We start from the raw sequence: 55,085 nt of genomic DNA on the forward strand, positions 1-55,085 counted from the left end.
GGCGGATCACCCTGCACCTGCCCCAAGCGTGGCCCTGGCACGACGCCTGGACCCGACTGTTCGACCGGGTCGCCGACCCGCCCATGACGACACCGTCCTGACCACCCAGCCCGAGAACGGCGCAACCCGAGGAATCCGACGTGGAACACCCCGACAGCGAGGTCGGGCGATCACCCACGCCCCCACACGACCCTCAGCCCGCGGAAGGCATCACGCCGACAGCCGAAGGCTCATCGGTGGATCGAGGCTAAGCGGACGGACCCGGCGAGGCCGAACAGTGGGAGAGGGACAGAGCACCGCCGACTCCTGGGTCAACCCGTCGGAAGTCATGGACCTGGTCCTCGCGCGTGAACGCTGCGCTTGGCACGAGTCATCCACACTCCCGCGCGCTTAAGGCGATCCGTCGCGTTTGCACATGCGCCAACAGGGACGGACCCGAATTCTGTTCCGATTGCATACCCCCTCCCCGGTGTCGCTGCAGGTCAACAGTACGTGCCTCGCGCTCGCGGCCGCGCAGAACCCGAACTTCTGCACGCATTCTGCACGAGCCACTATTCAGTCCATGTTTCCGCAGGTCAGAGGCCCGCGCACTGCACCTTCGGAATCCGTAGCCTCACATACCCCGTTGGGTACGGACGAGGGGCCGTGACCCGCGTTTGCGCAGGTCACAGCCCCTCGGGACACTATGTGGCAGGTGAAGGATTCGAACCTTCGTAGCTTTCGCGACGGATTTACAGCCCACGGTGCGCGGGTCCCTGATCTGCAGGAACCACGCCCGGTGCGAAACTTCCCCACAACTCCCCCACTGCCGGACGGAGGCTCCCGTAGCCAGTCGGTCACCAACGGACTAGCAAGCGGGGTCGGCCCATCTGGTACCGGCATCCTGATGGGTCGGGCGGAAGCGCAGGTCATACCGCCCGCTCCAGGCGCCCCAATTCGCCCAGGCGCTGCTGGCGGGCCTCCGACCGAGCGAGTCGTGCGCTCGCGGGTGCAGCCAGCCCATTAGGCAGGCAATGTGGGGGCGGCCAGGTGTCGACGTGGTCGTTTTGGCTGCGCGAGAACTTCCCACGAGGCGCCCCTCGCGCGACCCGGATGGAAGCGTGAAGGACTCCAGCTCTGTTGCTTACAGGGACATTCTCCTGTGCCGACGCGCTGAATCAGCTCACAGCGGCCCGTCCACCGGTGGATCCACCCTGACGCGTCTTACCAGCCATGCCGTGAGCCACACGACGACGAGGAGGCGCACGACGTGCATCGCCGCCACGAGGGCACTGTTGCCTTGGAGGCTCGTGGCTGCAGCGACCATCTCCGGTACGCCGCCGGGCACCATGCCGAGCACGCTGTCAAGAGCGGGAACGCCGGCCTGCCAGTGGATCATGTAGCCCAGCGCGATGCCGGCAGGCACGACCAGCGACACCACGATCAAGCCACCGGGGAGTGTGGAGCGGAACCGCCGAACGGTGGGCCGGTCGACTCGTGACCCCACGGCCGTGCCGACCAAGACCTGAGCTATGAGCGACCAGAGCGGGGGCGCCGAGACGTCGAGCTGGATCAGCTGATGGCTCAGAGCGACGGCGATAAGTGTCCCGCTGAAAGCCCACATGGGCACCCGCAAGCGCTTGGCGACCAGGGCACCGAGGCCGCCGACGACGAGGACGGCGGCCCACTGCATCCCGGTGGTCGCCTCCCAAGCAGCCATCAGTGCAGTACGCCGATCAGGAGGGGAAGTGCCACGAGGACGACGACAATCACCCGGACGATGTGGATCGCAGTGACGGCTCCGACATCAGCTCGCACGTCCGCCGCCAACGAGGAGAACTCGCTGATCCCGCCGGGTGCCGCGGCGAGGAGAGCCGTTCTGGGCTCGATCCCCAACTTGGTCAGGCTCCACGCGACCAGAATCTGGACGACCAGGAGCACGCAGAGGGACGCGCCGAAAGGGACCGCCAGCGCGGCGAGCTGTGCCAACGTCTGGGAGTTGAGGCGCAGCCCGCTCGCGATCCCGAGCAGGTACAGGCCGGCTAGCCTGAGTGGAGCCGTGGAGGACGGTCGCTCGCGAAGCATCGACACGGTGGCGCTACCGAGCACCGCGCCGATGATGCCCCCAGCTGGAACGTTCAGTGTGGTCAGCACACCCGCGCCGGCGGCGGCGCCCACGAAGAGAGCAACCGTTTGAGTTCCGTGGCCCGAGGTCACGGCTCCAAGCCACCCCGGCAGGACAATGGGAGCTGCACGCCGGGGTTGGCGAGCTGTGCACGCGGCAGGCGACCGTCCAACCACGCTTCGATCTGCGTCGTGCCGATCGCCGCGAACTCCTCAAAGACCTCTTGGACCTGCCACCCGATGTGGGGAGTGAGAACGACGTTGGGCAGACCTCGCAGGGGGCTGTCCAAGGCCAGCGGCTCAGCGGCATACACGTCGAGGCCGGCTGCGCCCAAGGCACCGTCGCTGAGCGCCGCGACGAGTGCTGTCTCGTCAAGGATCGCCCCGCGCGACGTATTTACCAGGATGGCGTCCTTCTTCATCCCGGCAAGCTCGGACGCCCCGATAAGGCCCGCGCTCTCGTGGGAGAGACGCAGGTGGATCGAGACCACGTCCGAGGTGGCGAGGAGCTCCTCGAGCGAGAGCCGGGGTATGGGCCAGCCGTCGAGCTCCACCGGCCGGCCGTCTGACGACTCGCGCGCCCAGGCCACGACGTCCATGCCGATCGCGCGAAAGGCGCGCGCAGCCTGCTGGCCGTGGCGCCCCAGCCCAAGGATGCCCACCCGTCGACCAGCCAGAGTGCGGCCGGGCGGGACCCGCCAAGTGGGGCTGTCCAGCACATTCTGGACCTCCGGCATGCGACGCGCGCAGGCGATCGCCAGCATGAGGGTGAGTTCGGGCATCGCGCGAGTGACGGCCGTTGCGTGACGCATGAGGGACAACGGGATGCCGCGCCGCGTCAGGGCCTCGACGTCGGCGTGGTAGGCGTGGCCGCCGGTCTGCACGACGAGCTCCAGCCCCGGGAGACGGTCGAGAACGGTCCGATCCAGCCGTGTTCGCTCCCGGATGGGGAGCAGGAGGGAGACCTCGGCAAGCTCGGGATCCTTGGCTTGATCGATGGGCGCGTCCAGGGCGACGACGCGGCACAGTTCCTGCAGCCGACGCATGGCCGGCGCGGCGCGCACGAGCTGTTCCCGATCGTCCAGGATGAGGACGACCGGGCGATCACTGAACATTGCCCACTCGCGTGGCGGCCAGCGCTGCTGCTTCCCGACCGGCGATCCGCCCGAAGACCGCGCCGCGAGTGAGCCCGGCCCCCGCTGGGTAGTTGAGGTAGAAGAAGCCGCCCGTGATCTCACCCGTGGCGTACAGCCCGGTCACCGTCCGTTGGGCGGTGTCGACGACCTCCGCGGTGGGCGTGGTCCGGAGGCCCCCGAACGTGAATGTGATGCCACACGTGATCTCGTATGCCGTGAACGGCGGAGTGTCGATGGGCTGGGCCCAGTTTGACTTCACCGGCTGGCCCTGCGGCGCCGCGCGCAGGCTGTCCTTGGTGAAGGGGTCGAACTCGCCGTCGGCGCAGGCCCGGTTGAAGTCCTCCACGGTGCGTACCAACGTGTCTGCCGTGACGCCCAGCTCTACGGCCAGCTGCCCGATCGTGTCGGCGGTGACTGGGCGACCCGTGGAGTAGCGGGGCTCGAGGAGGTGGACCGTCTTCGAGTCGAATATCTGTGCCGCCCGGGCGCCCGGCTGGGTGCGCACCCGGTCTCCGGTCTTCGCGTAGGTGAGCCACACCTCGTCCTCGCCCTCGTCGACGAAGCGTTCACCGCGCACGTTGACCATGATGGAGTACGGGTAGCTGTAGCGACTGAACTTGTCGGTGTAGCGCAGGTCGCCCCAATCCGGGGCGTGGTGGTCGAGGGGCACGGCGTGGCATCCGCCCCAGTGGCCGAACGGCTGGGCGCCTTGTCGCATGGCGGCCTCGAGCGGAACGCCCATGTTGAAGCGGGTTCCTCGCACCTTCACCAAGTCCCATCCGGGCCCGAGCCACCGCTGCCTCATCTGCGGATTGGACTCGAATCCCCCACTCGCAAGGATGACGACACCGTCGATGACCTCGTCACGGTCACCGCCTCGTACCACGACGCCCTTGCACGTGTTGCCCTCCATGACGAGATCGACGACCGGGCTCGAGTACCGGACCTCGATGCCCTCCCGCGCGACCGCTGCATAGAGGTCTTCGATGAGGCCGACCCCCTCTTCGTGCGCACGAAGGGCGCCTCCGCCGGGGAGCCGGTAGCGGGTGTCATCGTCGATGAGGTTCGGATCGATGAGCTTTCCGACGGCGAGCTCCCACTGGACACCCTTGCCGTGCATCCAGCGGACGGTGTCCAAGGACTCGTCGATGAGGACGTGCTGGAGGTCCGGCGCTGCCCGGCCGGCGGTTGTGGTGGTCATGTCCTCGGCGAACACCGTCTGCGGATAAGCCGGGACGTCAACGCGATCGAACCATTTGGAGGAGTGCGCTGCAACCAGCTCCCTCAAGTCCTCCAGGCCCCCGTGGGCGACACGGAAAATGCCGCCGGTGAACCGGCTGTTTCCTCCTCGGAGATCCTGCGGCGCCGCTTCGAGGACGAGGACCTCGGCGCCGCTCTCGCGGGCGCTCAGGGCCGCGACGAGTGCGGCGTTGCCACCACCGACAACCACGACGCGGGCAGCACCCTGGCGGCTCCGGCTGGAGGAATGGGCAGACGCGGTCATGGTCATCGAAGAACTCCCGGGGTGAAGATGCCGACAGGAAGGACGATCTCGGCGAAGTGGTGGAGCACCCACAACACGACGAGAAGAACGGCTGTGTAGACGGCGATGCGCCAGGGAGCCATCTTGCCCACGACCCAGAGGAAGACAGGCACGAAGACCAGCGCTGCCAGCATGGTGCCCAGCACGTAGACCAGGACGACGAACAGTGTGATCCACAGGAAGGCGGCCCCGACGTTGCGCAGCACATCCAACTTGCCTTCCGACCCGGTCAAGTCGCGACGGTGCGATCGAATCTCGCGAATGAGCATGGCCAGGGAAAGGAGCAGCCCGACGATTCCCACGACGATCGGCATGACAGCCGCCCGAGTCGAGAAGGACTGGGCTTGGACCAGCGCGCCGAGGAATGTCAGGGTGAACAGACCTGCCATGATCGAGGGAACCCAACTGCGCTCCAGCGCACCGACGTCGGGCCCCTCGTCATCGTCCTCAGCCATCTCGACCCCAGCCACACGGTTCGTGGCGAGTCGGCGACGTGCCGCCAGCAGGAGCGGCAGGACGAGGATTCCGAGCATGATCAGCACGCCAGGACGGGTGACCCACTCGGTTCCCTCATAGAGGCGGGTCGTCAGGAAGTAGTACCGCTCCATCGGGATCGACAGCACGAAGCCGATGAGGAATGGAGCCCGCGGCATGTTGATCGCCTTCATGAACCAGCCAAGAGCCGCCAGGAGGAGCATCACCTGCAGGACCGCGAACTGCTTCGGCTCCTGGTAGGCGCTGACGAACATGATGACGATCAGCCCGGCTCCAAGCACGGGGAAGCGCACGTTGCTCAGGCGCGCGAGGGGCGTCGAGATGCCGAAGCACAGCGCGGCACCGAGGATGCTGGCGATGGCGAAGCTCCACACGATCGTGTAGATGATGTCGAGGTGGTCTGTGATGAGCCGCGGGCCGGGCTCGACCCCGTAGACGAGGAGCGCGCCCATGAGGAGCGCTGCAGGCGCACCACCGGGGATGCCGAAGAGGAGGGTGGGAATGAGGTCGCCCGCCTCGACGGAGTTGTTCGCACTCTCGGGGGCGATGATGCCCCGGGGGTCACCCTTGCCGAACTTCTTCTTGTCCTTGGACGACGCCACAGCGGAGCCATAAGCCATCCAGGTGCCCGCAGTGGCGCCGACTCCCGGCAGGACGCCGGCCCAAATACCGATCAGGGAACCCCGGATAACATGCGTCCAGTGCGTCCGGAAGTCACGGACACCCTGTCGCCACCCGCCACCGATGCCGGTGACCTCGGAGACCGCTCCCCGCTTCGCGACGAGGTGGATCACCTCTGCGAGACCGAACACACCGAGCGCCACGGCGACGAGGTCGAGTCCCTCGTTGAGGAAAAGCGATCCGAACGTGAACCGGTAGTCGGCGGCCGCAGGGGCCGCACCGATCTGGCCAAGCAGGACGCCGAGCACGCCCGCGATGAGCCCCCGCAGCATGTTTCCTCGGGACAGGGTCGCGGTGAGACTGATGCCTAGGACGGTGAGCATGAACAACTCTGGTGACCCGAAGGCGAGGACGAGGGGGCGCGCGATGGGGATTGACAGAGTCAGACCGATGGCGCCGATGACGCCACCAGCCATCGACGACAGGAAGGCAATGGAGAGAGCTCGCGCCGCCTGGCCCTGTTTGGCCATGGCATGGCCGTCCATCAGTGTCACCGTCGCGGACGCGGAGCCGGGGACGCCGATGAGAACAGCCGCAATGGTGTCGGATGTGTGCACCACGGCGACAGCACCGATGATCAGTGCGAGCGCCTGAGTCGGCTCGAGAATGAAGGCGAAGGGTAGGAGTACGGCCACGGCGCCGGTGCCGCCCAGCCCCGGGATGATACCCATCACTAGGCCGGCGAGGACGCCTATTACGAGGTAGATGAGTAGCGTTGGGTCGAGCAGGGCCGCCAGGGCTTCGAGTGCAGCGTCGAACACGGTCGTGTCCTTCGGGTCAGGGGGTGGACGGGGTGGCCCCGGCTGATGCTCAGTCCAAGGCCACCCCGGGGCCGACTACTTGGACTCGACCGTCGTCTCGTACTTGTTCTTCAGCAGGTCCAGGACGTACTTCCGCGACTCGTCGCTGATGTTGAACGCCTTCTCGAGGGCTGGACCGGCGTCGCGGCCCGAAGTGATCGGGTAACCGCCGAGCACCTTCTTGCCCTCGGCGTTGAAGGTCTGGTCGTCCTTGAGCTTCTCTGCCGCGTCCCAGAACGGGGTCACGATGGAGTCCGGAGCCCCGGCGTTGATCCAGAGACCCTTCTGGTAGGGGTAGCCGGCAAGGAGGAACGCCTTGTACGCGTCGTACTTCGGACCACTCGGCTTCGACCCGTTGAGCTTTTCGTACACCTCCTCGACCGTCGGTAGGTTGGGCAGGTTCTTGTCCCGGACGACGTTTCCGGACTCGTCGACCTGACCGAAGGACATCAGCGGAATGGCCGTTCCCTTCTCGACGAGGGGCTCGACCTCCGACTGGTAGGCGGACGTCGTCTGGTAGTCGATGTTGACCTCACCGCGCTCGAGCGCGAGACGCGCCGGACCCCGGCCCTCGAACCCGAAGGTCGCCTGGACGTCAAGCTCGAGCAGATCGAACGCGAGGAGAGTGGACAGGTCGAGACCGGTCGCGCTGATGGCGCCGTACTTGAGGGGCTGAGCCGGGTTCTTGAGGTCCTCCACGGACGTGATGCCTGAAGCCTTGCTCGCGTAGATGACGCCACCGGTGCCATTGAGGATGAGGGGTCGCATCTTCGAGAAGTCGAAGTTGACCTCCTTTCGACCCAGGAGGTACTGGAAGTAGGTCGTCCCCGACGTGACGAGGAGCTGGCTGCCGTCAGTGCCGCCACTCGCCGCGTAGGCGTTGGAGCCGGTGATGCTCTCTCCACCCGGACGGTTCTCCGGCGTGAAGGTGGGCTTTCCCTCGACGGTCTGGGTGAGATACTTCGTCATGAACCGGGCCCAGGTGTCTGTGCCACCACCCTCCGAGTACGGGATCACCAGGGTGATCCGGCTGGGGAGCTTCGCGTCCTCGCCGGCCTGCTGCGCAGCGTTGTTCTCCGGGGAGGCGCATGCCGTCAGGGCAAGCCCCGCTGCTGCGAGGGCTGCCATGGCCTTGGGCAGGGTCTTGATCGCCATTGATTGTCTGCCTTCTTTGTGGTGGTTGATTTGTCAGGGGATGGGGTTTGTGACCGCGGCACGGGTGCCGAGGCGCGAGTCGGGCACGATGACGTGACCTTCCATGAGTCGGCGTGCCGTCCTGAACCCGGCGACGGCGTCAACGGTCCACTCGCCGTTGCGCTCTGCGGGGCGGGCCGACATGTCCATGACTCCGGCAGGGTGACCGATCCGGGTCCTGCCGTCGTGGGTGGTGGCGACCTCGTGCGCGACGGTGCCAGGGATGGAGCACGCGACGGCCGTGGCGATGGCACCGGTCAGCGGGTGAGAGCGGTGCATCCGGCCCATCGACATCATGGAGGCACGCAGATCATGTGCGTCTGAGGCGATGCGCTCACCGCTGGCGGTCGTGTAGTCACGAGGCGGGCCCACGAGTGAGAGTTTCGGGACCGACGGCATGGAACGCGTCGCCTCCTCGAGCGTGGACGCAATGCCGACCTGGACCGAGGCCGCCGCCCGCACCGCCTCGATGCGGGCGAGCACCTCGGCGTCCGCGTCGATGGAGTCGGGCGTCTCGTCACCGGTCAGGCCCAGGTCTTCCCATCGCACGAAGACGAGCGGGTTCGCCGCGTCGACGTAGGACACTGTGATCGATCCCAGACCGTCGACCTCAAGCACGTCGCGGACGTTGCCCGTCGGCAGCAAGCGACCGGTCACCGCGCCGCCAGGGGAGACGTAGTCCAGCTGGATCTGCGAGCCCGGAACGGGGACTCCGGGGATGAGGAAGTCCCCGTCAGGATCGAACGCGCCGTCGCGCGTTGGCACGTGCGCGACGATGACCTTTCCGGTGTTGACGTTCAGGAAGCGGACCTCGGTGGTCCCCTCTTTGGGCTCGACGAGACCCTCATCGACCGCGAAGGGACCAACGGCTGAAGAGATGTTCCCGCAGTTACCCCGCCGGTCGACGAGGGCGCTGTCGATTGACACCTGACCGAACTCGTAGGTCACATCGACGCCATGGTCACGCCCGTCACCGATGATGGCCAGCTTGCTCGTTGTCGAGGTGGCACCGCCCAGGCCGTCGAGCTGCCGACGATCCGGGTCCGGGCTGCCGTAGGCAGCAAGAATGAATGCGTCCCGCACGGCGGGATCCTTCGGAAGGTCGCGCTCGTGAAAGAAGACGGCTTTGCTCGTGCCGCCTCGCATGATGACGCCGGGTACTTTCATACAACCTCTCCTAGATTGCATACAGTCCTAGAGGACTCAGGTCCAAAAGACAAGGCCCGTGCCCGAGATGTGACCAAGCCGTTTGATGCACGCCTGCCCGTCCGGATGACGGTGACCGACCTAAGTTGCCTCGTCGAGTTTGACGGCAAACAAAGGTGAAGCACCATCGCGACTTCCAGCAGGCCCATACACATTTGCTTCATTCGCAGGACTCGCGGACAGCAGGTAGCGAGGTTGGCCCGGTCCTGCCTTCTTGCATCGTCGCAGGTCACGGGACCTCGTCGGCAGACAGAACGCATGGTCCACCGGTTGGTGCGATACGGTGAAGCAACGCTTAAAAAGGGGGACCGTTGCTGGACGTCAAGCGGCTTGAACTGCTCCTTCGCGTTGTCGAGACGGGTTCCATCACCGCTGCGGCGGCGGAGCTGATGTTCTCCCCCTCTGCGGTCTCCCAGCAATTGCGACGCCTGGAGGCCGAGGTCGGCCAACCCCTTCTCCAGCGCCACGCTCGGGGGATGATCCCGACGGACGCCGGTCACGTGCTGGCCAACCATGCCCGGACGGTGCTGCGCCAGCTCGCGGCCGCGGAATCGGATCTCGCCGAGATCGCGGGGCTACGTCGCGGCCGGCTCGACCTGGGGACCTTTCCCACGGTTGGCTCGTCGTTCCTCCCGCTGGCCCTGAGCCGGTTTCGCAAGGAGTACCCGGCGATCCAGCTCCACGTGCACAGCGCCCGCGAGGAGCAGCTCGTTGAGATGCTCGAGAGCGGCACTGTGGGGGTGTCGCTGCTCTGGGACTACGAGTGGAGTCGGATCCAAGGCAGCAGGTTCGCGCTCACCTCGCTCTTCCAGGACCCCACTGTCCTGATAGTCGGGGCTGATCACCGCTTGGCTCGGCGTCGACAAGTATCGATGGCAGATCTGCAGGAAGAAGACTGGATCATCCGTTCACAGGGCCACCCGGTCATCGAAGTCCTCGAGCGTAGCTGCCGGGCAGAGGGGTTCACTCCGCGCATCTCCTTCTATGCGAACGACTACCAGGAGGCACAGGCCATGGTCAGCGTGGGCCTGGGCATTGCCCTGGCGCCGCGCTGCGCCGTGGTGAACAAGCACCCCGGAGTGCGCATCCTGTCCTTGGGCGAGTCCGCGCCGGCTCGTCGCATCCTCGCTGCTCACCGGCACGATCGCGTGCGAGCTCCGGCCGAGGTGGCGTTTCTAAGGACGCTGATTGCCTCGGCGCGAGACTACGCTCCGGCCTGATCCAAGGCCGGGACCGCCTCAGGGAGGCCGGGTGGCGGACCGCCGCGTGCCGCGAGATGACCCCGCGCCCTCAGACGGTTGCTGCGTCACGCTGCAGGACCTCCCTCTCGTTGGCCACCATCGACAGCAGGCGGAACACCCAGTGGACGAACTTGGTGTACGGGGCGATGGCAAAAGCTACGAGGACGGCGCCCAGATGGAGGACGAGCATGGGGGCGAAGAGGACGGTCGTCCGACCGATGAGCACCCCGAGACCGCTGACCATGAGTACCAGGATCGCCCAGATCAACGCGGTGTCCGCCTCCTTCATCGACTCTGTGGTTCGAACCGAACGGGCCCGGTGCTTGAGCACGAGGAGGCCGATCGCACCGATCGTCGCCATCACCCCGCCAAGCGTGCCGGTAACCACTGGCACGGACAGATACGCGTACGGCGGGTACTCGCCCATGAGGTTCTCGAGGACCGCCGCTGAGGTCGTCGAGACGAAGGTGAGCAAGAAGCCGTACATGACGAGCTGGTGGTTAATCTTGCGGGCTCCCGACGGCTCGTCGGCGGGATAGTTGCAGCCCTCGTCCCCACCGCTCTGGTGGCGAAGAACCGCCGCCGCACCCAGCGCCCTGATCCAGGAGCGCCCGTCGAACAGTTCCGAGGGCTTCCTACCGATGTCGAGCCAATACCGCCAGGCCGCCAGGAGCATCACGCCAACCGAATAGAGCGCTGGCGCAGCGGCGACAGCCACGAGAAGGCCGTGGCCCACAACGGCATACGGCGAGCCGTCCCCTGCGCTCGTCCAGATGTCTGAACCCACCGTGAGCACACTGACAGCGGTGAGGAGCAGCGCCACGCCCAGAACAGCGAGCAGCACGCCGCTTCGGCCCGAGAGGAATCCCAGCCGCCGGCTCGGCCAGACGTAGGTGTCATAGGTCCGCTCGCGGAGCTCGGCGAAGACCTTCGGGGGGTTGACAGCGAACTCGTGGGGCGGCGTGTACATGCAGGCGGTGAAGCAGTCCTGGCAGTCGTGGCACAAGTTGGCCAGGTGCGTCATGTCGGCCCGGGTGAGCTCGGTCCTCAGCTCGAGAGCGGGCCACACCGGACAGTAGCCCGCGCAGTACCGGCACGAGTTGCAGATGTTGAGCTGGCGCTCAGCCTCGGCGAAGAGCTCCGTAAAGGGGCCAACGCCCGGCTTCTGGTCATCGACGTGCATGGTGTGCTGCCTCTCGTCCCGCGATGCGGCCCCAGACGGTACCGATCGTCATCCCGAAGCCAGCGAGGTATCCGGAGGAAAGGATGTTTCCGGACATGATCTCGCCGGCCGCGAACACGTTGTCGAACGCGGTGCCATCGACGCGTTGAACCCGCGAGACGGCATCCACCTGCACACCCATGTACGTGAAGGTGATTCCTGGGCGCATGGCGATCCCGTAGAAGGGAGGCGTGTCCAACGGCTGCGCCCAGTTTGTCTTGGGAGGCGTCACCCCGGACGTGGTGACTCCGTCCAGCCGGGTGGGGTCAAACCTGGTACGTGCATCAGGGGCTACTCCTGCGTTGTACGCCGCGACCGTGCGTCCGACTCCCTCTGCGTCGAGGCCAAGCTTTGAGGCGACCTCCGCCACCGACCTGCCAGAGGTGACGCCGTACATCGGGGGTAGGAACTGTCCCTGGACCCTGGAATCCCACAGGGCGTATCCGATCTGGTCCGGCTGGCCCGCGAGGTTGCGCCCCCAGATGGCGTACCGCTTGGGCCAGATGTCCTCGCCCTCGTCATAGAACCGGTCACCATCACGGTTGACCACGACCCCGAATGGGATGGCGTCGATGCGCGTGGCGATACCGCCGTCGAACTTGGGGCTCCTGGCGTCCACCGCGACCGAGTGGAAGCCGCGCTCCTCGCCGGCCACCGCCGCCCCGGCATCCAACAGCAAGCGCAGCACGTGGCCGTCGTTGAACTTGGGCCCCCGAACGTGATAGTTGGCCGCCGCCTCTCCCCAGTACTTCCCGAGCCACTCGAGATTGGCCTCGAAACCTCCGCTCGCGCAGACGAGTGTCGAGGTCTGGATACGGTGACGGCCCGCGGCCGTCTCCACGATGACAGCCTTGGCGTGGTCGCCCTCGAACTCGATCTCGTCGACTCGCGTCTCGTAGGCGACCGGAATGCTGCGCTCCTCGAGTTGGCGGTAGTAATGGTTGATCAACGCCTTGCCGCCGCCGAGAAAGAACCGGTTGGTGCGGCCGAGGTGGAGAGTGCCTGCCAGGGGTGGCTGCCACAGGGCCCCGTGTGCCGTCATCCAGTCGGGCGCGGTTCGCGACTCCTCGACCGTCAGTCGGGCAAGGGCCTCGTTGCTCGGGCCGGTGCCGACGCCGCATAGGTCCTTCCAGAGCTCGTCGTAGGTGTAAGCACCGGTGTTGTACCTGTCAGCTGAGTCGTGGACGCAGCGAATGTTGCGCGTGTGCCGGCTGTTGCCCCCACGGAACTGGACATCTGCCCTCTCGAGGACGAGGACGCGTGCACCTTCGTCATGGGCACTCATCGCGCTCACGAGGGCGGCGTTCCCCCCGCCGATGATGACGACATCCCAGGGACCGCTGAGGTCCGGCGCGGTGACCCCGTCGTGGGTCCGGGTCGTGGGGTCCAAAATGGCTCCTCGCAGATTCTCTCGAAGGTGGGGCTTGGTCAGATGCGTTTGACGACGGCGGCGGTGACCGAGCGGGTCCCGCCCTTCGGCTGCCCGGAGGGAAGCAGCACGATCTCTCCGTCCGCGTAGGCGTTCTCCACGGCACCCTCAATGCGGCGGGCTGGCTCCTCGAGACCGAGATGCCGCAGGAGGTAGGCGGCGCTCAGGATCTGCGACGTGGGATTTGCCAGTCCCTGACCCGCGATGGCGGGGGCGGTGCCGTGGATGGGCTCGAAGTACGCTGCCCGATCACCGATGTTGCCGCTGCCGCACATGCCAAGGCCGCCCACCGTGGCCGCCCCGAGGTCACTGAGGACGTCTCCGAGGAAGTTCTCCGTCAGGACCACATCGAAGCGCCCGGGATCGGCGACCAGATCGTGCGCTGCGGCGTCGGCATACCGGTAGTCAAGTTCGACGTCCGGGAACTCGGGGGCCACCGACTCGACGACTGCTCGGAAGAAGGCAAACGTTCTCAGCACGTTGCTCTTGTCGACGCACGTGACTCGCCGGACGCCATCCAGTGGCGCGCCCGACCGCTGCTGCGCGATCCGGAACGCGGCACGGGCGACACGCTCACATCCGTCACGGGTCACGAGGAGCTGGTCGCACGCTGCTGACTCGGTGACGATGCCGATGCCCCGGGAGAGATAGAGACCCTCGGTGTTCTCCCGTACCAGGACGTAGTCAATCGAGCCCGGTGCGTGCTTCACCGGGGTCCGGACCCCATGGAGCAGACGCATGGGCCGAATGTTGGCGTAGGTCTGCAGCCCAGTTCTCAGGACGCCACCCAGGAGGCCCCCCTCCGTGCCGTCGGGCCGACGCACTCCGGGCAGTCCGACGGGGGCCTTGAGAATGGCGTCGTAGTCGCTGCGCAGGCGGTCAAGTGCGCCCGGGAGCAGGGGTTCACCATGTTCGGCGTACGTGGCCGCCCCGCCTTGCTCATCAGTGAGGGCGAGGACCAAGTCGAAGCTGTTCGCCACTGCATGGAGGACCTCCAGCGCCGAGTCCATGAGCTCTGGACCGATGCCATCACCACGAATGAGCGCGATTCGGATCGTGGAGGCGCCCCCTGTTCGGGCGGTCGAGGAGGACGTGGAGTCCTCGAGCGCGTCCCCGCTCATGCCTTGACGGCCAGGACCGGGCAGTCGGCGTCGAGGAGGATCTTCTGGGCATTGCTCCCGAGGAGGAACTTGCCGACCGGGGAGCGACGACGAAGGCCGATCACGATGAGCTGCACGGACTCCGCCTGGGCGGTGGCGAGCACCTCATCGGCCGCGCTGAGACCTCGCGACTGCTGGCGCAGTTCGAACTCGGCCCCAGCTGCCCGGAGGTCGGGCTCCAAGTGGGCCAAAGACGACGAATCGGCTTGGCCAGGTCGCTCTCCGGCGTTGAGGACGAGTAGACGCTCGCCGCGAAGGGTCGCCTCGCTCGTGGCAGCCTTGAGCGCGGCGTGGCCTTCCAGAGTAGGGGTGTAGCCGACGAGAATGGTCAACGAACCGCTCCTTTCGCATGCAGGTTGCATGCAAAGATAGTGGATGTACATCCAGGACGGAAGGCCTTCAGGAACGATCCCACCCCTTTTTGAACCGTCCGACGGGGATGCGCGTCCCGCGCTTGGCCATACGATCGGTGACAGACCCCTCGAACCAGTCAGGAGTCCTTCATTGTCAGCCACCCCGCTGTCCCGCTTCTTGGTTGATCTCCCGTCCCGCGGGAAGGCCACCGAGGTCGTCACCGATGCCCTGCGCGAAGCGATCATCACGGGGCATCTTCCCCCTGGGACGTGGTTACGTGAGGACGAGATCGCGCGCGAGCTCTCGGTGAGCCGGACACCGGTCCGCGAAGCCCTGCGTCGACTTGCCGATGATGGGCTTGCCGTCAAGCACGCGCATCAAGGAACCATCGTGGCCGGGGTCAGCTTCGAGGACGTCCTGGCGCTCTACGCGGTCCGAGAGCCGCTGGAGGGGACCGTCGCCCGATTCGCCGCTGCCCGGCGGACCGATGAACTGGTGGCGGCACTGCGTGCGGCCCAAGCAGGTATGGCCGAGGCGGCTGCGCAGCACGACCCCGACGGCATGGTGGAGTTCAACCGCCAGTTCCACCGCATCCTCAGCGACGCGACCGGCAACGTCTACCTCAGGCGCTTCATGCTCCAGATAGAGAACGCCATACGTCGCCTGCCATCCACGACCTACAGCTCGCCGAAGCGCCAGCAGACCGTGCTGTCGGAGCACGAAGCGATCATCGCCGCCGTGGACGCAGGGGATCCGGAGCTCGCGGCCGTAGCCGCGAGCTTGCACATGCGCAACGCCCGGGAGGTCCGCCTCACGCTCCTGTAGGCCCGTGCCATCTCCCGGCAACCCACGAGAGGTTCTCCTTGCTCTATCGAAAGCTCACCGACGGCGAGGTCCGTACTCGTTTCAGAAAGCTCCTGGCCGGACGCAGCCTTGTCCGACTGCCGGGGGTCCCCAGTCCACTGACTGCTCGGCTGGTCGAACGGCACGGGTTCGAGGGGGCATACGTCTCCGGCGCCGTGGTTGCGGCTGACCTGGGGCTACCCGACGTGGGTCTCACGACGCTGTCCGAGGTCGCCACCCGGTGTCGCCAGATCACACGGATGACGGATCTGCCGGTTATCGCGGACGCCGACACCGGCTTCGGGGAAGTCCTGAACGTCGCCCGGGCCGTGCAGGAGCTGGAGGACGCCGGGCTGGCCGGCATCCACATCGAGGATCAGATGAGCCCCAAGCGATGCGGACACCTCGACGGCAAGGCCGTCGTCGACGACGCCACGGCTGCACAGCGCGTCAAGGCAGCCGTCTCAGGCCGGCGTGACCCGAACTTCGTCCTGATCGCCCGCACCGACCTTCGAGTCGTGGGCGGCCTCGACGCGGCCATCGAACGGGCGCGTCTGTTGGCAGACGCGGGAGCGGACGTGATCTTTCCCGAGGCCCTGCGGACGCTGGACGAGTTCGAGCGAATGTGCTCTGCGGTCCAGGTACCGGTTCTCGCAAACATGACGGAGTTCGGCAAGTCCGAACTGTTCACCACAAGCGAGCTCCACGCAGTCGGCGTCCGACTCGTGATCTGGCCCGTATCCCTCCTCAGGCTCGCCATGGGGGCCGCTGACAGGGCGCTCGCCACGTTGAGCTCAGAGGGAAGCTTTGCGTCACTCACGGCACAGATGCAGCACCGTTCGGACCTGTACGAGCTCGTCGACTACGGCGGCTACTCGCAGTTGGACTCCTCCGTCTTCGACTTCTCCATCGAGACGCTTTAGGCAATTTGCGGTGTGGCTAACTGTCTCGCCCTCGAGGCGCGAACCGTCATGGTGGGCGTGCTCGCTAGGTCGGCAGCAGAGACACTCGTCAGCTGCCCATAGCAACTCTGAGTCGCACATCGGATCGCACTGTCAGCGTGAATTCGCTTGTGACCAGCACGAATTCGGCGCTCTGAACATGGGACGGTCAGCGCCCCACCCCTTACCACCACGGCAGTTGCACAACGGTCTCTGACCTGCGGAAACGCCAACACTTTGTTGGACGACGATGACGCCCATGGGCATCAGCTCACCCTCCGCGCGGAGATCGGACTGACACCTCCCGTGATGTCCGGGGGCGTACTGATCCGTTGGAGGGATGCGGGTCATCGTTCGTCCGTCGAAGGCCTCCCAGGATGTCGTTCACACGCCGCGCTTTTGATAAACCGCGGCCGCGCTTCGGAGCTCGGTCTTGCCACTCACCGAGACGTCATCCCCAATCGAGACGGTCTGGGTTTCTGCTCCGATTGCATACCCCACCCCCCGGCGTTGCTGCAGGTCAACGACCCGCAACTCCGGCTGTCACGGCCGGTGGAGTATCAACTTCCCCACCCATTCCCCACCAGCGCAGAACGCCCGCGCGTCTCCGCAGGCCAGCGACCCGCACTCGCACCTTCGGAATCAGTTGTGGGAGACACCCCCCAGGGGTATATGAGACAGGCCCTGGCCAGCGTTTCCGCTGGTCAGGGCCTCTCGGGGCACTCGGTGGCAGGTGAAGGATTCGAACCTTCGAAGCTTTCGCGACGGATTTACAGTCCGCTCCCATTGGCCGCTCGGGCAACCTGCCGTGGTGCGTCTGGAAGGATAGCAAGAGATCCGGCGGGCCTCGAAATCGGCCTGCCACCCGTCAGCGCCTCCCCCAGACCACGCCACACCGACCCCACCAAGCAGCCTCACGAAAGGAGCCACGATGGCCGACTCCTCGTTCGACATCGTCAGCAAGTTCGACAAGCAGGAGATCGCCAACGCGGTCAACTCGGCCTCCAAGGAGATCGCGACGCGCTACGACTTCAAGAACGTCGGCGCCTCGGTCGAGCTGGCCGGCGACGTGATCAAGATGAAGGCCAACACGGAGGACCGCTGCAAGGCGGTGCTCGACGTGGTCCAGACGCACTTGGTCAAGCGCAAGGTCAGCCTCAAGCACCTCGACGTCCCCGAGGCCGGCCCGCGCCTGTCCGGCAAGGAATACCACCTCGACTGCCCGCTCAAGGAGGGCATCTCGCAGGAGAACGCGAAGAAGATCAACAAGCTGATCCGCGACGAGGGCCCCAAGGGTGTCAAGAGCCAGATCCAGGGTGACGAGCTGCGCGTGACGGGCAAGTCCCGCGACGACCTCCAAGCGGTGCAGCGGATGCTCCAGGCGGCGGACCTCGACGTCGCACTGACCTTCACCAACTACCGCTGACGCGGCCACCCCGGGCCGTATGCCGCTGAGCTCACTCAGCTCAGCGGCATACGGCCTGCGGGTGTCGGGTCGGCAGACCCGCGTGGCGGGCTGCCGCTGGCAAGGAGCCGGCCGCGGGGCTCGGCGCCGATGTCGACGCGCTCACCGCGCAGCCAGGTGCTGCGGACCAAGCCGTCGAGGCGGCGCCCGGCGTAGGGGGTGATCGGATTCCTGTGCTGCAGGCGGGCCGGGTCGACGACGAACGAGTCGTCCGGTGCGAAGACGCAGAAGTCCGCGTCGGCGCCGACCTGGATGCGCCCCTTCCGCGGGAGACCGACCAGGTCGGCCGGCCCTCGCGACATCCAGCGGCTCACGTCGGCGAGGGTGAACCCTCTGTTCCGCGCCTCGCTCCAGACGACGGACAGGCCGAGCTGGAGGGAGCTGATGCCGCCCCAGGCGACGCCGAAGTCGCCGGTGTCGAGGGCCTTGAGGTCGGGCGTGGAGGGCGAGTGGTCGGACACGACGACGTCGAGGGTGCCGTCGCCCAGCCCGGCCCAGAGGAGGTCGCGGTTGCGCGCTTCGCGGATCGGCGGGCAGCACTTGAACTGCGTCGCACCGTCGGGGACGTCCTCGGCGGCGAGCGCCAGGTAGTGCGGGCAGGTCTCCGCGGTGATCGGGACGCCCTCCCGCCGGGCGGCTGCGATCAGCGGCAGGGCGTCCGATGACGAGACGTGCAGCACGTGGATGCGGCTCCCGGAGTGCCGCGCGAGCTCGATGAGACGGCCGATGGCGGTGTCCTCGGCGGTCGGCGGCCGCGAGGCGAGGAAGGAGCGATAGCGGCGACCCTGCGGCGGGGCCGCCTCACCGATCACCTGGGCGTCCTCGGCATGGACGATGAGCAGGCTGTCCCACGAAGCGATCTCACGCATGGCGCGCTCGATCTGCTCGGATCCCAACGGCGGGAACTCCTCGACTCCCGAGTCGACCATGAAGCACTTGAAGCCGAAGACGCCCGCGTCGTGCAGCCCGCCCAGCTGCCCGATGTTGTGCGGGACGGCGCCGCCCCAGAACCCGACGTCGACCCACGCCTGGCCGGCAGCCGCTGCCCGCTTCACGTCGAGAGCCGCCACGTCGACCGTCGCGGGGATGCTGTTGAGGGGCATGTCGATGACCGTCGTGACGCCACCGCACGCCGCCGCCCTGGTTGCCGAGGCGAACCCCTCCCACGCGGTGCGGCCCGGTTCGTTGACGTGGACGTGGGTGTCGACCAGCCCTGGGAGGAGGACCTCGTCGTCGCCGAGCTCGACCACGGTCGGCGCGTCGGGCAGGGCGCCTTCGTCCCAGGGCTCGACCATCACGATGGACCCCTGGGCCACCCCGACGACGGCGGCCGACTCACCGGACGGCGTGACGACCCGGCGCCCGCGGACGACCACGTCAAGAGCGACCACGGTTTGCCGCCCTCCACTCGCCCGTCGTGAGGAAGATGGACCCATGGACTCGAGCCCGCGCTACCACGCGTCGGTGGGCGGTCTGCCGACGCAGACCGACCTGACGACGGACCGCGCCACCTTCACCGAGGCCTACGCCGTCATCCCGGGCCGGACCCTGTCCGACATCACCGCGAGCCTGCTCCCCCACTGGGACGCAACACGCGTATGGATCCTTGCGCGGCCGATGTCCGGGTTCGCGGAGACGTTCGCGCAGTACGTCATGGAGGTGTCCCCCGGCGGCGGGAGCGACCAGCCGGAGCCGGACCCGGAGGCGGAGGCGGCCCTCTTCGTCGTCGACGGCGGCCTCTCGTTGGTCGTGGGCGAGACGACCCACCGGCTCACCGCGGGCAGCTATGCGTACCTCCCGCCCGGCTCCGCGTGGCGCCTGCGGAACGACGACGACGCGGTCGCGCGGTTCCACTGGGTCCGCAAGCGGTACGAGCGGGTCGAGGGCCTCGACGTACCCGAGCTGGTCGTCGTCAACGAGCGGGACCTCGAGCCGGACCCCATGCCCGGCACCGACGGCGCCTGGGCGACGACCCGCTTCGTCGACCCGTCGGACCTGCGCCACGACATGCACGTCACCATCGTCACCTTCCAGCCCGGCGGCGTCATCCCCTTCCCGGAGACGCACGTGATGGAGCACGGCCTCTACGTCCTCGAGGGCAAGGCGATGTACCTGCTCAACCGGGACTGGGTCGAGGTGCAGGCGGGCGACTTCATGTGGCTGCGCGCGTTCTGCCCCCAGGCCTGCTACGCCGGGGGTCCGGCGCGGTTCCGCTACCTGCTCTACAAGGACGTCAACCGCCACCCCTCGCTGCGCCTGCACCCCTGGCCCGTATGCCGCTGAGCTCGCTCCCCGACGCACCTGACCTCCCAGCCCTCCCGCCCCACCACCCCGCAACACACCCGGTCACGTGCGACACACCCGCGTCGGACGTCGGTGTGTTGCAGGTGACCGGGTGTGTTGCGGGGTCAGGTGGAGCCGGGGTCGCTCGCGTCGTCGCGCACGACCGTCGCCTCGATCAGGCCGTACGGCCGGTCGGCGGCGTGGAAGACCTCGTTCGGGTTCTCGAGGCCGAACGGTGAGAGGTCGACGAGGAAGTGGTGCTTGTTGGGTGCCGAGAAGCTGATCTCGTCGATCGACTCGAACTGCTCGAGCACGGCCTGCCCCATGCCGTAGAGGGTCTGCTGGAGGGCGTAGGAGTGGATCTGGGCGAACCGCTCGAGGAGCCTCGCCTTGACGGACGCGTAGGTGGCGTTCCAGTCCACGTCGCTCGAGCGGTACCGCCACCGGGCCACGAGCGACGTCGCGAGGATCCGGTCAGTCGTCTCGGGCAGGGTCGTGTACCTGTCCTTGAGGAAGCCGTGGAACTCCGAGCCGGTGGACTTGAGCAGCACGAGATCGCCGACGCCGGAGACGATGTGGGCACGGCGGTCGGCGCCGCGCCCGTCGACGTTGACGACAGCGGTGCGCCGGCCCCCGCCGGTCTGGACGAAGGCATGGTCGTGGCCCCGTCCGTCGACGTCGATGCGGTCCCACGTCGTCTCGACGAGCTCGATCCGCGCCCCGTCGGCGCGTGGGACGGTGGCGAGGAACTGGTCAGCGAGGGCCAGCCCGAACTCCTCGGGCGACTCGATCCCCTTCTCCTTCGCGAACGCGAAGACGGTGTTCTTCTGTGTGTCGGTCGGCAGCACGTCACCCTGGTCGCCCTCGATGTGCGCCCGGCTGAAGTCGCCCCGCAGGGCGGTGCTGACCGTCAGGTCACGAATCTCGTGCCGGGGCGTGTCACGGTGCACCCTGACGACATGGACCTCGGCCTTGCCGTACTGGTTGGCTCCGAGCCTGATGGCCATGCGGGTCAGCTCCCCCGGTAGGTCGAGTAGGCAAAGGGACTCAGCAACAGCGGGACGTGGTGGTGCTCGTCCGGTGCAGCAACGGTGAAGACCACGCTGACCTCCGGGAAGAAGCCGTCCTGTCCGCTCGCCTCGAAGTAGGCCGCCGTGTCGAAGACGAGCCGATAGGCACCCGCAGCGAGCCGGTCGGGGCCGAGGTCGGCGACTCGTCCGTCGGCGTCGGTGACCGCGGACGCCAGGACCTCGGCGGGGTCCGCGAGCAGCTCGAGACGGACCGGAACGCCCCGTGCCGGACGGCCGAGGGCGGTGTCGAGGACGTGGGTCGTCACGGTGCTCACAGCTGCACTCCGTCCTCGATGAGCTTGCGCAGCCGGAGGAGGGCGATCTTGCGCAGCTCCTCCGCGACCACTGCTGCCTCGGCGGCCTGGTCGTTTCGCAGCCGTTCGCGCAGCGAAGCGAGGATCTGCTCGCCGGCGAGGCCGGTGGCGCTGATGAGGAAGACCCGACCGAAGCGCTGCTCGTACTCCCGGTTCCCCGCCACGAGGTCCCGCTGGGTCTGCTCGTCGGGCCCCACCCCCGCCTGTTCCTGACGGGACCAGCCGGCCCCGGCGCCTGAGCCTTCGGCGCGATCCCCGATGCGTGGGTGCGCGGCGAGCGCTCGGTCGACCTCTTCGTGAGTCAGCCGACGGGCCGCGGAGTCGGCCGCGGCCATGAGGTCGTCCAGGCTGGCGTACGGCCGGTCCGCGAGGACCGCCTCGACCCAGGCCGGCACGTCGCAGCAGGCCGACAGCTCGGGTCTGAGCCTGCCGGCCTCAGCCTCGTTGAAGCGTCGAACCCCGTTCACGGGACCACCTCGAGCCGCATGTGCCGAACCTACGCGCGTCGCCTCGCCCGATGGAGCGTTCACCCCCCGTCGATTTCGCTCGAGTGGCCCGGCTGCGCACAGCCAGCCCTGTGGACACCGAGGCCACTCGAGGGTGCAAGCGCGGGGGCGGGGACTCAGCCGGGACGGCGGCGCGCCAGTTCCGCGAGCCGGCCACGGTCGAGCCCGGCCCGCTCGCTCACCTCGTCCACATCGATCGCCCCGCACTCGAGCCCGCGCAGGACGAATCCCGCCAGAGCAGCCGCAGTGGCGGGCTCGTCGAGGTACTCGGACACGCCCTCACCGGCGAGCGCGCGCAGCCGGCCCGCCGCGGAGGCGAACCCCTCCCGGTAGAAGGCGAACGTCGCGGCGTAGCGGGTCGGCAGCTGTCCGGGATCCAGGTCCCAGCCCTGGTAGAACCCGCGCTCCAGCGAGCGCCGGACCAGGCGATAGTGCAGGGCCCAGCCCCGGTGCACGGCCGCGCGGTCACCGACGGGGAGCACGTTGGTGGACCCGTCCGAGACGGCCACCCCGGTCCCGGCGGCGGCGACCTGCATGACGGCCTTGGCGTGATCAGCGGCCGGGTGCTCCATGCTCTGCTGCGAGGCAGCGATGCCGAGTGAAGCCGAGTAGTCGTACGTGCCGTAGTGCAGCCCCAGGAGGCGAGAGCCCCCCGCGTGGACCATGCGTGCGACCAGCGCCGTCCCGTCGGGTCCGAGCACGGCCTGCGGCGTCTCGACCTGCACCTCGAAGCGGAGCGCACCCCGCGCGAGCTCGTGCGCCTCCTCGAGCCACTCGCAGGCCGTGACCATCGCCGACACCTGCTCGACCGACGTGACCTTCGGCAGGGTGAGCCGAAGACCGGGGCCCGCTGCCCCGGACCGGGCGAGCCCCCCGATGAAGCGGTCCAGCGTGCGCAGCCCGCGCCGCCGCGTCGCCGGCTCGAAGGACTTGGACCGGATCCCATGGAAGGGTGCCGCGGTGCCTGCCTCGAGGGAGGCTGCGAGGGCGTCGGCAGCGCGGTCGGCCGCCGCGTCCTCGTCCCCGTCCGGTGGACTGCCGTAGCCGTCCTCGAAGTCGATCCGCAGGTCCTCGATCGGCTCGTCCCTGAGCTTGGTCCGGACCCGCGCATACACCTCCTCGGACAGTCCCTCCGGAAGGCCGACCACTCGCGCGAAGGACGCGGCATCCGGCGCGTGTTCGTCGAGGAGGGCGAGCGCTCGGCCACCCCAGTCGGGAACGGTGCGCGCGGCATACGAGGAGGCGGGGACGTACACCGTGTGGAGGGGCTGGCGCCCGCCTCGGTCACCCGGGTACTGGCGAGCGAGCGCGGTGTCGGCATCGGCGAGCTGTTCGTCGAGGCGGGCAGCGAGGTCGTGGACCTCGCTCATCCGGCACCGCCCTCGCCCTCGTCCTCGCCCTCTCCCTCGTCGCTGACGGCCTCGTCGCTGACGGCCTCGTAGGCGGGGAGTGCGAGGAAGTCGGCGAACTCGTCGGCGAGCGCGACCTCCTCGAGGACGCGCGCCGGCGCCACGGTCCACTCGCTGTCGCGCACGTGCGCGGTCTCCTCGAGGAAGACGAGCCGTCCGGACCGCGCCACCTCCTCTCGGCGTGAACGGCGTGCCGGGGGCAGCTCGTCGCGGCGCGGACCGAACTCGCGCTGCAGCGAGGCGACGAAGGCCAGCGCCCCGGGCGTGAGGACCGCCTCGCTCCCCCCGACGTGACCACCGGCGACCTCGACGCGGCCGGCCATGGGACTCAGAGCACTTTCCCGACCGGGGTCGTGCGCAGGTGGTCCGACCCACCGTCGGCGGGCTCCACGGCGCCGCGCACCGCGTGGGCGACCGCGGGGGCCACGACCGGGTCGAACACCGAGGGCACAATGTAGCTGGCGTTCAGCTCCTCCGGGGAGACGGAGTCGGCGATCGCCGTCGCGGCGGCGACCATGACCTCCTGCGTGATGTCCTTGGCTCCGGAGTCGAGCATCCCGCGGAAGAAGCCGGGGAAGCACAGCACGTTGTTGATCTGGTTGGGGTAGTCGGACCTTCCGGTGGCGACGACCGCCGCGTGCTCGCCCGCCGCGAGCGGGTCGACCTCGGGGTCGGGGTTGGCGAGTGCGAAGACGATCGCGTCGTCGGCCATCGTGGCGATGTCGTCGCCGGTGAGCAGGTTGGGCGCTGACACGCCGATGAAGACGTCCGAGTCCTTGAGGACGTCGCGGAGGGACCCCTCCTCGTGGCGCCGGTTGGTGTGCTGGGCGATCCACTGGCGGTCGGGGTCGTCGTAGGACTGGCCGGAGTGGATGGCGCCGGCCCGACCGCAGGCGACGATGTCGGTGGCGCCCTGGGCGAGCAGCAGCTCGATGATCGCGTGGCCCGCGGCCCCGACCCCGCTGACCGCGATGCGGATCGCCCCGATGTCCTTGCCGACGACGCGCAGGGCGTTGGTCAGGGCGGCGAGGACGACGATGGCCGTGCCGTGCTGGTCGTCGTGGAAGACAGGGATGTCGAGCTCGTCCCGGAGCCGCCGCTCGATCTCGAAACACCGTGGCGCAGCGATGTCCTCGAGGTTGATGCCGCCGTAGACCGGAGCGATCGCCTTGACGATCGAGATGATCTCCTCGGTGTCCTGCGTGTCGAGGCAGACCGGCCACGCGTCGACCCCCGCGAACTGCTTGAACAGCGCCGCCTTCCCCTCCATGACGGGCAGCGCGGCCGCCGGCCCGATGTTGCCGAGGCCGAGGACCGCGGAGCCGTCGGTGACGACGGCGACGGTGTTGCGCTTGATCGTGAGGCGGCGGGCGTCGGCCGGGTTGGCGGCGATGGCGAGGCAGATCCGGGCGACCCCGGGCGTGTAGGCGCGCGAGAGGTCGTCGCGGTGCTTGAGCGGCACCTTCGGGTTGACCTCGAGCTTGCCGCCGAGGTGCATCAGGAAGGTGCGGTCGCTGACCTTGCGCACGGAGACGTTGGGGACCCTCGCGAGCGCCTCGGCGATGTCCTCGGCGTGGTCGGCGTCGGAGGCGTCGTAGGTGACGTCGACGACGAGCCGGTCGTGGGTCGACTCGGCGATGTCCAGCGCGGTCAGCGAGCCACCGGCCTGCTGGACCGCGGCGACGAGCCCGCCCGTGGCCCCCGCCGACGACGGGGCCTCGACTCGAACGGTGATGGCATATCCGGGGCTGGGGTTGCGCATGCGGGCCTTCTTCTGCGAAGTGAGGTGGGGGTCGGTATCTGTCTAGCACTCCCGGGGCAGGCGCGCGTGGGCACCCGGAGATTGGCCGTATGCCGCTGGGCTCGCTCCCCGGGCGTGCGTGGCCGCGGCGGGGGGCGGCGTCCTCGAGCCGCCCGGTGGGGACGGCTGGGCACGGTCAGGACAGGTCGGGGCAGGCGTGCACCGCGAGGGGCCACCAGAACATGTCGGAGCACAGCGCGGTGTACTCGGCCGGTGTCACCCACCGGGTCTCGTGGATGCCGTCGTCGCCGTCCGTGAGGGGTGGTCGGACGAGGTCGAGCCGGGCCCGGTAGACCTGCAGATAGGGGCGTCGCGGGTCGATGACGTTGTCGGGGGTGCGCGGCGTGAACCGTTCGTAGCCGACGACGTCGACGCGGGACCCGTCGACCCGCAGGCCGGTCTCCTCCTCGGTCTCGCGCAGGGCGTTCTCGAGGGGTGACTCGCCGGGCTCACGCCAGCCTCCGGGCGAGCCCCACTGGGCGCGGCGGATGCTGTGGACGACGGCGAAGTCCCCGGCGGCGTCGCGCACGAACAGCATCGCCGCGCAGACCTCCGGCTCCGGCACGGGGCGGCTCGAGGCCACGAGGTCGACGTCGCTCGAGCCGTTGGGGAACGGCAGGTCGAGGTAGCGGGCGAGCCCACGGTCGCCACGACGCTTGCGCAACCGCAGCCCGGACGCGTTGAGCCGCCGAGCGAGATCAGCTCCCGAGGTCAGGGTCGCTCCCGCCGCCACCACCTCCGCCCAACGCACGTCCGGGACGTCGTAGTGGTCGCCGTCGAAGGAGCGCTGGTGCAGCCCGACCCTCCTGGCGAGGTCGTGCAGCTCGGTGTAGGAGGAGTCGCTGACGAGGTGGGCGAAGTGCCGGCCGTGCGCCGGCCAGATCGGCTCGTCGATCCACAACGTCATGGAGGCGAGCCTAGCCAGCCCGCCCCACGAGCCCTGTGGACAACGGGACGGGCGGCCGAGCCGATCCGCCTAGCGTTCATGGTGTCAGGTCACCAACCGGCCCCACGAGCCGATCCGAGGAGAACCACCATGGCCAGGTCCGTCGTCGACACCGAGGCGATCCGCGCAGCGTCAATCGACATCCAGCGACTCTCCGACGACATCCAGTCGGCCACCACCGCCCTCCGCGCTCGCCTGGGCTCGCTCAGCGGCGCCTGGGAGGGCCCGGCCCGCGCGCAGTTCGACTCGGTCATGGAGCGCTACAACCAGATGCAGCACAAGATCAACACGACCCTCGGGGAGATCAGCACCCTGACGGCGAAGGCCTCGTCGGCGTATGAGCAGCACGAGACGGCGACCCGGGCGATGTTCTCCTGACCGTGCCCCCGAGCCTCGACCCGGTCATGACATCCACTGCCCCTGGGCCGGGTCGAGCCCCCAACCGGAGGGCGGCTCCCGACGACTGGGAGCCGCCCTCCGGCCCTGCGTGGGTGCGGCCCGGCAGGAGCGAGCCCCGGTCAGTAGTAGCCCTTCTGGCCGTCGAGCAGCTCGCGCACGATGTCGAGATGACCGAGGTGACGGGCCGTCTCCTCGAGCATGTGGTGCAGCATCCACCGCAGCGTGGCTCCCGCCGAGGGCCAGCCCTGACCCAGCCCGGTCTGCTCGAGTGCGTGGGCGGCGATGATCTCGTTGGACCGTTCGCACTGGCGGCGGTAGTCCTCGACCAAGGCCGACAGCGGCACGCCGTCGACCCGCCAGTCCTGGTCGAGCTCCTCACCCCCGGGGCCCTGCTCGAACTGCGGCCCCTCGATCGGGCCCCCGAGGAAGGACACCTCGAACCACGTGTGCTCCGTCCAGCGCAGGTGCGACACGACCCCCGCGACCGTCATGAGCGGCGAGCTCGGAATGACGACGCGGTGGGCGTCCGCGTCCGAGACCCCCTCGCACTTCCAGCGCACGATCTCGCGCTGGAGGTCGAGCCACCCGACGAGCTGGGTGCGTTCGTCCGCCACGAAGGCGGGTCGGTCACGTTCCTCGCGCACGGTGTCGGCCATGCCCTGACGCTAGCGAGCCACCCCGGGGCCAGCACCTGGAATGCCGAGCGAGCCCAGCGGCATACGGCCGACGGTGCGGTCAGCTGGGGGCCGCGGGCTCGGGGACTCTCGGGAGGCGCAGCACGAACGACGTCCGAGGAAGGTGCTCGAGGTCCAGTCGTCCGCCCTCCGCCACGGCCAGCTCCCTCGCGAGGGCCAGGCCCACCCCGGTGCCACCGCCGCCGCTCACGCCCCGCTGGAAGACGTCGGAGCCGAGGGCGTTGCGCCCTTCGTCGGTGACCCGGACGTAGACGTGCGTGTCCGTCTCTCCCGCCTCCACCGTGATGGCTCCCTCCCCGTGGGCGCAGGCGTTCTCGATGAGCACGTCGAGGACCTGGGCCACGGCCCCGGGACTCGTCCTCGCCCTGGCCGTCCGCGCCCCGGTCCGCTCCAGCTGTCGCCCCTGAGTCGCCACCTGGGGCTGCCACCGCAGCACCGACCGGTCCACGACCTCGACGAGATCGACCTCCTGCGCCTCACGCTGGCGCAGCCCACGAGCGAGGTCGAGCAGGTCGGTGATCGCCTCGCTCAGCCGGTCCAGCTCGGACAGCGCATGACGCAGCTCGGCGGCCACATGGGGGGGTGTCTCCGGCCACTGCGAGAGGTCCTCGAGCTCGAGCCGCAGCGCGGTGACCGGGGTTCGCAGCTGGTGGGAGGCGTTGACCGCGAACTCCCGCTCCCGGCGCACGAGCGTGGCGAGCTTCTCGGCACTGGAGCGCAGGGCCGAGCCGATCTGCTCTGCCTCGGGCACGCCGAAGTGGGGCACGTCGACCTCGTCGAACCGGCCGTGTCCGAGGTCTGACGCCGCGTTGGCGAGCTGCCGGAACGGTCGGGACAGCCGCCGCGCCATCCAGAAGCCGGCGATCGCCGACACGGCGACGAGGGCGAGGCCGAGGAGGACGAGGGGCAGCAGCGCCTCCGAGACCCTCTGGTCGACGAGGGCGCCTGACCTCGCCAGGGTGATGCTTCCGCCGCCGGGGAGGGACCGCGTCTGGACGATGTCGTCCGCGCGCGCCGGAGTGATCCCGACCGAGATCACGCGACCGTCCGGTCCGACGTAGCGGATGCCCTCGGCCTCGTTGAGCAGGGGCAGCAGGAAGTCCTCCGTCACGGGCGCCCGGTCATCGGAGCGCGCCTGGACGAGGACGGCCATCAGGACCACGGATCGCTCGATCTTGCGGGACTCGTTCTGGTGGACGAAGTCCGCGAGCAGGTAGGCGCGCGGGATGCCGTAGAGCGCGATCACGGCGACGGTCATGCCGACGAGGACGGCGACGAGCCGCTCACGCATCCGCGGCGCTGCTCTCCAGCCGGAAACCGACCCCTCGCACGGTGACGATCTCCACGGGGGCGTTGGTGTCCTCGAGCTTCTGTCGGAGTCGGCCGATCGTGGCGTCCAGCATCTTCGTCGAGCCGAACCAGTTCTCGTCCCAGACCTCGTTGATGAGCCGCTCGCGGGTCAGGACACTCCCCTGCTCGCTGTCCATCAGGGCGATGACGTCGAACTCCTTCGACGTCGTGGCGAGCTCTTCTGCCCCCACCCACACGCGCCGGGACTGGCGGTCGACCCGGAAGCCGGGCTGCGTCGGTGCTGCCCTGGCCGGCTCCACCGTCGCCCGTCCGCTCCGGCGCAGCAGGGCCCGGGCCCGAGCGAGCAGCTCGGCGAGCGCGAACGGCTTGGCGAGGTAGTCGTCGGCGCCCGTGTCGAGCCCGACCACACGGTCGAGCTCGCCGTCCCGGGCGGTCAGGATGATGATGCCGCCCTCGAAGCCGGCCTCCCGGGCCCGGCGGCACACGTCGAGGCCGTCCATGTCGGGCAGGCCCAGGTCCAGCAGGAGCAGGTCGACCCGGCCGCCCCCCAACCGCTCGGCCGCTCCCGCACCCCGGTCGAGGCGCTCGACGACGTAGCCCTCACGCTCGAGGGTGCGGATCAACGGAGCGGCGATCCGGTCGTCGTCCTCGACCACGAGGACCTGCGGTGCCTCCATGGCCCGAAGCGTAGGCCCTCGGCCGCTCGGCTCGGCTCACTTTCGACGCCTTTCGAGGACCACTGTCGTGGGGATCACTGCCGCCAGCGCGAGCACGGCGACATCGACCCACCCCACGGGACGGGCCGGCTCGCCCGGACTTCCCACCGTCGTGGCCAGCAGGACCCCGACACCCGCTCCGACGGCCACGAGGACGGCCAGCACCCTCCCCTCCACGCAGCTGCTCCGGCACAGCACGTACGACGTCACCAGCGCTGCGGCAGCGAGGCCGAGAGCCAGCACCTCCACGTAGGACGAGAAGGTGCCGGTCAGGACCCGCACCGCGAGGACCACGGCGAGCGCCAGAGTTGCGATCGCGGTGCCCGGGTTGGGCGACTCCGACTCGTCGGGCATCAGAACTCCCGGTCCAGGACGCCGGTCTCCAGGGCGGTGGCGGTCGAGCAGGTGTTGCCGAAGAGGTCCGTGACCGAGGCGGAGGGGGTCCACGCCATCGTGGAGACGTTCGAGACCGTGCGCACGCCGTCGCCACTCGCGAGGGTGCCCAGCTTGATGGTCACCGTGGTCACGAGGATGCCGTTGACGGACGCCGTGCCTGCAGTCATGGTCGCGTTGAACACGGCCGTCTTCCCGCCCTTGACGTAGTCCTCCTTGAGGTTGACCGTGCCGAGGTTGACCACCGAGCCGGCGCGCTGGATGTCGACGGTGTCGTTCTTCCCGGTCAGGCCGAGGAGACCGCCGTCGCGGACCCTCAGGGTGACGGCCTGGGCGCCGCCGTTCCAGCCCGGGGTGACCGTGCCGAGCGCGACCTGGTCGTTGTAGGTGTAGGTGAGGGTGTCGCCCGGTTCGAGCTTGCCCGCGGTCGCCCCGCCGTTGGCGGTCTGCACGTCGTACCCGCGCAGCGGCGTGTTGTCGACCCGCCGGCTGCTGACGACGGCCGAGGTCGTGGTCGCGCCCGTGCCGTCGAGGAGGACGGCGCGGAAGTCGTACAGCCCGTCAGGGGCCGTCGTCGTGTCCCAGGTGCACCGGTACGGCGAGGTGGTCACGGTGCACACGTCGGTCCAGGTCGACGAGCCGCTCGGGGCGCGCTGGATCCTGACGCTCGTCACACCGGCCGTCGAGTTGGCCGCGGCCTCCAGCGTGGCTCGTCCACTCAGGAAGGCACCCGGGTCGAGCATGGTCACCGAGGACACGGTGTTGTCGATGACCCGGTTGGTGACGCTGGGCGAGGTGGCTGCATTCCCGGCCGCGTCGGTCGCGACCGCACGGAAGGAGTAGGTGCCATCGAGCAGCTTCGTCGTGTCGTAGACGCAGCTCCACGGCTCGACGACCAGGGAGCACAGCGGCTGCCAGGTCCCGCCCGAGCGCTGGTACTCGATGACGACCTGCGCCAGGCCGGAATGGGCATCCGACGCCGAGGCCGCGAACGTCCTGACACCGCTCAAGGGCGAGCCGGGGTCCGACATTGTCACCGTCGGGGCCTGGTTGTCCACCATGACGTCGGGAACGATCGCGGACACGGTGGTGGTGGAGCCGGCCGCGGCGACCGAGCGCAGGTCGTAGGAGCCGTTCGCGAAGGATGGCGTGTTCCACGTGCAGGCGTAGGGCGAAGCCAGGTTCGAACAGATCGACTTCCACGTCGTCGTGCCCGCCGGTGCGTACTCCACCCGAACCGTGTAGGTGGTCCCGCCGGCGTTGTAGAGGGTCGTCTGCAGGGCGACGGAGCCGCGCACGAAGTCGCCGGGGTCCGCGAGGACGACGAGGAGGTTGTTTGCCACGGTGGTCTGCACGGTCGCCGACGTGGACGTGTAGCCGGCGTTGTCCGTTGCGACCGCGCGCAGCGAGTAGCTGCCGTCGGTCAGCGTCTTGGTGTTCCAGGCGCAGGTGTACGGCGCCTGGGTCACCGTGCAGATGGTGACCCAGCCGCCACTGGTGGAGAAGTGCTGGATCGCGACGTCCTTGACCCCCGTCTCCGCGTCGGAGGCGGCCGCTGTCAGGGTGACCGTGTCCTTGACCGGCGTGCCCGGGTTCTGCAGCGACACGCTCGGCGGCGTCCAGTCGACGGCCGCTCGCACGGTGGCCGTGTTGCTCGACGACGACGTGAACGCAGCGGTCGAGAAGCCCGTCGGCGCGAGCAGGGCCGCGCCGGCCACGATGGTGGCCAGCGCGGTCCGGAGGATGCGGGTGCTCATGTCGGGCTCCTGTGCTGCGTTCTCAGGTGGTCGGGCTCGGGCGATCAGTGCGAGGCGAGGTCGAGCTGCCCGCGCCGTCGAGCGGGCCGGACGGCCAAGAACAGCTGGCCGAGGCTGTAGAGGGCGACGAGCGACGCGGGGATGCCGATGACGAGCATCCGTGCCTGTCGGTCCGCCAGGGCGATGAGCGCCCAACCGACGTGCGGCACGGCGACCTCGACGACGGGCTGCGTGGGAGCGTTCAGGCTGAACGTCCACGGGTCGACGTCGGCGTTGGCGTCACCCTTGGTCCGCAGCACGGGCTGACCGGTCTCGGACGACGTGATCTCCGTGATGCGATGCGTGACCAGGGTCGAGACACCGCTCGAGGCCGGCGGAACGTAGGTGATGACGTCACCGACCTGCAGCTCGGCCACGGCGACGGGCCGCTCGAGGACGAGCGCACCCTTCTCGAACGTGCCGGACATCGAGCCGCCGGTGATGACGTACCGCTCGTAGCCGAGCACGCCGGGGGCGAGGTAGGCCAGGCCGGCGAGGGTGACGAGGGCGAGCAGCACGTTGGTGACGAGGCCGAGGACCCGGCCGCCACGGCGGCGACGGGCGGAGGCGGGCGTTGAGCTCATGACGACTCCTTCAGGCGGGCAGCGCAGGGGCGGGACGGGAGCGGGGCGCCCCGAAGAGATCGGGGCGCCCCGGTCAGCTCAGGACTGGTCGTACGTGGTCGGCTCGAGGAGCTGGACCGCGTCCCAGGTGAAGCCCGCCGAGGCGATCTTGCCCTGGTCGGCGTCGGGGGCCGAGAGGGCCAACGTGACGGTGAAGACGTAGGTGTTGCTCGCGCCGGCGGCGTAGACGCCGAGGTCCTTGGCCGTGCCATCCACGAGAGCGCCGAACGGACCGTTGTAGACCACGACACCCGTGGTCTGGTTGGTGATGTTGAGGTTGAGGCTGTTGGAGAAGGTGTTCGTCGAGTCGACCTTCTTCAGGCTGAAGGTGCCCGGCAGGGTGCCGGTGTTCGTGATCGTGACCTTGCCGATGACCGTGTCGCCCGGCTTGATGTTGGCGACGTTGAAGATCGCGGCGTTCGCCTTGGAGTTGCTCTGGGTCAGGGTGCCCGAGGCCACGGAGCTGATCGTGTTGTTGCTCGTGGAGGTGAAGGTCGCACCGGACCCGACGGCGATGGCGCCGGCGGCGACGAGGGTGGCGAGGGGGACGAGGATCTTCTTGCTGTTCATGGGTGCTCCTGGGTGGATTCGCGTTGCTTGCGAAGTGGGTTGTTGCGACAGAAGAAACGCTACGGAGGCGTCCTCCACCGGTTCCCCACGCGATTTCCCCACCACCTCCACCGTTTGCTACAGAAGTCCCACAACTGTCTGCAGGTGCCGTCCGGACGGGCCCGCGCGCCGCGCAGGGCGCGAAAAAGGCGAGTGCCGGACGCGCGATAGGTCGCGCGTCCGGCACTCGCCGGAGTGGAAGGTCAGGGCTGGATCAGAAGCCCATGCCGCCCATGTCACCCATGTCGCCGCCCGGAGCAGCCGCAGAGGCCTTCTCCGGCTTGTCGGCGATGACGGCCTCGGTCGTGAGGAAGAGCGCCGCGATCGACGCAGCGTTCTGCAGCGCGGAGCGCGTCACCTTGACCGGGTCGATGATGCCGGCGGCGAGCAGGTCGCCGTACTCGCCCGTGGCCGCGTTGAGACCGTGGCCCGGCGGGAGGTTGCGCACCTTCTCGGCCACGACTCCACCCTCGAGACCGGCGTTGATCGCGATCTGCTTGAGCGGGGCCTCGACCGCCACGCGGACGATGTTGGCACCGGTGGCCTCGTCACCCTCGAGCGTGAGGGTGTCGAGCACCTTGGCGGCCTGGATGAGGGCGACGCCACCACCGGCGACGATGCCCTCCTCGACGGCAGCCTTGGCGTTGCGCACGGCGTCCTCGATGCGGTGCTTGCGCTCCTTGAGCTCGACCTCCGTGGCCGCACCCGCCTTGATGACGGCGACGCCGCCGGCGAGCTTGGCGAGGCGCTCCTGGAGCTTCTCGCGGTCGTAGTCGGAGTCCGACTTCTCGATCTCGGCCTTGATCTGGGCGATCCGGCCCTCGATCGCGCTGCGGTCCTGCGCGTCCTCGACGATGGTCGTCTCGTCCTTGGTGACGACGACCTTGCGAGCCTTGCCGAGCAGGTCGAGGGTGGCGTTCTCGAGCTTGAGCCCGACCTCCTCGGAGATGACCTGGCCACCCGTGAGGATGGCGATGTCGGTCAGCATCGCCTTGCGACGGTCACCGAAGCCCGGAGCCTTGACGGCGACGGACTTGAACGTGCCGCGGATCTTGTTCACGACGAGGGTGGCCAGGGCCTCGCCCTCGACGTCCTCGGCGATGATGAGCAGCGGCTTGCCGGACTGCATGACCTTCTCGAGGAGGGGCAGCAGGTCCTTGACGGAGCCGATCTTGGAGTTCGCGACGAGGACGTAGGCGTCGTCGAGGACGGTCTCCATCCGCTCGGTGTCGGTGACGAAGTACGCGGAGATGTAGCCCTTGTCGAAGCGCATCCCCTCGGTCATCTCCAGCTCGAGGCCCATGGTGTTGGAGTCCTCGACGGTGATGACGCCTTCCTTGCCGACCTTGTCCATCGCCTCGGCGATGAGGCCACCGATCTCCTCGTCAGCCGCGGAGATGGAGGCGGTGGAGGCGATCTCCTCCTTGGTCTCGATCTCCTTGGCGGAGTCGAGCAGGGCCGTGGAGACGGCCTCGACGGCCTTCTCGATACCGCGCTTGAGGGCCATCGGGTTGGCGCCGGCGGCAACGTTGCGCAGGCCCTCCTTCACCATGGCCTGGGCGAGCACGGTCGCCGTCGTCGTGCCGTCACCGGCGACGTCGTCGGTCTTCTTGGCAACTTCCTTGACGAGCTCGGCGCCGATCTTCTCGTACGGGTCGTCGAGCTCGATCTCCTTGGCGATCGAGACACCGTCGTTGGTGATCGTGGGTGCGCCCCACTTCTTCTCCAGGACGACGTTGCGGCCCTTCGGGCCCAGCGTGACGCGGACGGCGTCGGCAAGGATGTTCATGCCGCGCTCGAGGCCGCGACGCGCCTCTTCGTCAAACGCAATGGTCTTGGCCATTCGGGTGGTTCCTCCCACACGAGTTGCTACGACTGACGCGGTGGGCGCTCCGGTCTTCCCTCGCCGGGGCTCGGTCGATCGTCACGCCCTGCGTCACTCGATACGTTGGTTGGTGGCCCGCACGACGCCCGCGACGGACGAGGTCGGCTCCCGCAGCTCACGTCGCTGGGAAAACGGCCCCTCGTGGTGCGGCCCATTTCTGTCACTCCCACGAGGAGAGTGCTAACGCCATTATTGGCACTCTCATGGGGAGAGTGCAAACCCTCGGCGAAGGAGGTGACGGCACCGGCCGTCAGTATCAGGACGGGGCAGGCAGGGCGGAAGCGAGCCGAGCGGCATACGAGGCGGCCTCCTCCTCGCTGGCGTAGGTCGTGCGCGGCCAGAAGAAGCCCCGCAACCCGTCCCCCTTGGTGCGCGGCACCACGTGGACGTGCAGGTGGGGCACCGACTGGCTGACGACGTTGTTCATCGCCACGAAGGTGCCCTGGGCGCCGAGCCCACCCACGACCGCCGCGGCCAGTCGACGCGCAGCGCGCGTGAGGCCCGCCTCGAGGCCGTCCGGCAGGTCGAGCAGGGTGGGCACATGGGCCCGGGTGACGAGCAGGACGTGGCCCTTGAAGACCGGTCTGCGATCGAGGAACGCGACGAAGTGCGGCTCGTCGAGGACGATGTCGGCGGCGAGGTCGCCGGCCGCGATCGCGCAGAACGTGCAGTCCATGGCGCCCAGCGTGCCATGGCTCAGAGGCAGACCCCGAAGAGCTCGACCGAGCAGTCCGCCGCCTGCGCCTCGGCGCCCGCCTTGGGCGTCTTGGTCGGCTTGTTGGGGTTCGACGGCTTGGACGGCCGCTCGGACGTCGTGGTGGTCGTCTCCGACTGCCTGGGCGTGACGGTCGGGCTCGGCGCCGGCGGCGGCTCGGTCGGGTCAGTGGTGGGCTCCGGCTCGGACCCTGACGTGGCGCGAGCGCTCGAGGTCGGGGGGGCCGTCCCGGCGGTCGAACGGGGGGTCGTCGTCGCCGTCGCCCCACCCTGCCCGGCCACGGTCCGCCAGTCACCCGGCGCCGGCTCCTGCGTCCACTCCGACCCGAGCGTCGTCGGGATGAGGCCCGAGGACAGCGGCTGCTCCCGCCACTGGCTGTCGTCCGGCCACCACAGGATCAGTCCGCCGAGGAGCGCCACGACCGCCAGTCCGGCGGCGACGACCGCGTTGCGGCGCCGTCTGGCTGCTCGCTCTCTGGCCTTCATCTCCGCACGCATGGCACACCAAGGTAGACGAAACGGGCACCCCGTGCGCATTTCGGCCCCTCCCGATACGGTGACGGGCACCGATAGGGCAGGACGACGCGGGAGGTCGCGGTGATGGGCTCGGGTTTCCTCGAGGTGGCGGACCAGGTGTTCGTGGCCCGTTACCCGCAGTGGGATGTCAACGTCGGCCTCGTCCTGGGTCGGGACGGCGCCGTCGTCGTGGACACCAGGGCGAGCAGCCTGCAGGGCTTCGAGGTCCTCGACGACATCCGGCGGCTGGGCGCCGATATCGAGGTGCGCCACGTCGTCAACACCCACGTCCACTTCGACCACACGTTCGGCAACGGCGCGTTCACCGCGGCGACGGTGCACGCCCACGCCAACGTCGCGCGGTCGCTCGACGCCGACGTCGAGCGCATCAAGTCGCTGTTCCGCGCCGACCCCGGCGACGGGCCCGAGGCGGGCTACACCTCACGCGACGTCGTCGAGGTGCTGGCCACGGCGGTCCGGGCGCCGGACAGCACGTTCGGGCACAGTGCCACGATCGACCTCGGCAACCGCGTGGTGACGATGACCTGGTCCGGGCGCGGTCACACCGACGGCGACATCAGCGTCCACGTCGCCGACGCCGGGGCGATGTTCCTCGGCGACCTCATCGAGGAGTCGGCACCGCCGTCCTTCGGTCAGGACTGCTGGCCGCTCGAGTGGGCGGGCACGCTGACCGAGCACCTTGGCTGGCTCGACGCCGACAGCGTCGTCGTGCCCGGACACGGCAGTCCGGTCGACGCCGAGTTCGTCCGCAGCCAGCGCGACGCCGTCGCGACGGTCGGCCAGGTGATCCGTGAGCGTCGCGCCGCGGGCTGGTCGCTCGAGGCCGCCGTCGCGGAGCCGGACTCGAGGCTTCCGTACGCCCTGGACCGGCTCGACTCGGCGTTCCGTCGCGGGTGGCTGCACGCTGCGCAGGACGGCGGCGACGCGGCCGCATCGACGAGCGCGACCGCATCGACAGCCTCGAGCGCGCGCCCGGGGCCGGACTGACCGGGAGCTCAGGCGAGCGCCGAGGGGAACGCCTCCGACCAGCAGCGGATGGCCAGGCCCCCGTCGCCGGAGCGGTCCACCGAGGTCGCGGCCAGCAGGGCATGGACGATCGCCCGCGAGACGCAGTCGGCGCCCGCCTCCATCAGCAGCATGAGGTCGACAGCCTCGACCGGGTCATGCGCACCGGTCGCCATGGCGAAGAGGGTGTCGCCGTCGAACGGTGTGTGGACCGGCTTGATCGCCCGGGCGAAGCCGTCGTGGCCGACGCCGGCAAGCTTCTGGCACTGCGCCTTCGTCAACGTCGCATCGGTGGCGATGACCCCGATCGTCGTCGCCATCGCAGGCAACCCGGCCATCCGGTCCGGGAGGGACTCGGCCCGGCGGACCGCCTCGGCCAACTCCTCCGGGGACGCCACCCCGACGTGACTGAACTCGCCCTCGAGGCCGAGCCCAGCGGCATACGGCCTGCCGGTGGCCGGGTCCACAGCGGACCCGATGGCGTTGAGCGCGACGATGGCGCCGACGGTCACGCCCGACGGCAGGACCACGCTCGCGGTGCCGACCCCTCCCTTCAGCCCGCCCACGCGGGCCCCCGTGCCGGCCCCGACGCAGCCCTGGGCGACGGACGGGACGGCGGCGTCGTAGGCGGCTCTGCCGTCGTTCGCGCGCGGGTGGTGGCGCCAGGTGCCGCCCCGCCCGAGGTCGAACAGGATCGCGGCCGGCACGATCGGCACGACCTGGCCCGGCTCGCGGGTCGGCCAGCCCCGGCCATCGTCGAACAGCCCCTCGACGACGCCGTCCGCGGCCCCCAGGCCCGGAGCGCTGCCGCCGCCGAGGACGATCGCGTCGACCCGGTCGACGAGGTTGCGCGGGTCGAGCAGGTCGGTCTCGCGGGTGCCCGGTCCCCCGCCGCGGACGTCGACGCCGGCGACGGCGCCGCCGGGGGGCGCCACGACGACCGTGACGCCCGTGAGCCAGCCGGGCTCGTCCCTCGTGCAGTGGCCGACCCGGATGCCGGCGACGTCGACGACGGAGTTGGTCGGTCCGGGCCGGCTCTGGGCGCTCACTCGGGGTCCCTCAGGTCGAACTCCATCAGCCGGCCCGGCGAGCTGAAACCGAGCCGCTCGTAGAACTGCTGCTCCTTCTCGTCGGGCGCGTTGACCCGGATCCACTTGACGTCGGTGGAGCGCGACCACTCGATCATCGCCTCGGTGAGGGCCCGCGCCACCCCGAGGTCACGGCAGTCGGGGATCACGAAGAGGCCACCGACGTGGAGCCAGCTCACGTCCTTGCGCCCAGGCCAGGGCAGCGCCCGGATCCGGCGCGTCTCGAGGATGCCGGCGTGCTGGCGGCGGGCCTCCGCGATCCACGTGGGCCGGTCGGGGCGCTCGGCCAGCCACGCGTCGACGAACCGGTCGAGGTAGCCCGGCTCGGACGGCAGGCCGAGCTCGCGGGCGAACTGCAGGTGCAGGGCGGCGACGATGAAGGCGTCATCGGCTCCCGCGCGGCGAACCACGACGTCGGCCATGGGGGAAGTGAACCACGCTCCCCACCGTCACAGCAGGTCGCGACACCCGGGAAGGGGGCCTCAGGCGTTGAAGCCGAGGCGGCGGCTCGTGCGTGCCCGCTGCCGGCTCGTCCGCATCCGGCGCAGCCGCTTGATCAGCATGGGGTCGGCCGCGAGCGCGGCCGGGCTGTCGAGGAGGGCGTTGAGCACCTGGTAGTAGCGCGTGGAGCTCATGTCGAAGAGCTCCTTGATGGCCTGCTCCTTGGAGCCGGCGTACTTCCACCACTGTCGCTCGAAGGCCAGGATCTCGAGGTCCCGGTCACTGAGCTCGCTCTCGGAGTGGTGCGTCTGCTCCGTGGCGTGTTCTGTGCTCATGGTCCCTGTCTCTGAGTTGCGCCGGTTGTCGGCTGGTCGTGCGAAACGGTAACGACTCCCCGCCTGGCTCTTCCAATCGGGAAGATGTCCATCCCGTGAACTCGATCGCGTTGGCTCCACTACCCACCTTAGACGGTGAATCACATGAGTGTCATTCACTCGGGGACGTCACGACATCGTGTCGAGGATGGCCGTGACGTCCTCGTTCGTCGTGTGCGGGTTGACGACGGCGAACCGGGTCAGCGTCTCGCCGCGGAACGTCGTCGGCACGACGAAGGCGAACTCCGCGGCGAGCATCCGGTCCGTCCAGGCCTGGTAGTCCTCCGGCCCCCAGCCGAGGCGCCGGAACACCACGACGGACAGGTCCGGCTCGCGGACCAGCTCGAGGTGGGGCCGGTGCTCGATCTCGCGCGCAGCGTGCCGGATGACGTCGAGCGTCCCCTCGATGGCCTCGACGTAGGCGTCGGTCCCGTGCACGGCGAGGGAGTACCAGAGCGGGAGCCCGCGGGCCCGACGGGTCAGGCCGATCGAGTAGTCGGTCGGGTTCCACTCGGTCGCCTTGGTGAGGACGTCGAGGTAGCCGGCCTCCTGGGTGTGCGCGACCCGGGCGAGCTCGGGGTCGCGGTAGATCAGGGCGCAGCAGTCGAACGGTGCGAAGAGCCACTTGTGCGGGTCGACGATGAAGGAGTCGGCGCGCTCGATCCCGTTGAAGAGGTGCCGCACGGAGGGGGCGGCCAGTCCCGCGCCGCCGTAGGCGCCGTCGACGTGCAGCCAGAGCCCGAACTCCTCGCACACGTCCGCGACGGACTCGAGGTCGTCGACCACGCCGAAGTTGGTCGTGCCGGCCGTCGCGACGACGGCGAAGAACGTCTCGGGTCCGAGCTCCTCGAGGGTCCTGCGCAGCTCGGGGCCGGTCAGCCGGAGCTTCTCGTCGACGTGGACGCCGCACACCTCGGCGTCCATGACCGCCGCCATGGACACGACGGACGAGTGGGCGTTGTCGGTCGCCGCGATGCGCCACGGCCGCGCCCCCGTGCCCTCGGCCCGCGCCCGGTTGCGTGCGGTGTCACGCGCCACGACCAGCGCGGAAAGGTTGCCGACGGTCCCTCCCGGCACGAAGACCCCGCCGGCCTCCTCGGGCAGCCCGGCGAGGTCGGAGATCCAGCGGAGCGCCTGGTTCTCGGCGTAGACGGCGCCGGCCCCCTCGAGCCAGGACCCGCCGTAGACAGAGGAGGCGCCGACGACGACGTCGAACGCGGCCGCCTCACGGGTCGGCGCGCACGGGATGAAGGAGAGGTAGCGCGGGTGATCGGTCGACAGGCACGCCGGGGCCAGGGTGTGCTCGAAGAGCTCCATGGCGCGGGGCGCCCCGAGGCCCGCCGCCGTGATCGTCTGCCCGGCGGCGCTCGTGAGGTAGTCCTCCGTCTGGGGCCCGTCCAGCGGGATCGGGTCCATCAGGAGACGCTCCCGCGCGTAGCGCAGGACCTGCTCCACGGCGATGTGGTCGGGGTCCTTGTCGAAGCTGTGCACGGAGGAACTCTAGGGGTACCGACGAACGAGGCCGTATGCCGCTGAGCCCGCTCCCGGACGAACGCCGGCTCGGGCGCCGGCTCGGGCGCTGGATAGGGCGCTGGATAGGGCGAGGATCAGGAGGAGGTCAGGAGCAGGTCGTGGAGCTCGGCGGTCGTCGTCGCGACGCCGTCGGGGCGGACCTTGTCGAGGTTGGCGCGCACGCCCGCCCCCCACGTCACGGCGATGGTCGCCATCCCGGCGGCCTTGCCCGCGAGGACGTCGACGACGGCATCGCCGACGTAGGCGGCCTTCGACGGGTCGGAGTGGCCGAGCCGCTCGAGCGCGAGCAGGAGGGGCGCCGGCTCGGGCTTGTGGATCTCGGTGTCCTCCAGGGCGACGAGCGCGGAGATGTGGGGCGAGAGGCCGAGGATGTCCATCGCCTGCTGCGCGGACTCGCGGCGCTTGGACGTCGCCACGGCGACCTTGGCCCCGGCCTCGCCGAGCGCCACGAGCACCTCGCGGGCGCCAACGTAGCTGCGGATCAGCCGCTCGGTGTTGTCGGCGTTCCACCCGAGGTAGGTGGCGTAGAGCTGGTCGGCGTGGTCGGGCGCGTGGTCGCGGAAGGCACTGCTCAGCGGACGGCCGATCCACGAACGGATGACCTCGGGGTCCTCCTCGCGGCCCATGACCGTGCGGAACGCGTACTGGTACGACTCGACGATGAGGTTCACGGTGTCCGCCAGCGTGCCGTCGAGGTCGAAGATGACGACGGGCCAGCGCGGCCTCAGGGAATCTGTCACCTCCCTAGCCTAGGCGCGATTCGCCGGTGGTCCGCACCGCGCCGGCCCCGGCAGCACGCGCTCAGGCCAGCCAGCGACCCGCCCGCATCACCCGGGTGACCTTCGCCGCGGGGTCGAGCACGACGAGGTCGGCGCGGGCACCGGCGCGCAGCGCCCCCCGGTCAGCCAGCCCGAGCAGGCGGGCAGGGCTGCTGGTAGCGGGCTCAGCGGCATACGGCAGGGCCATCCCGGCACCGACCTGCCGGGCCACGAGGTCGGCGACGTGGCTGGTCCCACCGGCGATCGAGCCCTCCGGCTCCCCCGGTCGCTGGCGCAGGCGGGCGGTCCCGCCCGAGACGACGACGGACAGGCCCCCGAGGACGTAGGGGCCGTCACCGATGCCCGCGGCGGCCATGGCGTCGGAGACGAAGGCGACGCGCGAGGGACCGACGAGGTCGACCACGGACCGGACGGTGTCGTCCGACAGGTGGACGCCGTCGGCGATCAGCTCGAGGGTCACCCCGTCGTGGACCGCCGCGCGAAGCAGCGCAGGCACCGCTCCCGGCGTGCGGTGGTGCCACGGGTCCATCCCGTTGAAGAGGTGGGTCGCGAGGTCCGCACCGGCAGCGACAGCCTGCCCCACCTGCGCAAACGTCGCGGTCGTGTGGCCGATCGCGACGTGCACACCCGAGTCGTGCAGGTGCCGGACGAGCTCCATCCCCCGCTCCCGCTCCGGTGCGACGGTCACCTGCCGGATGTGCCCCCGCCCAGCGAGGAGGAGGCGGTCCACCTCGCGCAGGTCGGCGTCCCGGAGCAAGCGGGGGTCGTGGGCGCCGCAGCGGGCCTCGGCGAGCCAGGGCCCCTCGAGGTGGATGCCGTCGACGAGCCCGTCGTCGGCGAGGTCGGCGAGGATCTCGACCCCCCGCAGCAGGTCGGCCGGCGACATCGTCACGAGGCTCGCGAGGAGCGACGTCGAGCCGCGCGCGTGGTGGTGGCGGGCCGCAGCGGCAGCGGCCTCGGGGTCGAGGTCGGTGAACGCCGTCCCCCCGCCGCCGTGGCAGTGCAGGTCGACGTATGCCGCGCAGATCGTCCCGAGGACCGGCTCGCTCCCCGGGGTGGCCGGGTCGGTGGGTCTCATCGGGCGGACGGCTGCGATGCGGTCTCCGTCGATGGCGATCTCGGCGGTGCTGACGACACCGTCGATGAGGGCTGGTCCGCGCAGTGTGCTGGTCATCAGGAGCGATTCTGCCGTGTGGCGGTTCGGTACCGTGACCCCGTGCCCGCCAGTCCCCTCCCCGAGCTCGTCCACCCGTCCTGGGTGCCGGTCCTCGAGCCGGTCGCCGACACCATCAGCGCGCTCGGCGACTTCCTCCGGGCCGAGGTGGCGGCCGGTCGCGGTTACCTGCCGGCGGGACCGGCGATCCTGCGGGCCTTCACCGTGCCGCTCGACGACGTCAGGGTCCTCGTCGTCGGCCAGGACCCCTACCCGACCCCCGGCCACCCGGTGGGCCTGTCCTTCTCGGTGGCCCCCGACGTGCGGCCCGTGCCCCGGTCCCTGCAGAACATCTACCAGGAGCTCGGCTCCGACCTCGGGCTCCCGCCGCCGGGCAACGGCGACCTCAGCCCGTGGTTCGAGCGCGGCGTGATGCTGCTCAACCGCGTGCTCACCGTGAGCCCCGGCCGACCGGCCAGCCACCAGGGCAAGGGATGGGAGACCGTGACGGCGCAGGCGATCTCGGGTCTCGTGGCGCGGGGTGGACCGGTGGTCGCGATCCTCTGGGGCCGGCAGGCGCAGTCCCTCGCACCGCTGCTGGGGCAGGTTCCGCGCATCGAGAGCGCCCACCCGTCACCGTTGTCGGCCCGGTCCGGCTTCTTCGGGTCGCGGCCGTTCAGCAGGGCCAACGAGCTCCTCGCCCACCAGGGCGCCGCACCGATCGACTGGAGGCTGACATGACCGAGCCGTCCGCACCCACCCGGCACCTGTGGAGCCGCTACGTGGCCATCGGCGACTCCTTCACCGAAGGCATGTGCGACGACGACCCGCTCCTCGTCGGTGACGGCTCCCACGGGGAGTTCGCCGGGTGGGCCGACCGGTTGGCCGCCCACCTGTCCGAGCTGGCCCGGGACCAGGGTCTCGAGTTCGGCTACGCCAACCTCGCCGTGCGCGGACGCAAGCTCGCCGACGTCGTCGGGCCGCAGCTCGACAGCGCACTCGCCCTCGAGCCCGACCTCGTCAGCATCGTCGGGGGCGGCAACGACATCCTGCGCCCGCGCGCGGACCTCGACGCCCTGGCCTCGCGCCTCGAGGCGGCCGTCGCGCGGATCCGGGCGACCGGCGCCGACGTCCTCATGGCCACCCCCGTCGACCCCGCCGATGCCCCGCTCGTCAAGGCGACCCGGGCCCGGGCCGCGATCCACACGGCCAACATCTGGTCGATCGCCCGGCGCCAGGGTGCGCACGTCATCGACCAGTGGGGCCTGCACGCCCTGCGGGACTGGCGGATGTGGGCCGAGGACCGCATCCACATGACGAGCGAGGGCCACCGCCGGGTGTCCCTGGCCGCCCTGCAGGCGTTGGGCCACGCGCCCGCCGAGGCGGACTGGGAGACGCCACTCGAGCCGGCGCCGCCGATCTCCTGCAAGGAGGCGCTGCAGGCCAACGCCCAGTGGGCCCGCGAGTACGTCGGCCCGTGGGTCCACCGGCGCCTGACCGGCCGCTCGTCCGGGGACCAGCGGTCGGCCAAGCGCCCGGAGATCGGCCCGCTCCCGTGGGACGAGTGACGGGACGAGCCCGCCCGCGCATGCTCAATGCAGCGCACCCACCCGGAGCCGTCCCGTCCGTCGTCCCACCCCACCCCGCCCGCGACCTGATCCCGAGCGTCGCTGCACCGTCATTGCGATCCTCTGACGCACCCAGTCCTGCTGGAACATCACCTGGTCCCAGGTGAATCGCAGGACGAGCCAGTCCCGGGCGGCGAGCTCCGTGTAGCGGACACAGTCACGCTTGAGCGACGCCTTGTCGCCGTGGAACTCGAAGCTCTCGGCCTCGAGCACGATCTGGAGCTCGTCGTCGGCGAGGTCCACCCGCGCATAGAAGTCGTCGTAGCGGATCCGATGCTGTGGCACGAAGTGCGAACCGCCGGCCTCGATGGCGATCGCCCGCAGGACCGACTCGAACGGGTTGGCAGCCTTCGCACTGGCGACGCGGGCGACCGCGAGGACCCGCCGCTGGTTGACCGGACCCAGCTTCAGCGCGGCATCAGTCACCAGGTGCTTCCTCAAGCCGCCACGGAGGGCGGAGTCGAAGACCGCGAGCGCCTCGTCGAACGGCAGGTCGATGCAGCAGTCGACGACGGTTCGCACCGGTGTCGTCACCCATCCCGCGGCCACGTCATCGGGCGCGAGGGTCCGCCAGTGGACGGTCGAGACCTCGCGCACGCCGGTGCGGAGCTTGCGGTTGGCCGGGATCGTCACGTCGGGCAGGTCTGGAGTGCTCTTGACCTTCCAGCCCCAGTGGAGGGCAGCCGTGCGGTGCGACGCAACGGCGGTCAACCGCCGCGCCAGGTCGCGGATGTCCTCGTCGCTCGTGAGGGCGTAGACGCCGCGGCCGCGACGCACGAGGGCTCCCGACTTCAGCGCGTCGGCAATCCGGCGCCAGTGCACCGCTCGGCGCAGCTCTCCCCAGGTGCACGTCCCGCCCAACCGCTGCACCACCTCGGGCACCGTCGCAGCTCGGCTTCGCTCCGGCTCCGGCTCCGGCGCGCTCGCTGTGGACACGGGTCCAGCGTGGCCGCGGCGGCGCCGACGCGTTCCCGCTTGTCCACAGGCCGGGGCCGGTCCGGGACGACGGACGGGACGGGCCGAGTTCCAGTGGGCGCACGCCCCGGCCAGGCAGAGCGGTCATCCCGTCACTCGTCCCCACCAGTCGCCCCGACACCCAGGCCGGCCACACCGACAGGGGCCGCTGGGCTGGGAGCCGGCCCAGCGGCATACGGCAGCAGTGACTCAGCCGGCCGCCTTGGCGAAGGCCGCCTCGAAGATGTCGAGCCCCTCGGCCAGCAGGTCGTCGGAGGCCACGAGTGGCGGCAGGAAGCGGAACACGTTGCCGTAGGTGCCGCACGTGAGGATCACCAGCCCCTGCGTGTGGCACTCCTTGTTGACGGCCGCCGTGAGCGCCGCATCCGGCGTGAGGTCGCCGGCCCCGCGCACGAGCTCGATGGCGAGCATCGCCCCCCGGCCACGGATGTCGCCGATCTGCGGGAACCGCTCGGCCAGGGCCTGCAGGCGCGGCAGGAAGATCGTCTCGATCGCCCGCGCCCGCCCGCACAGGTCCTCCTCGCGCATCGTCTCGATCGCACCGAGCGCGGAGGCGCAGGCGACGGGGTTGCCGCCGTAGGTCCCACCGAGCCCGCCGCCGTGGATCGCGTCCATCACCTCGGCGCGCCCGGTGACCGCGGCCAGCGGGAGACCGCCCGCCATGCCCTTGGCCGTCGTGATGAGGTCCGGGACGACGCCCTCGTGCTCGCTCGCGAACCAGTCGCCGGTGCGGCAGAACCCGGTCTGCACCTCGTCGGCGATGAAGAGGATCCCGTGCTCGGCACACCAGTCGGCCACCTGCCGCACGAACCCCGGCGCCGGGACGATGAAGCCGCCCTCGCCCTGGATCGGCTCGAGGACGACGGCGGCGACGTTGTCCGCACCGACCTGCGAGTGGACGTGCGAGACGAAGACGTCGAAGGACTCCTTCGCGCAGTCGGCCGGGCCACCCGGCCAGCGGAACGGGTAGCTCATCGGCGCCCGGTAGACCTCGCCGGCGAACGGCCCGAACCGGTGCTTGTAGGGCATGTTCTTGGCCGTGAGCGCCATGGTCAGGTTGGTGCGGCCGTGGTAGGCGTGGTCGAAGGCGACGACCGCCTGCCGGCCGGTGTAGTGGCGCGCGATCTTGACGGCGTTCTCGACGGCCTCGGCGCCGGAGTTGAACAGCGCCGACCGCTTCTCGTGGTCCCCGGGCGTGAGGTCGGCGAGCGCCTCGCACACCTCGAGGTACTCCTCGTACGGCGTGACCATGAAGCACGTGTGCGTGAAGTCGGCGACCTGCGCCTGGACCCGCTCGACGACGCGGGGGGCGGCGTTGCCGACGGACGTGACGGCGATGCCCGAGCCGAAGTCGATCAGCTGGTTGCCGTCGACGTCGACGAGGATCCCGCCGCCGGCCCGCTCGACGTAGACCGGCAGCCCGGTGCCGACGCCGGCCGACACGGTCGCCAGCTTGCGCTGGTGGAGCTCGACGGACAGGGGGCCGGGGATGGCGGTCCGGAGGACCCGCTGCTGAGCGACGGTGGTCATGTGCGAACTCTAGAAGAGGCCGTATGCCGCTGGGCCGGCTCCCCGGTCGAAAGAGCAGTTCGCGACACCGGTCGAAAGAGCAGTTCGCGACACGCGCCGCCTTGGGCACCCCCGTATCAGGTGTCGCGAACTGCTCTTTCGATGGTCAGGCGCCGAAGCGGCTGCGGTGGTCGTGCGGGATGAGGGGCTTCTCCCCGCGGACCTGGAGCTGCTGGACGGCCCAGGTGTTCCCGTCGGGGTCGGCGAAGCCGAAGAAGGTGCCGCCGTCCCGTGGGTCGATGACCTGGATCTCCGAGCACTCGACACCTCGTCCGACGAGCTCGGCCCGTGCGGCTGCGGCGTCGGCGACGCAGAGCTGCACCCCGTGGAGGGATCCGGGCGCCATCGCCGTCTGACCGGGCAGGTTGCCGATGACGATCGAGCAGCCCGACCCGCGGGGCGTCAGCTGGGCGAAGTGCATCGCGCCGTTCTCCGTCTCGTGGTCGAGATCGAACCCGACCTGGTCCCGGTAGAAGTCGATCGACCGACGCAGGTCGGCGACCGGCACGATGACGACCTCGAGCGTCCAGTCCATCGGGGGGTTGCCCATGGCGCGCCCCTCAGGCCTGGGCCGGCGTGGCGACGAGGGCGTCGAGGCGCTCGTAGCCCTCGCGCATGCCCTTCTCCATGCCGCTGGCGACCATGGCGTCCCGGCCCTCGACGGTGCGGCCGACCGAGCGCCCCTCGAGACGGCAGCGGCCGTTGCCGAGGTCGACGAACGTCATGAACTCGAGCGCGATCTCGTCGGGCATCCCCTCGAACTCGAAGGTCTGCACGGCGAGCTCGTTCTCCCGGATGGTGTGGAAGGTGCCGCGGAAGCCGTACTCGTTGTCGCCGTCATGATGGGTGTAGTGGTAGCCGCCGCCGGACCGGAAGTCCCACTGCTCGACGGTCATCTCGTAGCCGTGCGGGCCGAGCCACTGCTTGACGAGGTCGGGGTCGCTGTGTGCCCTGAAGACGGCCTCGACCGGGGCGTCGAACTCGCGGGTGAAGTCGATCCACGGGACGCCTGCGGGTGCGTTGATGACGAGTTCCTTGCTCATGACTGCTGCTCCTCTGTGGTGGTGGAGGGTGTGGGTGGTTGGGGGTGGCCCGCGAGCAGTGCGTCCAGCGAGCGGAACTGCTGCTCGTGGACGAGCCGGTAGCGGTCGATCCAGGCCGTGAGGGCCTCGAGCCGCCCCGGGTTGAGGTGGACCGGACGGCGCTGGGCGTCGCGGGTCCGCGTGACGAGGTCGGCGTGCTCGAGCACCTGGATGTGCTTCGAGACCGCCTGCTTGGTGATCTGGAAGGGCTCGGCCAGCTCGTTCACCGTGGCCGGGCCACGGCTGAGCCGGGCGATGATCGCGCGGCGGACAGGGTCGGCGAGGGCCGCGAACGCGCGGTCCAGTCGCTCCTCGCTGCCGCCGTCGTAGATCATGCTCAACCAGCTCCTTGATCAACCAATAGATTGATTAAACTCCCGGCGATGCGCCCTCGTCAACCCCTCGTCGCCGAGGGATCGACCTTCTTCGGCTCGCGTCCGCAGATGCGTCTGTATGCTGGCGTTCATGCCGCAGTTGCGTATCAGTGAGGCCGCCGCCCTGCTCGGTGTCAGCGACGACACGGTGCGACGGATGGTCGACTCCGGCCGCCTGTCCGGGGGCGCCGACGACGGTGGGCGACGGACCGTCGACGGCGCGGAGCTCGCGGCGGTCGCGCAGGAGATCGCCCACCCCGCGGCCGTCGGCACCATCGGGGCGGCCTCGGCGCGCAACCGGATGCGCGGCATCGTCACGTCGATCACCAGGGACACCGTCATGGCGAAGGTCGAGATGCAGTGCGGCCCGTTCCGGATCACCTCGCTGCTCTCCAGCGACTCGGTCGAGGAGCTCGGCCTGGAGGTCGGCTCCGTCGCCGTGGCCTCGGTGAAGTCGACCCACGTCGTGGTCGAGGTCCCGTTGTGAGGCGAGCGAGCCCAGCGGCATACGGCGTCGTCCTGCTCGCCCTGGCAGCGTGCACGGGAGCCCCGGCCCCGGACCACACGGTGACGGTGCTCGCGGCGGCGTCGCTCACGGAGGCGTTCGGGCAGGTCAGCGCGGACTTCGAGAGGGAGCACCCGGGGGTGACGGTGGAGGTCTCCTACGGCTCGAGCGCCACCCTGGTCCAGCAGGTCAACCAGGGCGCCCCGGCCGAGCTCATCGCCCTCGCCGGCGAGGCCGCCGCGGAGCCCCTCGACCGGAGCCGTGTCACCGAGTCGCGCATCTTCACGGCCAACCTCCTCGAGATCGCCGTGCCCCCGAGCAACCCGGGCCGCGTGAGGGAGCTGCGCGACCTCGGCCGCGCGGGGCTCAAGGTCGTCCTCTGCGCGGAGGCCGTGCCCTGCGGCCGGGCCGCGGACGCCACGTTCGCCAGGGCCGGGGTCTCCCCCTCGGTCGTCTCCCGGGAGGTGGACGTCAAGGCCACGCTGTCCAAGGTCCGGCTCGGCGAGGCCGACGCTGCCGTCGTCTACCACTCCGACGTCGTCGCCGCCCGCGGGGCGGTCACCGGCGTGCCCATCCCGCAGCAGCTCAACACGCGGTTGCGCTACCCCGTCCTCCTGCTGGGCGACGACCCGTCCGCTCGGGCGTTCGTCGACTTCCTCGTCGGCGACCGGGGGCAGCAGACCCTCCGCTCGCTGGGGTTCGCAAGCCCATGAGGTATGCCGCTGGGCTCCGTTCCCGACTCACGCTGGGCCTCCCGGCGGGGCTGGCTCTGCTGCTCCTCGTCGTTCCCCTCGTCGCGCTGCTGCTCCGGGCCGACTGGTCGCGGCTGCCAGCTGACCTGGCGACTCCCACCGTCATGCCGGCGCTGCGTCTGTCGCTGCTGACGACCTCCACCACTGCCGGGCTCTGCCTGCTGCTCGGCACGCCGCTGGCCTGGTTCCTCGCCCGGTCGGAGCATCGCGTGACCCGATGGGTGCGGGCGCTGCTCACGGTCCCGCTCGTCCTGCCGCCGGTCGTCGGCGGTGTCGCGCTGCTCATGGCGTGGGGGCGCACCGGTCTGCTCGGCCAGCACCTGACGCCGCTCGGTGTCCAGATCCCGTTCACGACCGTCGCGGTGGTCCTGGCGGAGACGTTCGTCGCGATGCCGTTCTTCGTGCTCGCCGTCGAGGGCGCCATGCGGGGGCTCGACCCGCGGCTCGAGTCGGTGGCCCGGACGCTCGGAGCGACCGACGTGCGCTATCTGCGCACCGTCGCCCTCCCCCTCGTCCTACCCGGCCTCGCGAGCGGCCTCGCCCTGGCGTGGGCGCGGGCGCTCGGGGAGTTCGGGGCGACGCTGACCTTCGCCGGCAGCTTTCCCGGGCGCACCCAGACGGCGCCCCTCGCCGTCTATGCGGCTCTCGAGCACGACCCGCAGATCGCTCTCTCGATCAGCATCGTCCTGCTCGCGGCGAGCGTCGTCGTGCTCGGCCTGCTCCGGGGGCGGCGGCTGCGATGAGACCGGAGCCCCCCGACCCGCCCACCCACTCGAGTGGCCCCACAGTCCACAGCCCCACCCACTCGAGTGGCCCCGCAGTCCACAGCCCCACCCACTCGAGTGGCCCCACAGTCCACAGCCGCGGCCTGCGCTCCCACCTCCACCTGACCCGCGGCAGCCTCGACCTCGACGTCGAGATCTCTGCGGAGCCCGGGGAGGTCGTGGGCGTCCTGGGGCCGAACGGCGGCGGCAAGACGACCTCGGTGCTCGCGTTGGCCGGGGTCCTCGCGGCGGGCGCCGAAGGGCGGATCGCGGTCGACGGGGAGGTCTGGGACGACGGACGGCACGTGCTGCCGCCCGAGCAGCGGCACGTCGGACTGATGCTCGCCGACCCCCTCCTCTTTCCCAACCTTCGCGCCGTCGACAACGTCGCCTACGGGCCGCGGAGCCGCGGAGTCCGGCGGCGGGAGGCTCTCGAGCGGGCTGCCGTGGAGCTGGAGCGGGTGGGGCTCGGGGAGCAAGCCACCGCACGGCCGCGCGAGCTGTCGTCAGGCCAGGCAGCGCGGGTGGCCCTCGCCCGCGCGCTTGCCGGGGATCCCGCCCTCCTCCTCCTCGACGAGCCGCTCTCGGCCCTCGATCCCGACACGCGGGCCCGGACCCGGAGTGACCTTGCTCGTCGGCTGGCCGCCTACGAGGGGGTCACCGTGCTCGTCACCCATGACCCGCTCGACGCCCTGACCCTCGCCGATCGTCTCGTCTTCATCGAGAGCGGACGAGTGACGCAGACGGGCAGTCCGGCCGAGGTGCTGCGAGAGCCCCGCAGCCCCTACGTCGCGACGGTCGTCGGACTCAATCTCTATGCCTCCGAGGGCGACTCCCACGGCCACGCCAGGACCGGCACCGGCGCCGTCGTCGTCACGACCGACCCGACCGAGGGGCCGGTGTGGACGGCGTTCTCCCCCAGCGCTGTCTCGCTCCACCGACGCGAACCCGAGGGCTCCCCGCGCAACACCTGGCCCCTGAGGATCCGGGACGTGACCCTCCACGGTCAGTCGGCCCGCGTCGGGTTGACCGGCACGATCGACCTGACCGCCGAGGTGACGCTCGAGTCGATCGCCACCCTGGGGCTGCACGTCGGCCAGCACGTGTGGGCGGCCGTCAAAGCCACCGAGGTCCGCACCTACCCGCGCTGAGGAGCGCACGGACTGCACACTCGACGGGGGCGGGGCGCCCACCAGCCCGGATGACCACATTTTGGACCCAATACTTTGACGTCCTAGTATCTGGAGCATGCCAGCGACGAGGCTGATGCCCACCGACGAAGCCGCCGACCTCATCGAGTTGACCCGCGAGATCTGCCGCAAGGAGCTCGCGCCGAGGGTCGACGAGGCGGAGCGTCAGCAGGCCTTCCCGGACCAGGCGTTCCGCACCCTCGGGTCGGCGGGCCTGCTCTCACTCCCCTACCCGGAGGAGCACGGCGGCGCCGACCAGCCCTACGAGGTCTACCTCCAGGTCGTCGAGGAGATCGCCTCGGTGTGGATGAGCGTCGCCGTGGGCGTCAGCGTGCACAGCCTGACGGCCTATCCCGTGGCGACCTTCGGCACCGAGGAGCAGAAGCAGGCCCTCCTGCCCGGCATGCTCTCGGGCGACCAACTCGGGGCCTACTGCCTCTCCGAGCCGCTCGCCGGCTCCGACATCGCGTCGATGACGACCCGAGCGACGCCCACCGGTGACGGGTCCTACTCGCTCAAAGGCACCAAGGCGTGGATCTCGCACGCCGGCCACGCCGACTACTACACGACCTTCGCGCGAACGTCCGACAACGGGGGCAAGGGCCTGTCGACCTTCGTCGTCCCTGCCGACGCCGCGGGCCTGACCTTCGCCGAGCCCGAGAAGAAGATGGGGCTGCACTGCGACCCCGTGGCACAGGTGATGTTCGACGGCGTGCTCGTCGACGGTGACCGCCGGATCGGGGCGGAGGGCCACGGCATGATGATGGCCCTGTCCGCCCTCGACTCGGGCCGTCTCGGAATCGCGGCGGCCGCAACCGGCCTCGCCCAATCGGCCCTGGACCAGGCTGCGTCCTACGCCACCGAGCGCCACCAGTTCGGTCGGCCCATCGCGAGCAACCAGGGCCTCGCCTTCCTCCTGGCCGACATGGAGGCCGCCGTCACGTCGGCACGTGCCACCTACCTGCACGCGGCCCGGCTGAAGGATGCCGGCCGGCCGTTCAGCAAGGAGGCGGCCGTCGCCAAGCTCGTCGCGACGGATGCGGCGATGAAGGTGACGACGGACGCCGTGCAGGTGCTCGGCGGCGCCGGCTACACCGAGGACTTCCCCCTCGAGCGCTACATGCGAGAGGCCAAGGTGACCCAGATCTTCGAGGGCACCAACCAGATCCAACGCCTCGTCATCTCCCGACACGTCCTCGCCGGCTGACTGCGCGGCTGCCGGCCCGGCTGACCCCCCTGACGAACCCACCGAAAGGCACCCCATGCGTCTGAACTCGTCCTCGGTCGCCGTCGTCACCGGCGGCGGCTCCGGCCTCGGTGGCGCGACGGCCCGTCGTTTCGTGGCCGACGGCGCCAAGGTGGTCATCGTCGACCTCGAGACCTCCACAGCCCCAGCGCTCGTCGCGGAGCTCGGGGGTGACCACGCCACGTTCGTCGCCGCGGACGTCCGTGACGAGGCCCAGGTCCAGGCCGCGATCGACCGGGCGCGGCAGCTCGGCGAGCTCCGCGTCGCGGTCAACTGCGCGGGGGTTGCCACGCCCGGCCGCGTCATCGGGCGGCAGGGTCCTCTGTCCCTCGAGACGTTCCGCACCGTCGTCGACATCAACCTCGTCGGCTCCTTCAACGTCCTGCGTCTCGCCGCCGCCGCGATGCTCGACAACGAGCCGGTCGACGGCGACCGTGGCGTCATCGTCAACACCGCGAGCATCGCTGCCTTCGACGGGCAGGTCGGCCAGGCCGCCTACGCCGCGAGCAAGGGCGGGATCGTCGGGCTCACCCTCTCTGCCGCGAGAGACTTGGCGGACAAGGGGATTCGTGTCATGACGATCGCTCCCGGCACGTTCGAGACTCCCATGCTCGCGGGCCTCCCCGAGGAGACTCGCCACGTCCTCGAGCAGCAGGTGCCGCACCCCTCGCGGCTCGGCCAGCCCGCCGAGTACGCCAGCCTGGTGCGCTACATCGTCGACAACCCGATGCTCAACGGCGAGGTCATCCGCCTCGACGGAGCATTGCGCATGCCGCCACGCTGACACCGACGCTCCCCCCTCCGATACCCCGCTGACCAGGCGCGCTCCGCTGACAAGCACAAAATTGGTCGTGGCAGCTGTCAACTTTTCTCCGCCTTGAAGGACTTATAGGGGTGAGACGCAATTCGCCTCTCACACAAGGGGAAGACCACAGGGAGGGACACATGTCCAAGCATTTCGGCGCGCGCGTCGCCAGCACGGTTGCCGCGATCACCGCTTTCATCATTCTCGGCGCGACCCGCGCAATGGCCGTCGTCGACCCGGGCCTCGGGGAGGGGTCCGGCTCCGCGCCGCCGGTCAACGGGCCCGCTCCGGCGGCGCCCTTCGAGATCTTCGGGATGGCGTGGCAGCCCACCGTGGCCATGTCCGTGGCCCTCGTCGCCGTCGCGGGGCTGGCGTTCAGCCTCCAGCACCGCCGGCACATCGCCGGCCAGCACGCCTGATCCCAGCGCGTGCCCCGATCGAGCCGTGTGCCGCTGAGCCCGCCCCCACCCACCGGACCTGGTGGGAGGACCGCGCCCAGCGGCATACGGCGCTGCCCACCGCAGGGCCTGTCAACCTCACGGGGGCCGGCCGCGGCTTCCTCATCCTGCCGGACAACTGGGGACGACGGGCGGGCTGGTAGTCGGTCAGGTGACCGTGAGCGTCACCTCCGTGGTGGCCGGACGGTAGGTGCCGTCCCCGCTGTAGCGCACGACGAGGACGTGCTCGCCGACCTCGAAGGTGCGCGGTAGACGGATGCTCGCCCCTCCCCGCGGGTCGAGCGTAGCCCCGAGCAGCTCGATGTCGCCCTCCGAGGCGACGACCGTGCCGGTGGCGCGGCCCTGCGCACCGGTGACCGTGACGTTGATCGTGCCGGACTGCCCGGCGCGGATGGTGTCCTTGGCGAGCCTGGCCCGGAGCGTCGCCTCGGCGCGACAGTCGGCAGCGGCGTAGTCGGCCGTCACCGTGGCCTCGAGGGGGATGCCGTCGGCGTTGGTCCTGGCCTTGACGGTGACGCCGCCCGCTGCCACGGTCCGCGTGTCGATGGGGAAGACGTGGGAGGTCGTGGCACCCGGAGCGACTCCCGACACGGCGTGCTCGCCGAAGTCGGATCGAACCACGAGGTCGGTGGCCACCGTGCCGTCGTTGGTGACGTCGACCGCGAGCCCGGCACCGGAGGCGGTGCACTTCACCGCCGCTGTCGCGGTGACCTTGGGAGCGACGCCCGGTTCTCCGACTGGGGCATGACGACCTGGATCGCCGGCCCGGTGAAGGTGTAGCTCACGGAGTCGCCGACGGTGTTGGAGAACGACTCGGTGCCCTTGTAGTCGGAGTCCACGGTCACGGTGACGGAGGCCGTCCGCTCGCCCTGGGTCGCGGTGATCGTCGCCTCTCCGGCGTAGAGGTCCGCCGGGAGCGGGATGAGACCGGTGAAGGGGTGCCGTCACCGCCACCCTGCGCACGGGCGACGTCAACGGACGGGCCACAGGGATCTGGGGAACGACGGTCTACTACATCACCGTCGAGGCCTCCAGCGGCAAGAGCTCGACCCGCGCCTGGGATACGACCGGGACGTCGACCCGCGCCGTCGTCGACGGCAGCTTCGCGGACCTCCACGAAGGCCGCGGGCTGGCGATCCTCTGGCCCAACCAAGAGCATCACCCCGGCAACACCTGCTACGGGATCTTCGATCTCAAGGCCGGCGCCGTGAACCACTGGTCCTGCGGGGAGTTCGCCCCCTCGAGCTTCACCGGCGACGGCACCATGGTCCTCGGGCCCAACGTGGCCGACGGCGCCGGCGCGAGCAACTGGAAGGTGGCGAGCGCCGAGGACGGCAGCATCCTGCTGACCGTGGCTGCCGAGGTCGGTGCGTGGGCCCCGATGTGGCGAGGCGCTGGAACGGCAGAGGCCATCGTCCTGACTCCACTCAGCGACCGCGACACCCGACAGGCGATCACCTCGTGCGTCGTCTCGACGGGCGAGTGCACGACCGACCTCGCACCCGTGCCGTTCAGTCCCGCGGACAGGGAGGCGATGCAGTTCC

58 protein-coding genes, 1 tRNA gene and 1 pseudogene (1 of these 60 running past the window's edge) are annotated in these 55,085 nt (G+C 69.8%); 17 read left to right on the top strand and 43 right to left on the bottom strand.

The features are described from left to right. Window positions 1–1,162 precede the first annotated feature (1,162 nt). The 7 genes from ABWV20_RS13585 to ABWV20_RS13615 all read right to left on the bottom strand — a co-directional run bounded on the left by ABWV20_RS13585 (window position 1,163) and on the right by ABWV20_RS13615 (window position 9,140). Window positions 1,163–1,699 carry an AbrB family transcriptional regulator gene (locus tag ABWV20_RS13585; RefSeq protein WP_353355906.1) on the bottom strand — a complete coding sequence of 179 codons (537 nt, stop codon included), beginning with the start codon at window positions 1,697–1,699 and terminating at the stop codon, window positions 1,163–1,165. Further along, window positions 1,699–2,157 carry an AbrB family transcriptional regulator gene (locus ABWV20_RS13590; RefSeq protein ID WP_353355908.1) on the bottom strand — a complete coding sequence of 153 codons (459 nt, stop codon included), beginning with the start codon at window positions 2,155–2,157 and terminating at the stop codon, window positions 1,699–1,701. The genes ABWV20_RS13585 and ABWV20_RS13590 overlap by 1 nt, the downstream gene beginning before the upstream one ends. Window positions 2,158–2,192: 35 nt before the next feature. Continuing rightward, complete coding sequence (locus ABWV20_RS13595) at window positions 2,193–3,167, bottom strand: NAD(P)-dependent oxidoreductase (RefSeq protein WP_353355910.1); 975 nt, start codon at window positions 3,165–3,167, stop codon at window positions 2,193–2,195. A gap of 40 nt (window positions 3,168–3,207) precedes the next feature. Continuing rightward, a complete protein-coding gene (tcuA, locus tag ABWV20_RS13600; protein WP_353355912.1) occupies window positions 3,208–4,749 on the bottom strand; it encodes an FAD-dependent tricarballylate dehydrogenase TcuA in 1,542 nt (513 codons plus the stop codon). Then, window positions 4,746–6,719 carry a tripartite tricarboxylate transporter permease gene (locus ABWV20_RS13605; protein ID WP_353355914.1) on the bottom strand — a complete coding sequence of 658 codons (1,974 nt, stop codon included), beginning with the start codon at window positions 6,717–6,719 and terminating at the stop codon, window positions 4,746–4,748. The genes tcuA (ABWV20_RS13600) and ABWV20_RS13605 overlap by 4 nt, the downstream gene beginning before the upstream one ends. A gap of 75 nt (window positions 6,720–6,794) precedes the next feature. Next, complete coding sequence (locus tag ABWV20_RS13610) at window positions 6,795–7,913, bottom strand: type 2 periplasmic-binding domain-containing protein (RefSeq protein WP_353355916.1); 1,119 nt, start codon at window positions 7,911–7,913, stop codon at window positions 6,795–6,797. Between the two features lie 33 nt (window positions 7,914–7,946). Then, the gene (locus tag ABWV20_RS13615) at window positions 7,947–9,140 is read right to left on the bottom strand and encodes a 2-methylaconitate cis-trans isomerase PrpF family protein (protein WP_353355918.1); all 1,194 of its coding nucleotides are present in this window, start codon (window positions 9,138–9,140) and stop codon (window positions 7,947–7,949) included. A gap of 329 nt (window positions 9,141–9,469) precedes the next feature. Here ABWV20_RS13615 and ABWV20_RS13620 point away from each other — a divergent pair, with 329 nt between their 5' ends. Continuing rightward, the gene (locus ABWV20_RS13620; protein ID WP_353355920.1) at window positions 9,470–10,378 is read left to right on the top strand and encodes a LysR family transcriptional regulator; all 909 of its coding nucleotides are present in this window, start codon (window positions 9,470–9,472) and stop codon (window positions 10,376–10,378) included. 70 nt (window positions 10,379–10,448) lie between these two features. On the opposite strand, the gene tcuB is transcribed toward ABWV20_RS13620, so the two are convergent. Genes tcuB through ABWV20_RS13640 form a run of 4 tightly spaced genes read right to left on the bottom strand, consistent with a single transcriptional unit; the run spans window position 10,449 to window position 14,542 of the window. Continuing rightward, window positions 10,449–11,582 (bottom strand): tricarballylate utilization 4Fe-4S protein TcuB, encoded by a 1,134-nt coding sequence (gene tcuB / locus ABWV20_RS13625; protein WP_353355922.1) that lies wholly within the window; start codon window positions 11,580–11,582, stop codon window positions 10,449–10,451. Then, window positions 11,569–13,011 carry an FAD-dependent tricarballylate dehydrogenase TcuA gene (gene tcuA / locus ABWV20_RS13630; protein WP_353355924.1) on the bottom strand — a complete coding sequence of 481 codons (1,443 nt, stop codon included), beginning with the start codon at window positions 13,009–13,011 and terminating at the stop codon, window positions 11,569–11,571. The genes tcuB and tcuA (ABWV20_RS13630) overlap by 14 nt, the downstream gene beginning before the upstream one ends. A gap of 38 nt (window positions 13,012–13,049) precedes the next feature. Then, window positions 13,050–14,171, bottom strand: a complete 1,122-nt coding sequence (locus tag ABWV20_RS13635) for an isocitrate/isopropylmalate dehydrogenase family protein (RefSeq protein ID WP_353355926.1) — start codon at window positions 14,169–14,171, stop codon at window positions 13,050–13,052. Beyond that, window positions 14,168–14,542 (bottom strand): universal stress protein, encoded by a 375-nt coding sequence (locus tag ABWV20_RS13640; RefSeq protein ID WP_353355928.1) that lies wholly within the window; start codon window positions 14,540–14,542, stop codon window positions 14,168–14,170. Before ABWV20_RS13640 ends, ABWV20_RS13635 begins: the two co-directional genes overlap by 4 nt. A gap of 43 nt (window positions 14,543–14,585) precedes the next feature. On the opposite strand from ABWV20_RS13640, the gene ABWV20_RS13645 reads away from it, so the two are divergent. Continuing rightward, window positions 14,586–15,389 carry a GntR family transcriptional regulator gene (locus tag ABWV20_RS13645; RefSeq protein WP_353355930.1) on the top strand — a complete coding sequence of 268 codons (804 nt, stop codon included), beginning with the start codon at window positions 14,586–14,588 and terminating at the stop codon, window positions 15,387–15,389. A 38-nt stretch (window positions 15,390–15,427) separates the two neighbouring features. Then, a complete protein-coding gene (gene prpB, locus ABWV20_RS13650) occupies window positions 15,428–16,330 on the top strand; it encodes a methylisocitrate lyase (RefSeq protein WP_353355932.1) in 903 nt (300 codons plus the stop codon). Window positions 16,331–17,075: 745 nt separating this feature from the next. Here prpB and ABWV20_RS13655 read toward each other — a convergent pair. Continuing rightward, window positions 17,076–17,156: transfer RNA gene (locus ABWV20_RS13655), tRNA-Tyr, on the bottom strand. A 123-nt stretch (window positions 17,157–17,279) separates the two neighbouring features. Between ABWV20_RS13655 and ABWV20_RS13660 the strand changes: the two genes are divergently transcribed. Continuing rightward, complete coding sequence (locus ABWV20_RS13660; protein WP_353355934.1) at window positions 17,280–17,774, top strand: YajQ family cyclic di-GMP-binding protein; 495 nt, start codon at window positions 17,280–17,282, stop codon at window positions 17,772–17,774. Between the two features lie 35 nt (window positions 17,775–17,809). On the opposite strand, the gene allB is transcribed toward ABWV20_RS13660, so the two are convergent. Next, window positions 17,810–19,249 (bottom strand): allantoinase AllB, encoded by a 1,440-nt coding sequence (gene allB / locus ABWV20_RS13665; RefSeq protein WP_353355936.1) that lies wholly within the window; start codon window positions 19,247–19,249, stop codon window positions 17,810–17,812. Here allB and ABWV20_RS13670 point away from each other — a divergent pair. Then, the gene (locus tag ABWV20_RS13670; protein WP_353355938.1) at window positions 19,248–20,096 is read left to right on the top strand and encodes a bifunctional allantoicase/(S)-ureidoglycine aminohydrolase; all 849 of its coding nucleotides are present in this window, start codon (window positions 19,248–19,250) and stop codon (window positions 20,094–20,096) included. The genes allB and ABWV20_RS13670 overlap by 2 nt on opposite strands. 125 nt (window positions 20,097–20,221) lie before the next feature. Here ABWV20_RS13670 and pucL read toward each other — a convergent pair whose 3' ends face one another. The 7 genes from pucL to ABWV20_RS13705 form a co-directional block, all read right to left on the bottom strand. Continuing rightward, on the bottom strand, window positions 20,222–21,103 hold the full coding sequence (gene pucL / locus ABWV20_RS13675) for a factor-independent urate hydroxylase (protein ID WP_353355940.1): 882 nt from the start codon (window positions 21,101–21,103) through the stop codon (window positions 20,222–20,224). 5 nt (window positions 21,104–21,108) lie between these two features. Beyond that, window positions 21,109–21,441 (bottom strand): hydroxyisourate hydrolase, encoded by a 333-nt coding sequence (uraH, locus tag ABWV20_RS13680; protein ID WP_353355942.1) that lies wholly within the window; start codon window positions 21,439–21,441, stop codon window positions 21,109–21,111. Then, complete coding sequence (gene uraD / locus ABWV20_RS13685) at window positions 21,438–21,947, bottom strand: 2-oxo-4-hydroxy-4-carboxy-5-ureidoimidazoline decarboxylase (RefSeq protein ID WP_353355944.1); 510 nt, start codon at window positions 21,945–21,947, stop codon at window positions 21,438–21,440. The genes uraH and uraD overlap by 4 nt, the downstream gene beginning before the upstream one ends. A 155-nt stretch (window positions 21,948–22,102) precedes the next feature. After that, complete coding sequence (locus tag ABWV20_RS13690) at window positions 22,103–23,356, bottom strand: DUF6986 family protein (protein ID WP_353355946.1); 1,254 nt, start codon at window positions 23,354–23,356, stop codon at window positions 22,103–22,105. After that, window positions 23,353–23,718: a hypothetical protein gene (locus ABWV20_RS13695; protein ID WP_353355948.1), complete on the bottom strand. Its 366-nt coding sequence runs from the start codon at window positions 23,716–23,718 to the stop codon at window positions 23,353–23,355. The genes ABWV20_RS13690 and ABWV20_RS13695 overlap by 4 nt, the downstream gene beginning before the upstream one ends. Window positions 23,719–23,723: 5 nt before the next feature. Further along, window positions 23,724–25,157, bottom strand: coding sequence for an NAD-dependent malic enzyme (locus tag ABWV20_RS13700; RefSeq protein WP_353355950.1), 1,434 nt, complete (start codon window positions 25,155–25,157; stop codon window positions 23,724–23,726). 175 nt (window positions 25,158–25,332) lie between these two features. After that, entirely contained in the window at window positions 25,333–26,103 is a 771-nt protein-coding gene (locus ABWV20_RS13705; RefSeq protein WP_353355952.1) for a DUF4031 domain-containing protein, read from the bottom strand. Window positions 26,104–26,232: 129 nt separating this feature from the next. Between ABWV20_RS13705 and ABWV20_RS13710 the strand changes: the two genes are divergently transcribed. After that, on the top strand, window positions 26,233–26,520 hold the full coding sequence (locus tag ABWV20_RS13710; protein WP_353355954.1) for a WXG100 family type VII secretion target: 288 nt from the start codon (window positions 26,233–26,235) through the stop codon (window positions 26,518–26,520). Between the two features lie 140 nt (window positions 26,521–26,660). On the opposite strand, the gene ABWV20_RS13715 is transcribed toward ABWV20_RS13710, so the two are convergent. From ABWV20_RS13715 to ABWV20_RS13760, 10 genes are all read right to left on the bottom strand, one after another. Beyond that, window positions 26,661–27,197, bottom strand: a complete 537-nt coding sequence (locus ABWV20_RS13715) for a DinB family protein (RefSeq protein WP_353355956.1) — start codon at window positions 27,195–27,197, stop codon at window positions 26,661–26,663. A gap of 79 nt (window positions 27,198–27,276) precedes the next feature. Next, window positions 27,277–28,527, bottom strand: coding sequence for a HAMP domain-containing sensor histidine kinase (locus ABWV20_RS13720; protein WP_353355958.1), 1,251 nt, complete (start codon window positions 28,525–28,527; stop codon window positions 27,277–27,279). Continuing rightward, entirely contained in the window at window positions 28,520–29,224 is a 705-nt protein-coding gene (locus tag ABWV20_RS13725; protein WP_353355960.1) for a response regulator transcription factor, read from the bottom strand. Before ABWV20_RS13725 ends, ABWV20_RS13720 begins: the two co-directional genes overlap by 8 nt. A 36-nt stretch (window positions 29,225–29,260) precedes the next feature. Further along, on the bottom strand, window positions 29,261–29,617 hold the full coding sequence (locus tag ABWV20_RS13730; protein WP_353355962.1) for a hypothetical protein: 357 nt from the start codon (window positions 29,615–29,617) through the stop codon (window positions 29,261–29,263). After that, window positions 29,617–31,413 carry an Ig-like domain-containing protein gene (locus ABWV20_RS13735; protein WP_353355964.1) on the bottom strand — a complete coding sequence of 599 codons (1,797 nt, stop codon included), beginning with the start codon at window positions 31,411–31,413 and terminating at the stop codon, window positions 29,617–29,619. The genes ABWV20_RS13730 and ABWV20_RS13735 overlap by 1 nt, the downstream gene beginning before the upstream one ends. Before the next feature lie 44 nt (window positions 31,414–31,457). Further along, window positions 31,458–32,036, bottom strand: a complete 579-nt coding sequence (locus tag ABWV20_RS13740) for a signal peptidase I (protein ID WP_353355966.1) — start codon at window positions 32,034–32,036, stop codon at window positions 31,458–31,460. Window positions 32,037–32,114: 78 nt separating this feature from the next. Continuing rightward, window positions 32,115–32,645 carry a TasA family protein gene (locus ABWV20_RS13745; protein WP_353355968.1) on the bottom strand — a complete coding sequence of 177 codons (531 nt, stop codon included), beginning with the start codon at window positions 32,643–32,645 and terminating at the stop codon, window positions 32,115–32,117. Window positions 32,646–32,898: 253 nt separating this feature from the next. Then, window positions 32,899–34,527, bottom strand: coding sequence for a chaperonin GroEL (gene groL, locus ABWV20_RS13750; protein ID WP_353355970.1), 1,629 nt, complete (start codon window positions 34,525–34,527; stop codon window positions 32,899–32,901). 298 nt (window positions 34,528–34,825) lie between these two features. After that, complete coding sequence (locus ABWV20_RS13755) at window positions 34,826–35,245, bottom strand: HIT family protein (RefSeq protein ID WP_353355972.1); 420 nt, start codon at window positions 35,243–35,245, stop codon at window positions 34,826–34,828. Between the two features lie 20 nt (window positions 35,246–35,265). Further along, window positions 35,266–35,781, bottom strand: a complete 516-nt coding sequence (locus tag ABWV20_RS13760; RefSeq protein WP_353355974.1) for a hypothetical protein — start codon at window positions 35,779–35,781, stop codon at window positions 35,266–35,268. Window positions 35,782–35,883: 102 nt separating this feature from the next. Between ABWV20_RS13760 and ABWV20_RS13765 the strand changes: the two genes are divergently transcribed. Continuing rightward, window positions 35,884–36,807 (top strand): MBL fold metallo-hydrolase, encoded by a 924-nt coding sequence (locus ABWV20_RS13765; protein WP_353355976.1) that lies wholly within the window; start codon window positions 35,884–35,886, stop codon window positions 36,805–36,807. Window positions 36,808–36,815: 8 nt separating this feature from the next. On the opposite strand, the gene ABWV20_RS13770 is transcribed toward ABWV20_RS13765, so the two are convergent. From ABWV20_RS13770 to ABWV20_RS13795, 6 genes and pseudogenes are all read right to left on the bottom strand, one after another. After that, window positions 36,816–37,874 carry a P1 family peptidase gene (locus ABWV20_RS13770; RefSeq protein WP_353355978.1) on the bottom strand — a complete coding sequence of 353 codons (1,059 nt, stop codon included), beginning with the start codon at window positions 37,872–37,874 and terminating at the stop codon, window positions 36,816–36,818. Beyond that, window positions 37,871–38,335: a GNAT family N-acetyltransferase gene (locus ABWV20_RS13775; RefSeq protein ID WP_353355980.1), complete on the bottom strand. Its 465-nt coding sequence runs from the start codon at window positions 38,333–38,335 to the stop codon at window positions 37,871–37,873. The genes ABWV20_RS13770 and ABWV20_RS13775 overlap by 4 nt, the downstream gene beginning before the upstream one ends. 60 nt (window positions 38,336–38,395) lie before the next feature. Then, a pseudogene (napA, locus tag ABWV20_RS13780) lies at window positions 38,396–38,719 on the bottom strand (nucleoid-associated protein NapA); the annotation flags it as partial. Window positions 38,720–38,857: 138 nt separating this feature from the next. Further along, window positions 38,858–40,219: a pyridoxal phosphate-dependent decarboxylase family protein gene (locus ABWV20_RS13785; protein WP_353355984.1), complete on the bottom strand. Its 1,362-nt coding sequence runs from the start codon at window positions 40,217–40,219 to the stop codon at window positions 38,858–38,860. A 116-nt stretch (window positions 40,220–40,335) separates the two neighbouring features. Next, complete coding sequence (locus tag ABWV20_RS13790) at window positions 40,336–41,001, bottom strand: HAD family hydrolase (protein ID WP_353355986.1); 666 nt, start codon at window positions 40,999–41,001, stop codon at window positions 40,336–40,338. A gap of 61 nt (window positions 41,002–41,062) precedes the next feature. Beyond that, window positions 41,063–42,214, bottom strand: a complete 1,152-nt coding sequence (locus ABWV20_RS13795) for an N-acetylglucosamine-6-phosphate deacetylase (RefSeq protein ID WP_353355988.1) — start codon at window positions 42,212–42,214, stop codon at window positions 41,063–41,065. A 42-nt stretch (window positions 42,215–42,256) separates the two neighbouring features. On the opposite strand from ABWV20_RS13795, the gene ABWV20_RS13800 reads away from it, so the two are divergent. Both ABWV20_RS13800 and ABWV20_RS13805 read left to right on the top strand, forming a co-directional pair. Next, window positions 42,257–42,934, top strand: a complete 678-nt coding sequence (locus ABWV20_RS13800; protein WP_353355990.1) for a uracil-DNA glycosylase — start codon at window positions 42,257–42,259, stop codon at window positions 42,932–42,934. Continuing rightward, entirely contained in the window at window positions 42,931–43,761 is an 831-nt protein-coding gene (locus ABWV20_RS13805; RefSeq protein ID WP_353355992.1) for an SGNH/GDSL hydrolase family protein, read from the top strand. The genes ABWV20_RS13800 and ABWV20_RS13805 overlap by 4 nt, the downstream gene beginning before the upstream one ends. Window positions 43,762–43,785: 24 nt before the next feature. Here the strand turns inward: ABWV20_RS13805 and ABWV20_RS13810 are convergent, their stop codons facing one another. The 5 genes from ABWV20_RS13810 to ABWV20_RS13830 form a co-directional block, all read right to left on the bottom strand. Continuing rightward, window positions 43,786–44,757, bottom strand: a complete 972-nt coding sequence (locus ABWV20_RS13810; RefSeq protein WP_353355994.1) for a type IV toxin-antitoxin system AbiEi family antitoxin domain-containing protein — start codon at window positions 44,755–44,757, stop codon at window positions 43,786–43,788. Window positions 44,758–44,985: 228 nt separating this feature from the next. After that, entirely contained in the window at window positions 44,986–46,326 is a 1,341-nt protein-coding gene (gene gabT, locus ABWV20_RS13815) for a 4-aminobutyrate--2-oxoglutarate transaminase (RefSeq protein ID WP_353355996.1), read from the bottom strand. A gap of 145 nt (window positions 46,327–46,471) precedes the next feature. Beyond that, a complete protein-coding gene (locus ABWV20_RS13820; protein ID WP_353356079.1) occupies window positions 46,472–46,900 on the bottom strand; it encodes a VOC family protein in 429 nt (142 codons plus the stop codon). 25 nt (window positions 46,901–46,925) lie between these two features. Then, window positions 46,926–47,408, bottom strand: coding sequence for an SRPBCC family protein (locus ABWV20_RS13825; RefSeq protein WP_353355998.1), 483 nt, complete (start codon window positions 47,406–47,408; stop codon window positions 46,926–46,928). Further along, window positions 47,405–47,782, bottom strand: a complete 378-nt coding sequence (locus ABWV20_RS13830; RefSeq protein ID WP_353356000.1) for an ArsR/SmtB family transcription factor — start codon at window positions 47,780–47,782, stop codon at window positions 47,405–47,407. Before ABWV20_RS13830 ends, ABWV20_RS13825 begins: the two co-directional genes overlap by 4 nt. A 130-nt stretch (window positions 47,783–47,912) precedes the next feature. On the opposite strand from ABWV20_RS13830, the gene ABWV20_RS13835 reads away from it, so the two are divergent. The 7 genes from ABWV20_RS13835 (at window position 47,913) to ABWV20_RS13865 (ending at window position 53,502) form a co-directional block, all read left to right on the top strand. Beyond that, a complete protein-coding gene (locus ABWV20_RS13835; protein WP_353356002.1) occupies window positions 47,913–48,308 on the top strand; it encodes a TOBE domain-containing protein in 396 nt (131 codons plus the stop codon). Beyond that, entirely contained in the window at window positions 48,305–49,039 is a 735-nt protein-coding gene (modA, locus tag ABWV20_RS13840) for a molybdate ABC transporter substrate-binding protein (RefSeq protein WP_353356004.1), read from the top strand. The genes ABWV20_RS13835 and modA overlap by 4 nt, the downstream gene beginning before the upstream one ends. After that, window positions 49,036–49,821 carry an ABC transporter permease gene (locus ABWV20_RS13845; RefSeq protein WP_353356006.1) on the top strand — a complete coding sequence of 262 codons (786 nt, stop codon included), beginning with the start codon at window positions 49,036–49,038 and terminating at the stop codon, window positions 49,819–49,821. Before modA ends, ABWV20_RS13845 begins: the two co-directional genes overlap by 4 nt. Then, window positions 49,818–50,993 (top strand): ABC transporter ATP-binding protein, encoded by a 1,176-nt coding sequence (locus ABWV20_RS13850; protein WP_353356008.1) that lies wholly within the window; start codon window positions 49,818–49,820, stop codon window positions 50,991–50,993. The genes ABWV20_RS13845 and ABWV20_RS13850 overlap by 4 nt, the downstream gene beginning before the upstream one ends. A gap of 97 nt (window positions 50,994–51,090) precedes the next feature. After that, entirely contained in the window at window positions 51,091–52,239 is a 1,149-nt protein-coding gene (locus tag ABWV20_RS13855; protein ID WP_353356010.1) for an acyl-CoA dehydrogenase family protein, read from the top strand. Window positions 52,240–52,294: 55 nt separating this feature from the next. After that, a complete protein-coding gene (locus ABWV20_RS13860; protein ID WP_353356012.1) occupies window positions 52,295–53,062 on the top strand; it encodes an SDR family NAD(P)-dependent oxidoreductase in 768 nt (255 codons plus the stop codon). A 161-nt stretch (window positions 53,063–53,223) separates the two neighbouring features. After that, window positions 53,224–53,502: a hypothetical protein gene (locus tag ABWV20_RS13865; protein ID WP_353356014.1), complete on the top strand. Its 279-nt coding sequence runs from the start codon at window positions 53,224–53,226 to the stop codon at window positions 53,500–53,502. A gap of 186 nt (window positions 53,503–53,688) precedes the next feature. Here the strand turns inward: ABWV20_RS13865 and ABWV20_RS13870 are convergent, their stop codons facing one another. Both ABWV20_RS13870 and ABWV20_RS13875 read right to left on the bottom strand, forming a co-directional pair. Then, the gene (locus tag ABWV20_RS13870) at window positions 53,689–54,234 is read right to left on the bottom strand and encodes an Ig-like domain-containing protein (protein WP_353356016.1); all 546 of its coding nucleotides are present in this window, start codon (window positions 54,232–54,234) and stop codon (window positions 53,689–53,691) included. Continuing rightward, window positions 54,231–54,386: a hypothetical protein gene (locus tag ABWV20_RS13875; RefSeq protein WP_353356018.1), complete on the bottom strand. Its 156-nt coding sequence runs from the start codon at window positions 54,384–54,386 to the stop codon at window positions 54,231–54,233. Before ABWV20_RS13875 ends, ABWV20_RS13870 begins: the two co-directional genes overlap by 4 nt. Before the next feature lie 362 nt (window positions 54,387–54,748). Here ABWV20_RS13875 and ABWV20_RS13880 point away from each other — a divergent pair, with 362 nt between their 5' ends. Continuing rightward, a protein-coding gene (locus ABWV20_RS13880) for a hypothetical protein (RefSeq protein ID WP_353356020.1) crosses the window boundary here: on the top strand, window positions 54,749–55,085 show its 5' portion. Its footprint extends 23 nt past the window's final position; only the first 337 of its 360 coding nucleotides appear in the window; its start codon is at window positions 54,749–54,751; the stop codon falls past the right edge of the window.

The sequence above is a fragment of the Intrasporangium sp. DVR genome (genome assembly GCF_040365325.1).
In the GTDB taxonomy this organism is placed as follows: domain Bacteria; phylum Actinomycetota; class Actinomycetes; order Actinomycetales; family Dermatophilaceae; genus Intrasporangium.

Bases quoted from the DNA above. Each gene is read 5' to 3' on its own strand.
- ABWV20_RS13670 (WP_353355938.1), top strand. From the start codon at position 19,248: ATGGACTCGAGCCCGCGCTACCACGCGTCGGTGGGCGGTCTGCCGACG.
- ABWV20_RS13825 (WP_353355998.1), bottom strand. From the start codon at position 47,408: ATGAGCAAGGAACTCGTCATCAACGCACCCGCAGGCGTCCCGTGGATC.
- tcuB (WP_353355922.1), bottom strand. From the start codon at position 11,582: ATGCACGTCGATGACCAGAAGCCGGGCGTTGGCCCCTTTACGGAGCTC.
- ABWV20_RS13860 (WP_353356012.1), top strand. From the start codon at position 52,295: ATGCGTCTGAACTCGTCCTCGGTCGCCGTCGTCACCGGCGGCGGCTCC.
- ABWV20_RS13690 (WP_353355946.1), bottom strand. From the start codon at position 23,356: ATGAGCGAGGTCCACGACCTCGCTGCCCGCCTCGACGAACAGCTCGCC.
- ABWV20_RS13615 (WP_353355918.1), bottom strand. From the start codon at position 9,140: ATGCAATCTAGGAGAGGTTGTATGAAAGTACCCGGCGTCATCATGCGA.
- ABWV20_RS13775 (WP_353355980.1), bottom strand. From the start codon at position 38,335: ATGGCCGACGTCGTGGTTCGCCGCGCGGGAGCCGATGACGCCTTCATC.
- ABWV20_RS13835 (WP_353356002.1), top strand. From the start codon at position 47,913: ATGCCGCAGTTGCGTATCAGTGAGGCCGCCGCCCTGCTCGGTGTCAGC.
- ABWV20_RS13755 (WP_353355972.1), bottom strand. From the start codon at position 35,245: ATGGACTGCACGTTCTGCGCGATCGCGGCCGGCGACCTCGCCGCCGAC.
- ABWV20_RS13830 (WP_353356000.1), bottom strand. From the start codon at position 47,782: ATGATCTACGACGGCGGCAGCGAGGAGCGACTGGACCGCGCGTTCGCG.
- ABWV20_RS13645 (WP_353355930.1), top strand. From the start codon at position 14,586: ATGTACATCCAGGACGGAAGGCCTTCAGGAACGATCCCACCCCTTTTT.
- ABWV20_RS13765 (WP_353355976.1), top strand. From the start codon at position 35,884: ATGGGCTCGGGTTTCCTCGAGGTGGCGGACCAGGTGTTCGTGGCCCGT.
- ABWV20_RS13715 (WP_353355956.1), bottom strand. From the start codon at position 27,197: ATGGCCGACACCGTGCGCGAGGAACGTGACCGACCCGCCTTCGTGGCG.
- ABWV20_RS13745 (WP_353355968.1), bottom strand. From the start codon at position 32,645: ATGAACAGCAAGAAGATCCTCGTCCCCCTCGCCACCCTCGTCGCCGCC.
- ABWV20_RS13855 (WP_353356010.1), top strand. From the start codon at position 51,091: ATGCCAGCGACGAGGCTGATGCCCACCGACGAAGCCGCCGACCTCATC.
- ABWV20_RS13760 (WP_353355974.1), bottom strand. From the start codon at position 35,781: ATGCGTGCGGAGATGAAGGCCAGAGAGCGAGCAGCCAGACGGCGCCGC.
- ABWV20_RS13725 (WP_353355960.1), bottom strand. From the start codon at position 29,224: ATGGAGGCACCGCAGGTCCTCGTGGTCGAGGACGACGACCGGATCGCC.
- ABWV20_RS13720 (WP_353355958.1), bottom strand. From the start codon at position 28,527: ATGCGTGAGCGGCTCGTCGCCGTCCTCGTCGGCATGACCGTCGCCGTG.
- ABWV20_RS13730 (WP_353355962.1), bottom strand. From the start codon at position 29,617: ATGCCCGACGAGTCGGAGTCGCCCAACCCGGGCACCGCGATCGCAACT.
- ABWV20_RS13850 (WP_353356008.1), top strand. From the start codon at position 49,818: ATGAGACCGGAGCCCCCCGACCCGCCCACCCACTCGAGTGGCCCCACA.
- ABWV20_RS13735 (WP_353355964.1), bottom strand. From the start codon at position 31,413: ATGAGCACCCGCATCCTCCGGACCGCGCTGGCCACCATCGTGGCCGGC.
- ABWV20_RS13660 (WP_353355934.1), top strand. From the start codon at position 17,280: ATGGCCGACTCCTCGTTCGACATCGTCAGCAAGTTCGACAAGCAGGAG.
- ABWV20_RS13700 (WP_353355950.1), bottom strand. From the start codon at position 25,157: ATGCGCAACCCCAGCCCCGGATATGCCATCACCGTTCGAGTCGAGGCC.
- ABWV20_RS13845 (WP_353356006.1), top strand. From the start codon at position 49,036: ATGAGGTATGCCGCTGGGCTCCGTTCCCGACTCACGCTGGGCCTCCCG.
- groL (WP_353355970.1), bottom strand. From the start codon at position 34,527: ATGGCCAAGACCATTGCGTTTGACGAAGAGGCGCGTCGCGGCCTCGAG.
- ABWV20_RS13740 (WP_353355966.1), bottom strand. From the start codon at position 32,036: ATGAGCTCAACGCCCGCCTCCGCCCGTCGCCGCCGTGGCGGCCGGGTC.
- ABWV20_RS13820 (WP_353356079.1), bottom strand. From the start codon at position 46,900: ATGGACTGGACGCTCGAGGTCGTCATCGTGCCGGTCGCCGACCTGCGT.
- allB (WP_353355936.1), bottom strand. From the start codon at position 19,249: ATGGGTCCATCTTCCTCACGACGGGCGAGTGGAGGGCGGCAAACCGTG.
- ABWV20_RS13795 (WP_353355988.1), bottom strand. From the start codon at position 42,214: ATGACCAGCACACTGCGCGGACCAGCCCTCATCGACGGTGTCGTCAGC.
- gabT (WP_353355996.1), bottom strand. From the start codon at position 46,326: ATGACCACCGTCGCTCAGCAGCGGGTCCTCCGGACCGCCATCCCCGGC.
- ABWV20_RS13805 (WP_353355992.1), top strand. From the start codon at position 42,931: ATGACCGAGCCGTCCGCACCCACCCGGCACCTGTGGAGCCGCTACGTG.
- ABWV20_RS13705 (WP_353355952.1), bottom strand. From the start codon at position 26,103: ATGACGTTGTGGATCGACGAGCCGATCTGGCCGGCGCACGGCCGGCAC.
- ABWV20_RS13585 (WP_353355906.1), bottom strand. From the start codon at position 1,699: ATGGCTGCTTGGGAGGCGACCACCGGGATGCAGTGGGCCGCCGTCCTC.
- ABWV20_RS13635 (WP_353355926.1), bottom strand. From the start codon at position 14,171: ATGAGCGGGGACGCGCTCGAGGACTCCACGTCCTCCTCGACCGCCCGA.
- tcuA (WP_353355912.1), bottom strand. From the start codon at position 4,749: ATGACCATGACCGCGTCTGCCCATTCCTCCAGCCGGAGCCGCCAGGGT.
- ABWV20_RS13610 (WP_353355916.1), bottom strand. From the start codon at position 7,913: ATGGCGATCAAGACCCTGCCCAAGGCCATGGCAGCCCTCGCAGCAGCG.
- pucL (WP_353355940.1), bottom strand. From the start codon at position 21,103: ATGGCCATCAGGCTCGGAGCCAACCAGTACGGCAAGGCCGAGGTCCAT.
- ABWV20_RS13695 (WP_353355948.1), bottom strand. From the start codon at position 23,718: ATGGCCGGCCGCGTCGAGGTCGCCGGTGGTCACGTCGGGGGGAGCGAG.
- ABWV20_RS13710 (WP_353355954.1), top strand. From the start codon at position 26,233: ATGGCCAGGTCCGTCGTCGACACCGAGGCGATCCGCGCAGCGTCAATC.
- ABWV20_RS13865 (WP_353356014.1), top strand. From the start codon at position 53,224: ATGTCCAAGCATTTCGGCGCGCGCGTCGCCAGCACGGTTGCCGCGATC.